Source organism: Streptomyces sp. NPDC002156, from assembly GCF_053593675.1.
Window position 1 is genome coordinate 1 of the sequence record NZ_JBSFDA010000014.1, and the last position, 56,981, is coordinate 56,981.

The 56,981-nt window shown below is 70.8% G+C and carries 50 protein-coding genes (1 of these 50 running past the window's edge); 27 read left to right on the plus strand and 23 right to left on the minus strand.

Going from position 1 to position 56,981, the window contains the following annotated elements:
• Positions 1–244 precede the first annotated feature (244 nt).
• Entirely contained in the window at positions 245–400 is a 156-nt protein-coding gene (locus ACWCRB_RS09030) for a hypothetical protein (protein ID WP_450995400.1), read from the minus strand.
• A 122-nt stretch (positions 401–522) separates the two neighbouring features.
• Between ACWCRB_RS09030 and ACWCRB_RS09035 the strand changes: the two genes are divergently transcribed.
• From ACWCRB_RS09035 to ACWCRB_RS09080, 10 genes are all read left to right on the plus strand, one after another.
• The gene (locus ACWCRB_RS09035; protein WP_450995401.1) at positions 523–1,212 is read left to right on the plus strand and encodes a TetR/AcrR family transcriptional regulator; all 690 of its coding nucleotides are present in this window, start codon (positions 523–525) and stop codon (positions 1,210–1,212) included.
• Positions 1,213–1,616: 404 nt separating this feature from the next.
• Positions 1,617–3,125, plus strand: coding sequence for an FGGY-family carbohydrate kinase (locus ACWCRB_RS09040; RefSeq protein WP_450995402.1), 1,509 nt, complete (start codon positions 1,617–1,619; stop codon positions 3,123–3,125).
• Positions 3,126–3,344: 219 nt separating this feature from the next.
• The gene (locus ACWCRB_RS09045) at positions 3,345–4,697 is read left to right on the plus strand and encodes an ABC transporter substrate-binding protein (RefSeq protein ID WP_369032372.1); all 1,353 of its coding nucleotides are present in this window, start codon (positions 3,345–3,347) and stop codon (positions 4,695–4,697) included.
• A gap of 80 nt (positions 4,698–4,777) precedes the next feature.
• A complete protein-coding gene (locus tag ACWCRB_RS09050) occupies positions 4,778–5,740 on the plus strand; it encodes a carbohydrate ABC transporter permease (RefSeq protein ID WP_450995403.1) in 963 nt (320 codons plus the stop codon).
• Complete coding sequence (locus ACWCRB_RS09055) at positions 5,737–6,618, plus strand: carbohydrate ABC transporter permease (RefSeq protein WP_450995404.1); 882 nt, start codon at positions 5,737–5,739, stop codon at positions 6,616–6,618. The genes ACWCRB_RS09050 and ACWCRB_RS09055 overlap by 4 nt, the downstream gene beginning before the upstream one ends.
• Positions 6,615–7,622 (plus strand): zinc-dependent alcohol dehydrogenase family protein, encoded by a 1,008-nt coding sequence (locus tag ACWCRB_RS09060; RefSeq protein ID WP_450995405.1) that lies wholly within the window; start codon positions 6,615–6,617, stop codon positions 7,620–7,622. Before ACWCRB_RS09055 ends, ACWCRB_RS09060 begins: the two co-directional genes overlap by 4 nt.
• Before the next feature lie 26 nt (positions 7,623–7,648).
• Positions 7,649–8,683, plus strand: coding sequence for a zinc-dependent alcohol dehydrogenase (locus ACWCRB_RS09065; RefSeq protein WP_450995406.1), 1,035 nt, complete (start codon positions 7,649–7,651; stop codon positions 8,681–8,683).
• Between the two features lie 82 nt (positions 8,684–8,765).
• On the plus strand, positions 8,766–9,572 hold the full coding sequence (locus ACWCRB_RS09070) for a DeoR/GlpR family DNA-binding transcription regulator (protein WP_450995407.1): 807 nt from the start codon (positions 8,766–8,768) through the stop codon (positions 9,570–9,572).
• Positions 9,569–10,306, plus strand: a complete 738-nt coding sequence (locus ACWCRB_RS09075) for an HAD family hydrolase (RefSeq protein ID WP_450995408.1) — start codon at positions 9,569–9,571, stop codon at positions 10,304–10,306. Before ACWCRB_RS09070 ends, ACWCRB_RS09075 begins: the two co-directional genes overlap by 4 nt.
• Positions 10,307–10,347: 41 nt before the next feature.
• Complete coding sequence (locus ACWCRB_RS09080; RefSeq protein WP_450995409.1) at positions 10,348–10,701, plus strand: VOC family protein; 354 nt, start codon at positions 10,348–10,350, stop codon at positions 10,699–10,701.
• An 8-nt stretch (positions 10,702–10,709) separates the two neighbouring features.
• Here ACWCRB_RS09080 and ACWCRB_RS09085 read toward each other — a convergent pair whose 3' ends face one another.
• The 9 genes from ACWCRB_RS09085 to ACWCRB_RS09125 all read right to left on the minus strand — a co-directional run bounded on the left by ACWCRB_RS09085 (position 10,710) and on the right by ACWCRB_RS09125 (position 21,908).
• On the minus strand, positions 10,710–11,753 hold the full coding sequence (locus ACWCRB_RS09085) for a sulfotransferase (protein ID WP_450995410.1): 1,044 nt from the start codon (positions 11,751–11,753) through the stop codon (positions 10,710–10,712).
• 90 nt (positions 11,754–11,843) lie between these two features.
• Positions 11,844–12,977, minus strand: a complete 1,134-nt coding sequence (locus ACWCRB_RS09090) for an acyl-CoA dehydrogenase family protein (RefSeq protein ID WP_450995411.1) — start codon at positions 12,975–12,977, stop codon at positions 11,844–11,846.
• A 100-nt stretch (positions 12,978–13,077) separates the two neighbouring features.
• Positions 13,078–13,968, minus strand: a complete 891-nt coding sequence (locus ACWCRB_RS09095; RefSeq protein WP_450995412.1) for a shikimate dehydrogenase — start codon at positions 13,966–13,968, stop codon at positions 13,078–13,080.
• Entirely contained in the window at positions 13,965–14,711 is a 747-nt protein-coding gene (locus ACWCRB_RS09100; protein ID WP_450995413.1) for an ABC transporter ATP-binding protein, read from the minus strand. Before ACWCRB_RS09100 ends, ACWCRB_RS09095 begins: the two co-directional genes overlap by 4 nt.
• Positions 14,708–16,573 carry a branched-chain amino acid ABC transporter ATP-binding protein/permease gene (locus tag ACWCRB_RS09105; protein WP_450995414.1) on the minus strand — a complete coding sequence of 622 codons (1,866 nt, stop codon included), beginning with the start codon at positions 16,571–16,573 and terminating at the stop codon, positions 14,708–14,710. The genes ACWCRB_RS09100 and ACWCRB_RS09105 overlap by 4 nt, the downstream gene beginning before the upstream one ends.
• Positions 16,570–17,439: a branched-chain amino acid ABC transporter permease gene (locus ACWCRB_RS09110; RefSeq protein WP_450995415.1), complete on the minus strand. Its 870-nt coding sequence runs from the start codon at positions 17,437–17,439 to the stop codon at positions 16,570–16,572. The genes ACWCRB_RS09105 and ACWCRB_RS09110 overlap by 4 nt, the downstream gene beginning before the upstream one ends.
• A 17-nt stretch (positions 17,440–17,456) precedes the next feature.
• Positions 17,457–18,596: an ABC transporter substrate-binding protein gene (locus tag ACWCRB_RS09115; protein WP_450995416.1), complete on the minus strand. Its 1,140-nt coding sequence runs from the start codon at positions 18,594–18,596 to the stop codon at positions 17,457–17,459.
• 55 nt (positions 18,597–18,651) lie between these two features.
• A complete protein-coding gene (locus tag ACWCRB_RS09120) occupies positions 18,652–20,406 on the minus strand; it encodes a thiamine pyrophosphate-binding protein (RefSeq protein WP_450995417.1) in 1,755 nt (584 codons plus the stop codon).
• Positions 20,403–21,908, minus strand: a complete 1,506-nt coding sequence (locus ACWCRB_RS09125; RefSeq protein ID WP_450995418.1) for an aldehyde dehydrogenase family protein — start codon at positions 21,906–21,908, stop codon at positions 20,403–20,405. The genes ACWCRB_RS09120 and ACWCRB_RS09125 overlap by 4 nt, the downstream gene beginning before the upstream one ends.
• A gap of 154 nt (positions 21,909–22,062) precedes the next feature.
• On the opposite strand from ACWCRB_RS09125, the gene ACWCRB_RS09130 reads away from it, so the two are divergent.
• From ACWCRB_RS09130 to ACWCRB_RS09155, 6 genes are all read left to right on the plus strand, one after another.
• On the plus strand, positions 22,063–22,878 hold the full coding sequence (locus ACWCRB_RS09130; protein WP_450995419.1) for an IclR family transcriptional regulator: 816 nt from the start codon (positions 22,063–22,065) through the stop codon (positions 22,876–22,878).
• A gap of 83 nt (positions 22,879–22,961) precedes the next feature.
• Positions 22,962–24,200 carry a CaiB/BaiF CoA transferase family protein gene (locus tag ACWCRB_RS09135; RefSeq protein WP_450995420.1) on the plus strand — a complete coding sequence of 413 codons (1,239 nt, stop codon included), beginning with the start codon at positions 22,962–22,964 and terminating at the stop codon, positions 24,198–24,200.
• A complete protein-coding gene (locus tag ACWCRB_RS09140; RefSeq protein WP_450995421.1) occupies positions 24,197–25,042 on the plus strand; it encodes a citryl-CoA lyase in 846 nt (281 codons plus the stop codon). Before ACWCRB_RS09135 ends, ACWCRB_RS09140 begins: the two co-directional genes overlap by 4 nt.
• Before the next feature lie 152 nt (positions 25,043–25,194).
• Complete coding sequence (locus tag ACWCRB_RS09145) at positions 25,195–27,351, plus strand: outer membrane protein assembly factor BamB family protein (protein WP_450995422.1); 2,157 nt, start codon at positions 25,195–25,197, stop codon at positions 27,349–27,351.
• Between the two features lie 14 nt (positions 27,352–27,365).
• On the plus strand, positions 27,366–28,340 hold the full coding sequence (locus ACWCRB_RS09150) for a ThuA domain-containing protein (protein WP_450995423.1): 975 nt from the start codon (positions 27,366–27,368) through the stop codon (positions 28,338–28,340).
• A 110-nt stretch (positions 28,341–28,450) separates the two neighbouring features.
• Entirely contained in the window at positions 28,451–28,987 is a 537-nt protein-coding gene (locus tag ACWCRB_RS09155) for a hypothetical protein (protein WP_450995424.1), read from the plus strand.
• Between the two features lie 30 nt (positions 28,988–29,017).
• Here ACWCRB_RS09155 and ACWCRB_RS09160 read toward each other — a convergent pair whose 3' ends face one another.
• A complete protein-coding gene (locus ACWCRB_RS09160) occupies positions 29,018–29,692 on the minus strand; it encodes a response regulator (protein WP_450995425.1) in 675 nt (224 codons plus the stop codon).
• On the minus strand, positions 29,689–31,281 hold the full coding sequence (locus tag ACWCRB_RS09165; RefSeq protein WP_450995485.1) for an ATP-binding protein: 1,593 nt from the start codon (positions 31,279–31,281) through the stop codon (positions 29,689–29,691). The genes ACWCRB_RS09160 and ACWCRB_RS09165 overlap by 4 nt, the downstream gene beginning before the upstream one ends.
• A gap of 166 nt (positions 31,282–31,447) precedes the next feature.
• On the opposite strand from ACWCRB_RS09165, the gene ACWCRB_RS09170 reads away from it, so the two are divergent.
• The 5 genes from ACWCRB_RS09170 to ACWCRB_RS09190 are packed head-to-tail and all read left to right on the plus strand — an operon-like array spanning position 31,448 to position 36,013.
• On the plus strand, positions 31,448–32,458 hold the full coding sequence (locus ACWCRB_RS09170; protein ID WP_450995426.1) for a Bug family tripartite tricarboxylate transporter substrate binding protein: 1,011 nt from the start codon (positions 31,448–31,450) through the stop codon (positions 32,456–32,458).
• A complete protein-coding gene (locus tag ACWCRB_RS09175; protein WP_450995427.1) occupies positions 32,455–32,988 on the plus strand; it encodes a tripartite tricarboxylate transporter TctB family protein in 534 nt (177 codons plus the stop codon). Before ACWCRB_RS09170 ends, ACWCRB_RS09175 begins: the two co-directional genes overlap by 4 nt.
• Positions 32,988–34,487 (plus strand): tripartite tricarboxylate transporter permease, encoded by a 1,500-nt coding sequence (locus tag ACWCRB_RS09180; protein WP_450995428.1) that lies wholly within the window; start codon positions 32,988–32,990, stop codon positions 34,485–34,487. Before ACWCRB_RS09175 ends, ACWCRB_RS09180 begins: the two co-directional genes overlap by 1 nt.
• A 24-nt stretch (positions 34,488–34,511) precedes the next feature.
• Positions 34,512–34,907 (plus strand): universal stress protein, encoded by a 396-nt coding sequence (locus ACWCRB_RS09185; RefSeq protein WP_389349796.1) that lies wholly within the window; start codon positions 34,512–34,514, stop codon positions 34,905–34,907.
• A gap of 2 nt (positions 34,908–34,909) precedes the next feature.
• Positions 34,910–36,013, plus strand: a complete 1,104-nt coding sequence (locus ACWCRB_RS09190; RefSeq protein WP_450995429.1) for a DUF475 domain-containing protein — start codon at positions 34,910–34,912, stop codon at positions 36,011–36,013.
• Here ACWCRB_RS09190 and ACWCRB_RS09195 read toward each other — a convergent pair.
• On the minus strand, positions 35,940–36,584 hold the full coding sequence (locus tag ACWCRB_RS09195) for a hypothetical protein (RefSeq protein WP_450995430.1): 645 nt from the start codon (positions 36,582–36,584) through the stop codon (positions 35,940–35,942). The two genes, ACWCRB_RS09190 and ACWCRB_RS09195, sit on opposite strands and share 74 nt — an antisense overlap.
• Before the next feature lie 221 nt (positions 36,585–36,805).
• Here ACWCRB_RS09195 and ACWCRB_RS09200 point away from each other — a divergent pair, with 221 nt between their 5' ends.
• From ACWCRB_RS09200 to ACWCRB_RS09210, 3 genes are all read left to right on the plus strand, one after another.
• A complete protein-coding gene (locus tag ACWCRB_RS09200; protein WP_450995431.1) occupies positions 36,806–37,948 on the plus strand; it encodes a sensor histidine kinase in 1,143 nt (380 codons plus the stop codon).
• Position 37,949: 1 nt separating this feature from the next.
• Positions 37,950–38,603 carry a response regulator gene (locus tag ACWCRB_RS09205; RefSeq protein WP_450995432.1) on the plus strand — a complete coding sequence of 218 codons (654 nt, stop codon included), beginning with the start codon at positions 37,950–37,952 and terminating at the stop codon, positions 38,601–38,603.
• 184 nt (positions 38,604–38,787) lie between these two features.
• Positions 38,788–39,636 (plus strand): SCO2400 family protein, encoded by an 849-nt coding sequence (locus tag ACWCRB_RS09210; protein WP_450995433.1) that lies wholly within the window; start codon positions 38,788–38,790, stop codon positions 39,634–39,636.
• Positions 39,637–39,655: 19 nt separating this feature from the next.
• Here ACWCRB_RS09210 and ACWCRB_RS09215 read toward each other — a convergent pair whose 3' ends face one another.
• Positions 39,656–41,329: a serine/threonine-protein kinase gene (locus ACWCRB_RS09215; RefSeq protein ID WP_450995434.1), complete on the minus strand. Its 1,674-nt coding sequence runs from the start codon at positions 41,327–41,329 to the stop codon at positions 39,656–39,658.
• Between the two features lie 103 nt (positions 41,330–41,432).
• Between ACWCRB_RS09215 and ACWCRB_RS09220 the strand changes: the two genes are divergently transcribed.
• Positions 41,433–42,104 carry a DNA alkylation repair protein gene (locus ACWCRB_RS09220; RefSeq protein ID WP_450995435.1) on the plus strand — a complete coding sequence of 224 codons (672 nt, stop codon included), beginning with the start codon at positions 41,433–41,435 and terminating at the stop codon, positions 42,102–42,104.
• Positions 42,105–42,115: 11 nt separating this feature from the next.
• Here the strand turns inward: ACWCRB_RS09220 and ACWCRB_RS09225 are convergent, their stop codons facing one another.
• On the minus strand, positions 42,116–42,625 hold the full coding sequence (locus ACWCRB_RS09225) for a DinB family protein (RefSeq protein ID WP_450995436.1): 510 nt from the start codon (positions 42,623–42,625) through the stop codon (positions 42,116–42,118).
• 219 nt (positions 42,626–42,844) lie between these two features.
• Between ACWCRB_RS09225 and ACWCRB_RS09230 the strand changes: the two genes are divergently transcribed.
• Positions 42,845–43,837, plus strand: coding sequence for a phospholipase D-like domain-containing protein (locus ACWCRB_RS09230; protein ID WP_450995437.1), 993 nt, complete (start codon positions 42,845–42,847; stop codon positions 43,835–43,837).
• A 242-nt stretch (positions 43,838–44,079) separates the two neighbouring features.
• Positions 44,080–44,949 carry an AfsR/SARP family transcriptional regulator gene (locus ACWCRB_RS09235; RefSeq protein ID WP_450995438.1) on the plus strand — a complete coding sequence of 290 codons (870 nt, stop codon included), beginning with the start codon at positions 44,080–44,082 and terminating at the stop codon, positions 44,947–44,949.
• Between the two features lie 79 nt (positions 44,950–45,028).
• On the opposite strand, the gene ACWCRB_RS09240 is transcribed toward ACWCRB_RS09235, so the two are convergent.
• The 8 genes in view from ACWCRB_RS09240 to ACWCRB_RS09275 are tightly spaced (at most 38 nt apart) and all read right to left on the minus strand, a layout consistent with a single transcriptional unit that may run on beyond the window.
• Positions 45,029–48,025, minus strand: coding sequence for a hypothetical protein (locus ACWCRB_RS09240; protein WP_450995439.1), 2,997 nt, complete (start codon positions 48,023–48,025; stop codon positions 45,029–45,031).
• Between the two features lie 38 nt (positions 48,026–48,063).
• Complete coding sequence (locus tag ACWCRB_RS09245) at positions 48,064–50,313, minus strand: DNA/RNA non-specific endonuclease (RefSeq protein WP_450995440.1); 2,250 nt, start codon at positions 50,311–50,313, stop codon at positions 48,064–48,066.
• Positions 50,314–50,327: 14 nt separating this feature from the next.
• A complete protein-coding gene (locus ACWCRB_RS09250) occupies positions 50,328–50,954 on the minus strand; it encodes a hypothetical protein (RefSeq protein WP_450995441.1) in 627 nt (208 codons plus the stop codon).
• Positions 50,947–54,048 carry a LamG domain-containing protein gene (locus ACWCRB_RS09255; RefSeq protein WP_450995442.1) on the minus strand — a complete coding sequence of 1,034 codons (3,102 nt, stop codon included), beginning with the start codon at positions 54,046–54,048 and terminating at the stop codon, positions 50,947–50,949. The genes ACWCRB_RS09250 and ACWCRB_RS09255 overlap by 8 nt, the downstream gene beginning before the upstream one ends.
• Positions 54,045–55,352, minus strand: coding sequence for a baseplate J/gp47 family protein (locus tag ACWCRB_RS09260; protein WP_450995443.1), 1,308 nt, complete (start codon positions 55,350–55,352; stop codon positions 54,045–54,047). The genes ACWCRB_RS09255 and ACWCRB_RS09260 overlap by 4 nt, the downstream gene beginning before the upstream one ends.
• Before the next feature lie 6 nt (positions 55,353–55,358).
• Complete coding sequence (locus tag ACWCRB_RS09265; RefSeq protein WP_450995444.1) at positions 55,359–55,748, minus strand: hypothetical protein; 390 nt, start codon at positions 55,746–55,748, stop codon at positions 55,359–55,361.
• Positions 55,745–56,056, minus strand: coding sequence for a hypothetical protein (locus tag ACWCRB_RS09270; protein WP_450995445.1), 312 nt, complete (start codon positions 56,054–56,056; stop codon positions 55,745–55,747). Before ACWCRB_RS09270 ends, ACWCRB_RS09265 begins: the two co-directional genes overlap by 4 nt.
• Positions 56,056–56,981, minus strand: partial view of a hypothetical protein gene (locus ACWCRB_RS09275; RefSeq protein ID WP_450995446.1) — the 3' portion only. 826 nt of this gene lie beyond the right edge of the window; only the last 926 of its 1,752 coding nucleotides appear in the window; the start codon falls outside the window, past its right edge; the stop codon is at positions 56,056–56,058. The genes ACWCRB_RS09270 and ACWCRB_RS09275 overlap by 1 nt, the downstream gene beginning before the upstream one ends.

Here is a 56,981-nt window from a genome sequence, read left to right on the forward strand (position 1 = left end):
GGCCCGCACCGGTCACGGATCCGCCCACGGCGGTCGCGCCGAGTGCGGTCGCGGTCAGCATTCTGCGGCGGGTGAGCATGGAGGAAGGGGAGTTGAGGGGAGAGGAGTTGTTGTCGGACATGGGACTCCCGTCGAGGGGCGTGGGGACGATGCGAGAGTGTCGCGAACATGTCAATTCGGACCTTTGAGGCCAACCCTGCCGAGGCGATCCCGGACGCAAGGTGGGGACGAAGAAAGAGGCCCGTTACTCCTGAGCGGCGATGCACTCCAGGTTGCCCATGCACTTCATGAGGACCGGCGGAATGTGGGCCTCAGGGACGTCGGAGGCACCGCCCGGTGCGATGACACACGCACCTCCGGTGGCGACGACGCTTCTGCCGTACAGACCTGTGGTGGTCATGGGGCATTCCTTGCGTGGGGGGCTGGTGATGCGGCAACACCGTACTGCGTTCTGTCACTGCGCGCCATGAAGTCGCACCGTGACATCAATTAGGATCACCGCATCGAGGCGAGGAGGAACGGATGGCCGGGCGATCCGGTGCGGGTGTGGGGCGACCTCCGTTGACGGAACGGCGCCGCGCAGAGACGCGCATGGAGATCGCCGACGAGGCGGTACGGCTGTTCGTCGAGCGGGGCGTGGCGGGAACGACGGCGGAGGACATCGCCGCGGCCGCCGGACTCTCCACCCGCACCCTGTGGCGCTACTTCCGCTCGAAGGAGGAGTGCGCGCGGCCCCTGCTCACGGTGGGCATCGAGGTGCTGACCGAGCGCCTGCGCGACTACTGGAACGGCAGCCGTACGCTCGCCGAGGCGATCTCGGCCATCGAGGAGCCCGGCATCCCGGTCGCGCAGCATCTGGAAACCCTGCGCGACCTCGTCCGCCTGAGCCGGGACGAGCCCGGCCTGCGCGCCGTCTGGCTGGAGGCCCACTTCGACGCCGAAGTCGTCCTCGCCGGTCTGATCGCCGAAGGCACCGACCGCCGCGAGGACGACCTGGCCGTCCGTCTGGAGGCGGGCATGATGAACACCGCGCTGCGCGTCGCGGTCGAGCACTGGGCCCTCCAGCCCCACGAGCCGACCGGCCCACCGCTCGGCGCGACCCTCGGCCAGGCCCTGCAGGCGATCACCCAGTTCCTCGACGCGGACACGGACCCCGCTCCCGGCCGGAAGCCGATGATCCGCCTCCCGGCCATGGACTCCGGGGGCGAGTAGTCGGCGTCCAGGCCGTCCCGGCGAGAACGATCTTGCCGGGACGCCGAGGACGAGCCGACGGCCGGGGCGAGGTTCTCATGGAGCGAGGTGAAGTCGGCGCCGCGCTCTGAGCCGACGATCTGCCGAGCCGACGCGACAGCAACTCGGCGATCAGCAGCCGGACCGCGGGACGGGGCCGGGTTCCGGTCGGGCCGTGGGAGGTGGATACGGTGCCGCTCCGTTCCCGTCCGCCGACGACATGCGCTTCCCGTCCGAAGAGGACCCCCTTGGACGCAGTGTCCAGGTGGCGGTCCGGCCCCGCCGGCCTCCCGCGTGGGACGATCGGGCTGTGGTCTGTGTGGTTTCGGTACGCGAGGAGACCGCGTCGCCCGTTCTGGTCGCGCGACCTGGGGTGGGTGTGAGTCGTGGCGCGTGACCTGGTGCTCGGTGTCGACGCGGGACACACGGTGACGAAGGCCGTGCTGTTCGACGCCACCGGCCGGCCGGTCGCGCGGGGCAGCGGCATGCTTCCGCTGAGCACCCCTAGGCCCCACTGGGTCGAGCGGGACATGGACGACGTATGGCGAACGGCGCGGCAGGCCATCGCGGCCTGTCTCGCCGAGGCGGGTCCGGACGCGGGTCGGTCCGTCGCCGCGGTGGGACTGGCCGCGCACGGCGACGGTCTGTACGCCGTCGACGAACGGGGTCGGCCGGTACGGGCCGCGATCGTGGCGATGGACACGCGCGCCGAGCCGGTGCTGGCGGAGTGGCGGGGCACTCCGGTCTGGTCGCGCGCCCTGGAGCTGTCGGGCACGGTGCCCTTCGCGGGTTCTCCGGCCGCCCTGCTGGCCTGGCTGGTCCGCCATGAGCCCCAGGTGGTCGACGAGGCCCGCTGGCTGCTGTCCTGCAAGGACTGGCTGCGGCTGAGGCTGACGGGCGCGGTGGCCACCGATCCCACGGACGCCAGCGCCTCGTTCACCGACATGCGGCGGGGCGGCTACTCGCCGGAGCTGCTCGATCTGTACGGTCTCGGCGCGCTCTCCGACCTGCTGCCGCCCGTGCTCGCGTGCGACGCGGTGAGCGGGACCGTCACCCCCGAGGCCGCGGCCCTCACCGGGCTCACCGCCGGCACGCCCGTCGTCACGGGCGCCCATGACGTCGACGCCGCCGCGCTCGGGATCGGCGGCACGGTGCCGGGCGAACTGTGCCTGATCGCCGGGTCGTTCAGCATCAACCAGGTGGTCGTCGAGCACCCGGTCGTCGATCCGCGCTGGCAGGTCCGTCACTTCGTCCGCCCCGGACAGTGGATGACCATGTCCACCTCACCGGCGTCGGTGGCGAACCTGGAGTGGTTCCTGCGGGTCACGGGCAGCCCGGCCGAGCAGCGGGACGGCGTCCACGAGACGATCGGCCGCGAGGTCGAGGCCCATCTGGCGGGACCGTCCGAGGTGTTGTTCCACCCGTTCGTCTATGGCTCCCCGCATCCGCATCCCACCTCCGGGACGTTCCTCGGTCTGCGCGGCTGGCACGAGCGCGGGCATCTGCTGCGGGCCCTGATGGAGGGCGTCGTACTCAATCACCGCTGGCACGTCGACGCGCTCTGTTCGAAGCTGCCGGTCACCGGGGCGGCCCGGCTGACCGGGGGCGCCGCGCACAGCGAGGTGTGGAGCCAGATGTTCGCCGACGCGCTGCGGCGGCCGGTCGTCGTGACCGACGTCCGCGAGAGCGCGGCCCGGGGCGCGGCTCTGCTGGCCGCAACCGCCGTCGGACTGCTCGACGACGTCACGGACCCGCGCGCCGGCGCCACCGTCCTCCGACGCCACGAGCCCCGCCCCGACCGGGTCGCCGTCCTCGACGAGGCGTACGAGGTGTACCGGGAGGCGCTGGAGGCCCTGGGGCCGGTCTGGGCCCGTCTGGACGCGCCGGAGGCCTGAGGCCCAGCGCCCTCACCTGCGTCGATCAGGCGCAACGGAGGTCCGCCAGGAGCCCCCTGCCACCCTCCTGCCACCCCCTCCGAGACATCTTAACGATAAGTAACGAAAAGTTATCTCGCAAAATGCGTTAACAAAGGCGCAGTCTCCTGCTAATAATTCCGCCATCGAAACGCGCCCGACCCCCCAGGGACGCATCCCGCACGAGAGGTCCCCCGTCACATGCGATCGACCAGATACGCCCTCATAGCCGGCGCCGCCGCCACCGCCCTGCTCGCCACCGCCTGTTCCGGAGCCGGAGCCGGCGGGTCCTCGGACGGGGGCAAGAGCATCAACGTCCTCATGGTCGGCAACCCGCAGATGGAGGACATCGCGAAGCTGACCAAGGACAACTTCACCAAGGACACCGGGATCAAGGTCAACTTCACGATCCTTCCCGAGAACGAGCTGCGCGACAAAGTCACCCAGGACATCGCCACCCAGGCCGGCCAGTACGACGTCGCCACCATCGGCGCCTACGAGGTGCCCATCTGGGAGAAGAACGGCTGGCTGCACGACCTCGGCACGTACGCCGACAAGGACACCAGCTTCGACAAGGCCGACCTGCTCAAGCCGATGGTGCAGTCGCTCACCGGCTCGGACGGCAAGCTCTACGCCCTGCCGTTCTACGGCGAGTCCTCGATGCTCATGTACAACAAGAGCGTCATGAAGGCGAAGGGCATCACGGTGCCCGAGCACCCGACCTGGCAGCAGATCGCCGACATCGCGGCCAAGGTCGACGGCGCCGAGCCCGGTATGAAGGGCATCTGTCTGCGCGGGCTGGCCGGTTGGGGCGAGCTGGGCGCGCCGCTGACGTCCATGGTCAACACCTTCGGCGGCACCTGGTTCACCAAGGACTGGAAGGCGCAGGTCAACACCGGCGGCTTCAAGAAGGCCACCGAGTTCTACGTCAAGCTGGTCAAGGAGCACGGCGAGTCCGGCGCCCCGCAGGCCGGGTTCACCGAGTGCCTGAACGCGCTCAGCCAGAAGAAGGTCGCGATGTGGTACGACGCGACCAGCGCCGCCGGTTCCCTGGAGGACCCCGCCTCCAGCAAGATCGCCGGCGATGTCGGCTACGCGTACGCGCCGACCGTCGAGACGGACAGCAGCGGCTGGCTGTGGGCCTGGTCGTGGGCCATGCCGAAGACCACGAAGAACGCGGACGCCGCCTCGCAGTTCATGCTGTGGGCGTCCAGCAAGAAGTACGAGAACCTGGTCGGCGAGAAGCTCGGCTGGGCGCGTGTCCCGGCGGGCAAGCGGGCCAGCACGTACGAGATCCCGGAGTACAAGAAGGCCGCCGCTTCGTTCGGTGACATCACGCTGAAGTCCATCGAGGGCGCCGACCCGGCGAACCCGGGCGTCCAGCCCCGGCCGACCGTGGGCATCCAGTACGTGGCCATCCCCGAGTTCCAGGACCTGGGCACCAAGGTCACCCAGGAGATCTCCGCCGCCATCGCCGGCAAGACCAGCGTGGACAAGGCGCTCGACGACGGTCAGAAGCTCGCCGAGGAAGTCGCCAAGACCTACCAGAAGTGACCTTCAGCGCCCGGCCGGCCCTGACACCGGCCGGGCGCCGCTTCACCGACCCCGGCCGTCACCGGCGGAGGAAAGTTCTCATGACCACGCTCACCGCACCCCCCAAGCAGGCTCCCCCACCCGTCCGTCCCCGGAAGTCCTCGGGCGCGGCGGCCAAGTGGAAGCGGCGCGTTCCGCTGCTGCCCGCGCTGATCTTCACCATCGTCGTCACGCAGCTGCCGTTCGTGGCCACGCTGATCATCTCCACCTTCCAGTGGAACATCCTCAAGCCGGGCGAGCGCCACTTCGTCGGGCTGTCCAACTTCTCGTTCGTCTTCACCGACGAGCGGCTGCGCACGGCGGTCCTCAACACCGTCGTGCTCACCGCGTCGGTGGTGGTCATCAGCGTGATCCTCGGCCTCGGTCTGGCGATGCTGCTCGACCGCCGGTTCGTGGGCCGCGGCCTGGCCCGCACGCTGCTCATCGCCCCGTTCCTGGTCATGCCGGTCGCGGCGGCGCTGCTGTGGAAGCACGCCATCTACAACCCCGACTACGGCCTGCTCAACGGCACCCTGAACGCCGTATACAGGTTCTTCGGCGCGGACAACGGCCCCACGGTCGACTGGATCTCCTCCTACCCGATGCCCGCCGTCGTGGTGTCGCTGGTGTGGCAGTGGACGCCGTTCATGATGCTGATCCTGCTGGCCGGTCTGCAGGCGCAGCCCGGTGACGTCCTGGAGGCGGCCCGTATGGACGGGGCCTCGGCTCTGCAGACCTTCCGGCACATCACGCTGCCGCACCTGCGCCAGTACATCGAACTGGGCGTCCTGCTCGGCACGATCTACGTCGTGCAAACCTTCGACGCGGTCTTCACCATCACCCAGGGCGGCCCCGGCTCGCAGACGACCAACCTGCCGTACGAGATCTATCTGACCATGTTCCGCAAGTACGAGTACGGCGAGGCGGCCGCCGCCGGTGTCGTCGTCGTGCTCGGCGCGTTCGTCATCGCGACCTTCGCGCTGCGCACCATCGCGTCGCTGTTCCGCGAGGAGACCTCCCGATGACCCACGCAGCCCTCGCCCCCCGAGGGGGCAGGTTCAAGAAGCTCCTCCGTGGCAAGGACGACCCCAACTCCCCGCGCCTGTCGCCACTGTGGACGTTCGTCGCCTGGCTGGCCACGCTGGCGTTCTTCGCGCCGGTGGCGTGGATGGTGCTGACCTCCTTCCATCAGGAGGCCGACGCGGCGACCAACCCGCCGACCCCCTTCGCCCCGGTCACCTTCGACCAGTACAAGCTGCTGTTCAGCCGGGACATCACGCCGTTCCTCCTCAACTCGGCCATGGCCAGCATCCTTTCGACGGTGCTGGTGCTCGCCCTGGCGGTGCCGGCGGCGTACGCGCTGTCCATCAAGCCGGTCGAGAAGTGGACCGACGTGATGTTCTTCTTCCTGTCCACGAAGTTCCTCCCGGCCATCGCGGCCCTGCTGCCGGTGTACCTGATCGTCAAGGACGCCGGGATGCTGGACAACGTGTGGACGCTCGTCATCCTCTACACGGCGATGAACCTGCCGATCGCGGTGTGGATGATGCGCTCGTTCCTCGCCGAGGTCCCCAAGGAGATCCTGGAGGCGGCCGAGGTCGACGGCGCGGGCCTGCTCACCGTGCTGTGGCGGGTCGTCGCACCGGTCGCCATGCCCGGACTCGCCGCGACCTCGCTGATCTGCTTCATCTTCAGCTGGAACGAGTTCATGTTCGCCGTGAACCTCACCGCGACCCAGGCGTCCACCGCGCCCGTCTTCCTGGTCGGCTTCATCACCAACGAGGGTCTGTTCCTGGCCCGGCTGTGCGCGGCGGCCACTCTGGTGTCGCTGCCGGTCCTCATCGCCGGATTCGCCGCCCAGGACAAGCTCGTACGAGGTCTCTCCCTGGGAGCCGTCAAGTGAGGGCGGCTGTGATCACGGGGCCCGGCACCATCGAACTCTCCACTGTCGACGACCCCTCGCCGGGCCCGCGCGAGGTCGTCGTCGAGGTCGCGGCCACCGGAATCTGCGGCACCGATCTGCACATCCTCCAAGGGGAGTTCGCCCCGAAGCTGCCCGTCATCCCGGGCCACGAGTTCGCCGGGGAGGTCGTGGGCCTCGGCAGCGAGGTCACCGAACTCGCGATCGGTGACCAGGTCGCCGTGGACCCGTCGTTGTACTGCTTCGAGTGCCACTACTGCCGCCTCGGCCACAACAACCTCTGCGAACGCTGGGCCGCCATCGGCGTCACCCACCCGGGCGCCGCCGCCGAGTACGCCGTGGCGCCGGTCGCCAACTGTGTACGACTGCCCGACCACGTGGACGTCCAGGACGCGGCCCTGATCGAGCCGCTGTCCTGCGCGGTGCGCGGCTACGACGTCCTGCGCAGCCGACTCGCCTCCCGTGTGCTCGTCTACGGCGCCGGAACGATGGGCCTGATGATGCTCCAGCTGGCCAAGGCCACGGGCGCCGCGAGCGTCGACGTCGTCGACATCAACGCCGAACGTCTCGCCACAGCCGGGCAGTTGGGCTGCTCCGCCGGTGCCACGTCCGCCGACGAACTCGACCGGCCGAACTACGGCTGGGATCTGGTCATCGACGCCACCGGCAACGCGAATGCCATCCAGGACGCTCTCGGCCGGGTCGGCAAGGGCGGCACGTACCTGCAGTTCGGGGTCGCCGACTATGCCACGCGGGCCACCATCGAGCCGTACAGGATCTACAACCAGGAGATCACGATCACCGGCTCGATGGCCGTCCTGCACAGCTTCGAGCGGGCCGCCGACCTCTTCGCCACCGGTGTCATCGACCCGCGCGTCTTCATCAGCGACCGTCTTCCCCTGGCCGCGTTCCCGGACGCGATAGCCCGCTTCCAGGCCGGTATCGGCCGCAAGATCCAGATCCAGCCCGGTCTCGCCTCCGCGTGAACACCCGAACCGAACGGACCCCCACCATGACCGAGCAGATCCGCCGCGTTCTCGTCCGCTCCCTGGACGACATCAGTATCGAGCACGTGCCCGCGCCCGTACCCGGGGACGACGAACTCCTCGTACGCACCACGGTCGTCGGTGTGTGCGGCTCCGACACGCATGCGGCGGCCGGGCACCATCCCTTCATCGACCTGCCCTACCGCCCCGGTCACGAGGCGGTGGGTGTCGTCGCCGCGGCGGGGCGGGTGGCCGGGGACTTCGCGCCCGGCGAGCGGGTGATCATCGAGCCCAACCTGTACTGCGGCGCCTGCCCCCAGTGCCTCTCCGGCCGCTACAACATCTGCCAGGAGCTGAAGGTCTTCGGCTGCCAGACGCCCGGCGCGATGACCGACCTGTTCACCATCCCGGCCGGCCGCGTCCACCGTGTCCCGGACGGCATGACGGACATCGAGGCCGCCCTCGTCGAGCCGCTGGCCACCCCGGTGCACGCCGTGGCGAAGGCCGGTGACCTCACCGGCCGTACGGTCGTCGTGCTCGGCGCCGGGCCCATCGGGCTGCTCGTCCTCGCCGCCGCCCGGCACGCCGGGGCCGCACGGATCGCCGTCACCGACCTGCTGGACGGCAAGCGGGAGCGTGCCCTGCGGCTCGGCGCCGACGCTGCCCTGCCCGCCGACGCGACCGACCTGGTCGAGCGGGCCCACGCGGCGCTCGGCGGACCGGCCGACGTGGTCTTCGACTGTGTGGCACGCGAGCAGTCCATGGCGCAGGCCATCGACCTGGTCGCCAAGGGCGGCACGGTCATCGTCGTCGGCGTCGGAGCCGCGGGGACCACCCCCGTCCGCCTCGACCTGATCCAGGACCGGGAGATACGGATCGAGGGCACCCTGATGTACACCGGCGACGACTACCGCACCGCGATGTCCCTGATCTCGTCCGGCGCCGTCGACACCGCCGAGATCGTCACCGCCACCTACCCGTTGGAGGACGCCGCCAAGGCGTTCGCCGCGTCCGTAGACCCCGAACAGGTCAAGGTGCTGGTCACCGTGGGAGGTGCTTAGGCCCGGAGGGCGGACGAAACACGGCCCTCACCGGGCCGTGTGGGAAACTGCGAGATCGGAGCGACCGGGAAGGAGGGGCGCCGTGACCGCGCGTACCCGACTGTCACAGGCGGCCGTCGAGGAGCGGCGGCAGGCCGTGCTGCGGTATGTCGCCGAACACGGCGAGACCCGTATCGACGACCTCGCCCGGCACTTCGGCGTCAGTCTGATGACGATGCACCGGGACCTGGACGACCTCGCCGGGCGCCATCTGCTGCGCAAGGAGCGCGGGCGGGCCGTCGCCTTCCCCGCCCTCACCATGGAGACCGCCACCCGGTTCCGGGAGAACAGCGCCCTCGCGGCCAAGAACGCGCTGTGCGCGGCCGTCGTCGGCCGGATCAGGCCGGGCAGCACGGTGCTCATGGAGGACTCGACCACCCTGTTCCCGCTGGTCCCCGCGCTGGCCCGGTTGGAGCAGCTCCATGTGGTCACCAACTCCGTCGGCCTCGCCCAGCGCCTCGGGTCCGCGCCCGGGGTGAACGTCACTCTGCTGGGCGGCCACTACCGCGCGGACTTCAACTCCTGCACCGGTCCCACCGTCACCCGCACCCTGTCCCGGATCCGGGCCGACCTCGCCCTGATGTCCGCCACCGCCGTCCTGGACGGCCGGCTCTTCCACCCGGTGAGCGACTACGTCGAGGTGAAGCTGGCGATGCTCGCCTCCGCCGAGCAGGCGCTGCTCCTGGTGGACCACTCCAAGTTCGGCAAGACCGCCACGTACGCGTACGGCACCGTGGCCGACTACCACTCCGTCATCACCGACACCGGCACCCCCGAGGGGGAACTCACGGCCATGCGCGATCTCGGCGCCACCGTCGAGACGGTCGAACCCGAAGAGCCTGCCCTGTGATCCGCACCCTGTTCGAAACACCGACCGCCTACCACCCCAGTGACGCCGAGGCGGCCGCGCCGGTGCTCCCGGTCCGGGCGGTGCTGTTCGACTTCAGCAACACCATCTTCCAGATGATCGACCTGGACACGTGGCTGCACCGGGTCGCCGCCGCCACCGGCCGTCTCGCCGTGCTGGACGCGCCGGGCGCGGTGGCGGAGATCTCCGACCAGCTGCGTACCGCCTTCCGGCTGCCGTCCGTCGTCGCGCTCCAGGAGGGCCGGGATCTCTCCTGCGAGCAGCACCGCCGTGCCATGTGGGGCTGGTGGGAGCGAGTGGACTTCCTGCGCGGCGCGGAGGAGGCGGCCTACCGGGAACTCACCGCCCCGGACGCCTGGATCCCGTACCCCGACACCGAACCGGTGCTGCGCGCCCTGCGCGAGCGCGGACTGCGCGTCGCCGTCGTGAGCGACTTCGCCTGGGATCTGCGCATCCACCTCGCCCATCACGGGCTGGACGCCCTGATCGACACCTGCGTCGTCTCGTACGAGCAGGGCCGGGAGAAACCCGATCCGCAACTGTTCCTGAAGGCATGCGCCGACCTGGGCGCGGACCCGCGGGCCGCCCTCATGGTCGGTGACAATCCGGTCCGTGACGGGGGCGCGGCAGCCTGCGGCCTGCGCACTTACATCCTCCCGGCCGAGCACCGGACCGGTAAACGCGGCCTGGCGGACGTGTTGCGGCTCGTGGACTGACAGCGGGGGCGGGCCGATCCCCCTCCTGGCAGGATGACCGCATGGAACGTGTGCTTGGCATCGGTGGACATTTCATGCGGGCGGCCGATCCGGTGGCCCTGAGCGCTTGGTACCGCGACAGTCTGGGCCTGGACGCCGACGAGCACGGCCTGTGGGAGCAGGCGGCCGGGCCGACGGTGTTCGCGGCGTTCGAGGCGGACACCGACTACTTCGGGTCCCGTACCCAGCAGACCATGCTCAACTTCCGGGTCCGCGACCTGGACGCGATGCTCGCGCAACTGCGCGCCCAGGGAGCGGACGTGGCCGAGGAGACGCAGGACATGGCGGGTGTCGGCCGGTTCGGCTGGGTCACCGACCCCGAGGGCAACCGGATCGAACTGTGGCAGCCCGCCTGACAGCGTCCTCACGCAGGCGGTGACACTCGGCCCTCCAGGACGCGGGTGCCCGGGGCGCAGCTCTCCCGTAGTTCGGCGAGTTCGGCGGCGGGCAGACTCAGGGCGGAGCCTCGCCGGCTGTGGTCGAGCAGGGCCGACCCTGCCTTCAGCCAGCTCGGCACAGGGTCCACGCCGATGAACTCCGCCAGGCGGGTCAGCTCTTCGGCAGGGCGGTCCAGGAGGTCCTCGTAGGCGAGGGTGGTGCGCCGGTCGGCGGGCAGCCCGGTGAGGAACTCCGTTCCCTCGTTGACGAGTTGGGACCACAGGGTGCCGAAGGTCCGCAGGGGGATGTCGCGGTCGCGTACGAGGGCCGGGTCGAAGCGGTCGTCGAGCAGGGGTGCCAGGTCCGGGGGCAGCGCGCGAAGGTGCTCGGGGGTCAGCTCGCCGAAGCTGTCGATGCCGGCGCGGGTCTTGATCTCGCGGAGCAGGGCGATCGCGCGGTATCCGGGGTGGCGGCTCATGGACAGGGCGCAGTCCGGGCCGTCGCGGAACATGTGCACGAACCTCGCCTCCGGGAAGGCCTCCCGCAGTCCCGGGGCCCAGCCGGTCGAGTAGCCCGAGCGCTCCACGACGGCGGTACGTCCGAAGCGGGCGCAGAGCAGGCCGTACAGAGCCCGGTGATGCTCGGCGGCGGCGCGCTGCGGCCACTGGACCACCTCCGCGCCGAGTTCGTCGAGGAGTGCGTCCGGGTCGTCGGTGAGGTGGGGCAGCACCATCAGGGAGAGCGCGGGAATTCCGGCCGTGGTCCGCCCCGAGTATCTGCCGGGGCGGCTGGTGTGGAGGAACTCCGGCAGCGGCAGCCCGCTGCGGATCATCCGCTCGAAATGCGGCGCGGGGTCGGAGAGCGCCTGCCAGAACTCCTCGCCGCCCACTTTCCCCGCCGGGAAGGACGCGTCGCCGACCGAGGCCATGAACTCGTTCAGACTCAGCACGTCCGGGTGGGAGTTGAGGATGCGGGACAGCGCCGTGGAGCCGCTGCGGCCCGTACCGAAGACGAAGGTCAGAGAACGCATGATCCCCTTTCGACTGGTGGATTTCGAGTGGTGGACGGTGCGCGCTGTTCAACTCTGCCCGGTCCGACAGGTTGCGCACCCCCGCGAGTTCTAGGGGTAGCCGGGGAAGGGCTGGACGCCCATGAGGACCGCGCCCGCGCCGTCGTACATGCCCTCCTGGAGGAAGGCGTGCTGCGGTACGACCGAGGCGTCGCGCAAGTAGCGCTGGAGGGGGCTGTCGTCGGCGACGGCGTCGATGCCGCCGAGTTGGTAGGCGGTCCGGACGACCTCGAAGGAGGTCTTGGCGAGGTGCGCGGAGGCCAGACGCAGCATGCTCGCCTGGTCGGCGGTGGCGGGGGCGCCCGCGCTGATCGTCGCCCATGCCTCCTCCGTGGCCTCGTAGAAGAAGGCGCGTACGGACCGGAGTTGGGCCTCCGCCCGGCCGACCGCGATGCGGTAGGTGGCGCGTTCGGCGGGTTTGGGGGCGCCGGTGTAGCCGGACCGGCCGCCCTGCGCGATGACGTGGTCGAGGGCGGCGCGGGCGACACCGAGGCCGACGACGGCCAGGACCTGGGAGGCGTAGGGGACGGTCGGGTAGCGGTAGAGGGGTTCGTCGACGGTGGCGGCGCCGCCACGGACGAACGTCCACTCCTCGGGTACGACGGCCCCGTCGACCACCAGGTCATGGCTGCCGGTGCCGCGCAGACCGATGACGTCCCAGTTCTCGGCGATCCTCACCCGGTCGGGCCGCAGCACGGCGGTGAGGGGCCGTCCCGCCTTGTCGGCACCGGCCTTGATGCCGACGCCGAGGACGTCCGCGCCCATACAGCCGCTGGCGAACCTCCATCGGCCCGAGACCCGGTAGCCGCCCTCGACGCGTTCGGCCGGTTGTACGGGGAACAGGCCGCCCGCGAAGGCGACATCGGGTCCGTCGGCGTACAACTCGGCCTGGGTGTCGAGCGGCAGGCCGGCCAGGTAGACGCCCGAACAGCCGAAGCTCGCGACCCAGCCGGCGGAGCCGTCGACGACCGAGATCCGCTCGATCAGGCGGAGGAACTCCGCGGGCGCAAGGGCGTCGCCGCCGAAGCGCCGCGGCACGCTCGCCCGGTAGAGTCCCGCCTCCTTGAACACGGCGATCACCTCGCGCGGAACATGCCGTTTCTCCTCGAACTCGGCCCACCGCTCCTCGACCACGGCCAGCACCCGGTCCAGCTTCGGCCCCGGGACATCCAGCGCCTGTGTCATGAGAACAATCCCCTCGCATCGCCCTGCCGGGACGCCAAGCCTCTCAACTGTTCGTCCAGCATGGGGACTTGAAGCACATCCCGTAAGGGCACGCCGCCCGTCACTCCGGCTCGGTCAGCTCGGCGGCGTGGGCGAGCATGCGCGCGCGGTCCGGTTCGCGGCCGGTGAAGAGCCGGAACGCGTCGGCAGCCTGGAACACGACCATGCCGACACCGTTGTGCGCGGCGCAGCCGCGGGCGCGCGCGACACGCAGCAGCTCGGTCTCCAGGGGCCGGTACACGATGTCGACGACCCACAGCCCGGGGTGCAGCAGGTCGGCCGGCAGCGGAAGTCCGGGGTGGGCGGGCGTTCCGGTCGGGGTGGCGTGGACGAGGCCGTCGGCCCGGGGCAGCAGGGCCGGGAGGCCGCCCGGGGCGGACACGGTCGCGCGGCCCTCGCCGAAGCGCCGGTTCAGGGAGCCGACGAGTGCCACGGCACGGTCCGTCAGCAGGTCGACCACGGTGAGGTGTCCTGTGCCGTGGGTGAGCAGGGCGTGCGCGACGGCAGCCCCCGCTCCCCCGGCGCCGAGCTGCACGACATGTTCGCGCGGGGCGTCGGCCAACTCCCGCCCGAGGGAGGCCGCGAAGCCGGTGACGTCGGTGTTGTGCCCCACGGCCCGGCCGCCGCCCGTGCCCTCGAAGACGACGGTGTTGACGGCGCCGACCGCTTCGGCCTGCGGGCTGAGTTCGTCGAGGTGCTCGACGACGAGCTGCTTGCAGGGGTGGGTGATGTTGAGACCCCGGTAGCCCATGCCCCTGGCCGCCCGCACCAGTTCGCCGACTCTTGTGGGGTCGGCTCCGATGCGGTCGAGGTCGATCAGACGGTAGAGGTAGCGCAGGCCGTGCCGGTCCGCCTCCCGTTCGTGGAGCGCGGGGCTGAACGAGGTGCCGATGCCGGAGCCGATCAGCCCGATGAGATACGAGTCCCGGGGCGTCGGCGCGGGCCCGTTCACAGTCCGAGGTAGATCTGGCGGACCCGGGTGTCCCGGCTGAGTTCCTCGGAGGTTCCCGTCATGGCGACGCTCCCGTTCTCCATGACGAGGCAGTGGCTGGTCGCGCCGAAGGTGAGTTTGGCGTTCTGCTCGACCAGGAGCAGGCTCAGGCCCTCCTCCCTCAGCCGCTTCAGGGTGTCGAGGATGAAGCCGACGAGTTTGGGCGACAGGCCCATCGACGGTTCGTCGAGGAGGAGGACACGCGGCCTGGCCATCAGGGCGCGGCCGATGGAGAGCATCTGCTGCTGTCCGCCGGAGAGGGCTCCGGCCAGCCGTCCGCTCATCTCCCGCAGTACCGGGAAGAGTTCGTACACCTCCTCCAGAGCGGCCCGGGTCTCTCCGTCCCAGCGCCGCGCGTAGGCGCCGAGCAGCAGGTTCTTCTCCACGGACAGGCCGGGGAAGACATGCCGGCCCTCCGGTACGTAGCCGATGCCGTGCCGCACCATGTCGCGGGCCTTCACCCGGGTCAGGTCGCGGTCGCCGAGCAGGACCCGTCCGCCGCTGCGCGGGACCAGGCCCATCAGGGCCTTGAGGGTGGAGGTCTTGCCCGCGCCGTTGGCGCCGATGATGCCGACCGAGGCGCCCGGCTCGACGCTGAAGCCGATCGAGCGGACCGCGCACACCCCTCCGTAGTGCACGGACAGGTTCTCGACGGTGAGCGTCGCGGCGGTTCCGGTACGGGAAGCGGGGGTGGTCGTCCTCACCGGGTCGACTCCTTCGAAGCGGGGGGTGGGGTCGGAGCGGGGGCCGTGTCCGGGACCGGCAGTGGGGTGTCCGCCAGCACGGAGTCGCCCAGGTAGGCCTCGATCACCTCCGGTGTCGCGACCACCTCGGCGGGGGTGCCCTCCGCGATGACTCCGCCGCCGGAGAGGACCGTGACGCGTTCGCACAGGGACATGACCAGGCCCATGTTGTGCTCGATCAGCACCACGGTGGTGCCGCTGTCGCGGATGGAGCGCACGATGTCGGCCAGCTGCCGCACCTCTTCGCCGTTCAGTCCGGCGGCCGGTTCGTCGAGGAGGAGCAGCCGGGGCCGGGCGGCCATGGCGCGCGCGATCTCGATGCGCCGCTGGATGCCGTACGGGAGGGAGCCCGGCGCGCTCTCGGCGAAGTCGGTGAGGCCGAAACGTTCGAGGAGTTCCGCGGCCTGCCGCCGCAGTCGCCGCTCCCGGCGCAGCACGCCGGGCTGCCACACCGCGTACTGCCAGATGGTGTGGGTACGGGTGCGGTCCAGGGCGACCAGGATGTTCTCCCGGACCGTCAACTGGCCGAACAGACGCAGGTTCTGGAAGGTGCGGGCCACGCCCTGGAGGGAGAGGGCGTACGGGCGGGCGGTCGTCGTGTCGCGGCCCGCGAACCGTACCCGTCCCGAACTCGCCCGGTAGAAGCCGCTGATGACGTTGAACAGGGTGGTCTTGCCCGAGCCGTTCGGGCCGACGATGCCGCGGATCTCGCCCGGGGCGACCGTGAGGGAGACGTCGTACAGGGCGCGCAGGCCGCGGAAGTCCTTGGTGACGGACCGGATGTCGAGCAGGGGCCCGCCGGAGGACGCGGGTGCCTCGGCGACGTCGTACGGCAGGAAGGGGCGCAGCTCGGCCCGGTCCGTGCCGCCGCCGCGCCTGCGGTTCCAGAACTCCCTTGCCCGGGACGGCACTCCGGCGAGTCCGGTGGGTGCGAAGACAACCATGAGGACGACCACCACGCCGTATCCGAGCTGCGCGTACGCCGAGAAGTCGGAGAGCCACTCCCGGATGAGGGTCAGGCCGATCGCGCCAACCACACAGCCGATCAGGGAGCGGCGGCCGCCGATGATGACCATGGCCAGCAGGATGAACATGTTGCCGATGGAGAAGGTCTCCGGGGCGACATAGCGGATGAGGCCCGCGTAGAGGATGCCGGCCAGGCCTCCGTACACGCTGGCGAGTACGAAGGCGGTCATCCGCAGGAGCGGGATCTCGGCGCCCATCGCCCCCGCCGCGAGGGAGTCGTCGCGCATCGCGCGCAGCCGTCGGCCAAGGGAGGTGCGGACGACGAAGAGGCCGAAGGCCAGGCCGAGGGCGCAGACCACCAACTCCAGGTAGTAGTAGAGGTATTCGCTGGAGAGGTCGATGCCGGGCAGCGTGGGCAGGGGGATGCCGGAGATGCCGTCGGCGCCTCCGGAGACCGAGGCGTTGGTGATCCAGTTGACGAAGCCGAGCGCCAGGCCAAGGGTGACGATGCCCAGGTAGTGGGACTGCATCCGCAGGGCCGGGATGCCGACCAGGAGTCCTGTCGCCGTCGTCGCGAGCAGGGCGAGCACGGCCGCCGCCCAGAACCCGTATCCGGAGTCGGTGGTCAGGATGGCGAGGGTGTAGGCGCCGACTCCGAAGAAGGCGACCTGGGCGAGGTTGATCTGCCCGGAGATGCCCATGGCCAGACCCATGCCGATGGCCAGCAGGGCGTAGATGAGGGCGATGTCGACGACATGGATGGAGTAGCCGCCCAGGCCGTACGGCAGCAGCCAGGCGGCCACGGCCAGGACCCCGAGCGCTCCGTACCGTCCGAGCCCCCCGATGCGGAACTTCACGCGCGGCTCACCGTCCTCTCCCCGAAGACGCCCATCGGGCGGATCATGATGGCCACGGTGAAGATCAGGAAGGTCACGAGCACCGAGTAGCCCTGGAAGTGGCCCGCCGCGTAGGAGTCGAGGACGCCGATCGCGAGCCCGCCGACGACGGCTCCGGGGATGGAGCCGAAGCCGCCGAGCATCGCGGCGGCGAAGCCCTTGATGCCGAGGGCGCCGCCGAGCGAGGCGTCGACGTAGAGCATCGGGCCGACGAGCCCGCCGGCCAGGGCCGCGAGGCCGGCGCCGATGGAGAAGGCGAGGGCGTTACTGCGGCCGACGTCGATGCCGACCGCGGCGGCCGCCTCGTGGTCCATGGCGACGGCCTGCATGGCCGTGCCGCGCTTGGTCCGGGCCAGGAACCAGGCGAGGCCGATCACGGCGAGGGCCGCGACGGCCATCACCAGCAGGTCGTACGTGCGTACGCGCACCCCGAACAGGTCGAGCGGGGCGGACCGGACGGGTGAGCGGACCGCCCGTCCGGTGGTGCCCCAGATCAGGATGGCGACGGCCTGGAGGACGATGCCGAAGCCGATCGTGCCGATCAGCATCAGGTCGAAGTCCTTGTTCTCCAGGGGCCGCAGCACCCGCTCGATGACCAGGCCGATCGCGGCGGTGACCGCGATGGCCACCACCATGGCGACGGCGAAGGGGAGTTTGGAGGTGAGGTAGAAGGTGGAGGCCGCGTAGGCGCCGATCATGGCGATGTCGGCGTGCGCGAAGTTGACCAGGCCCATGGTGCGGTAGACCAGGGAGAACCCCATGGCGACCAGGGCGTAGACCGCCCCGAGGCTCAGGCCTCCGACGAGTGTCTGCAGTGTCTCCTGCACGTCAGTGCTCCCGGTGGCTACTGCTGCGGGACGAGTTTGCCGTCGCGGATGACGCCGATGGTGGTCCTGGTGATGCCGACGCCGGTCTCGTCGTACTGGAAGTCGCCGAGCAGACCCTCGTACCGGGTGGCGCGGATGGCGTCCGCGAGTTCCTCGCCGGTCGCGCCCTTGCTGGTCTGCAGCGCGGTGAGCAGGATGTTCGCCCCGTCGTAGGCCTTGGCGCCGTGCATCTCCGCCTCCTCGCCGTAGGCCGTCTGGTAGGCGGCGGCGAACTTCTTCGAGGCGTCGCTGACGTCGTTGCTGAGATAGGGCGAGCTGACGATGGTGCCCTCGGCAGCGGCCTTGCCCGCGGTGTCGATGAAGACGGGGGTGCCCTGGGGTGCGGCGCCCGCGAAGGGGGCGGTGATGCCGAGGTCGCGGGCCTGTTTGACGATCAGTCCGGCCTCGACCTCCTCCGAGCCGATGAAGATGACCTCGGGTTTCGTGGACCGGATCTTCGTCAGGGCGGCGCTGAACTCCTTCTGGTCGGTGGTGACGACCTGGTCGGTGGACGGTTTGACGCCGAGGTCGCCGACGGCCTTGAGGAAGGCGTCGTGCTCGCCCTTCCCGAAGGAGCCGTTGTTCGTGATCATGGCGATCTTCTGGTGGCCCTTCTCCTTGATCAGGTACTCGGCGAGCGTCGTGTCGTAGGTGGTGCTGGTCGGCCCGTTGAGGAAGAGGTACGGGCTCTTCAGCGCGACCAGGCCGTCGGACTGCCCGGAGGTGATGTTGGGGATCTTCGCCTGCTGGAGCACCGGCCCCATGGCGATGGTGACCGCGCTCTCCGCCGTACCGATCATGGCGATGTAGTTCTCGTCGGCGAGTTTCCGGGCGATGTTGGTGCCGGTGGTCGGGTCGCCCTGGTCGTCGAAGAGCTTCAGCTGGATCTTGCGGCCGTCGATGCCGCCCTTCTTGTTCCACTCGTCGACGGCGAGCTTGGCGCCCTTGTACTCCCAGTCGCCGAGCGAGCTGAGCTGGCCGCTCTGTGCGTCGACGACCGCGATCTTGATGGGTCCTGAGGAGTCCGCGCTGTCGGACCCGGAGTCGCCGGGCGCGCTGCACGCGGCGAGGGCCAGGGCGAGGGTCAGCGCTGCGGGCAGTCTTGGGATACGGCTCATGAAGGTCACCTCGTGGTGTGAGGAGGGGAAGGTCTTCGGAATTGCCGTGGGGTTCTCAGTCGGCGAAGGAGCCGCGGTAGATGTCCTTGATGTTCCAGTGGCCCGGTGTAGGCACCGGTTCGTTGACCATCGGTACGTCGATGACGGCCGTCCGGCGCCGGCCGATCGCGTCGGCGAGTGCCTTGGCCAGGTCGGCGGGTGCGGTGACGGTGTGGCCGTCGGCGCCGCAGGACCGGCCGAGGGCCGCGAAGTCGGGGCTGTACGGGCGTCCTTCGGCGTCGGTGAACTCGCAGCCGTAGGACCGTCCGAACGACGCGGTCTGGAGGTCGGCGATGGTGCCGTGGGCCCGGTTGTTCATCACGACGAACACGACGGGCAGGCCGCGTTCGACGGCCATCGGCAGCGCGGGCAGCTGTGCGCTCATCCCGCCGTCGCCGATCAGCGCGACCACCACCCGGTCGGGCTCGGCCAGTTGGACCCCGACCGCGGCCGCCGGTCCGAAGCCCATGGTCGAGGCTCCGCCCGGGGTGATGAACCGCCCGCCTGCGGGGAGTTCGTAGCACTGGGCGACGCCGTTCTTGTTCCAGCCGACGTCGGTGACGAGCACCGCGTCGTCGGGCAGCGCGTCGCGCAGGTCGGCGAGGATGCGCTGCGGACGCAGCGGGAACTCGTCGCCGCGCCCGGCCTCGCGGGCGGCGGCGAAGACGGCCCGGCGGGCGGCGGCGATGCCCTCCCGCAGTCCGGGCCTGACGACGGGTTCGGGCCGGGCGGATCGTACGATCGCGCCGATGACCCGCAGCGCGTCGCCGACATCGGCGACGGCGCCGGTCTCGACGGGGTAGTTGCGGCCGATCTCGGCGGGGTCGATGTCGATCTGGAGGAGCCGGCTGGGCGGGCTGTTCCGGTCGCCGAAGGTCCAGGTGTACGCCGGGTCCCAGGAGCTGGCGTCGGTCTCTGCGAACCGGGTCGCGAGGGCGAGCACGACATCGGCGCCCCTGGTGTGTTCGTGGGTGGCCTCCAGGCCCCAGAACCCGGGCATGCCGAGCAGCAGGGGGTGGCTGTCGGGGAGCACCCCTTTGCCCATCAGGGAGTGCGCGAGAGGGATGTCGAGGTGTTCGACGAGGTCCAACAGGGCCTGGCGGGCGGCCGGTTCGCGCAGTCCGCCGCCGAAGTAGATCAGCGGACGCTCGGCGCCGAGCAGGGCCTCGGCGATGTATTCGGCGGTGGTGCGGTCGATCGCCGGGAGCGTCGAGCCGCCGGGCAGGGGGTGCTGTCCCTCGTACGGCTCGACCTGCCGGTTGAACAGGTCCATCGGTACGTTGACGAGTACGGCTCCGGGCCGTCCGGAGGTCGCGGTCCAGAACGCCCGTTCGGTGGTGCGGGCCAGGTCCTGGACCCGGTGGACGTTCCAGGCGCGTTTGGTGAACGGCCGGTAGATCGCGGTCTGGTCGGCGTCCGCGTGGAGGTTGACCTCCTGGTGCGGGTGGCGGCCCTCGTAGTACGAGGGGATGTCGCCGGAGACGACGACCAGCGGGATCGAGTCGAGGGCGGCGGTGGCCACGCCGGTGACCGCGTTCATCATGCCGGGGCCGACGTGGGTGAGCAGGACGCCGGGCTTGCCGGAGGCGCGGGCGTAGCCGTCGGCGGCGTGGGCGGCGGCCTGTTCGTGGCGGGCGATCACGAACTCGATCCGGCTGGGGCCGAGCGCGTCCAGCAGGGCGATGTTGGTGTGGCCGCAGGTGCCGAAGACGAACTCGACGCCGTACGACTCCAGTTGGGCGACCATGGCCTCGGCGGCACTGACGGTCATGCGTCGCTCCCCTCGTCCACGGTGGTCGTATCGCCCCAGACGGACAGGCCACGGAGCATCAGGGTCTTGACGACCGTGTAGTCCTCGATCATCGAACGGGGCGTCTCGCGGCCGAAGCCGGAGTCCTTGACCCCGCCGAACGGGACATGGTCGAGGCGGTAGTTGGAGCTGCCGCCCACGATCAGCGCGCCGGTCTCCAGCTCGCGCCAGGCGGTGACGATCCGGCCCAGGTCGCGGGTGAACAGCCCGGCCTGGAGGCCGTAGCGGCTGGCGTTGCAGGCGTCGATGACGGCGCCGAAGTCGTCGTACGGGAGGACCGCGACCAGCGCCCCGAAGACCTCGTGGACGACGACCGAGGCGGACTCGGGCGGTCCGGCGATCAGCGTGGGCGCGGCGGTGGCGCCGTTCCGGGTGCCGCCGCGCAGGACGCGGGCGCCCGCGGCGGCGGCCTCGGCCGACCAGCGCACCACGCGTTCGGCGGCCTCCTCGTCGACCATGGAGCCGACGTCGGTGTCCGGGTCGAGGGGGTCGCCGACCTTCAGGGTGTCGACGGCGGCGGTGAAGGCGTCGAGGAAGTCGTCGTAGCGGGAGCGGTGGACGTAGACGCGCTGGACGGAGATGCAGCTCTGGCCGGAGTTGCTGTATCCGGTGCGGACGCATTCCTTCGCGGCCTGGGCGATGTCGGCGTCCTCGCAGACGATCGTGGCGGCGTTCCCGCCCAGTTCGAGGACCAGGCGCTTGGCCCCGGCGGCGCGTGCCACGGCCCGGCCGCTCGCCGCGCTGCCGGTGAAGCTGATGACGGCGACCTCGTCGGCGGCGCACAGCAGCGCGCCGACCTCGGCGCCGCCGTGCAGCAACTGCACGGCCTGCGGGGGTAATCCGCACTCCAGGAGCAGCGCCACGACCGCCGCGGTCGTGGCCGGTGCCTGGGGCGGGGCCTTGACGAGGGTGGTGTTGCCCGCGGCGAAGGACGCGCCGAGTTTGTGGGCGAGGAGGTTGGCGGGGGCGTTGAACGGGGTGATGGCGAGGGCCACTCCGGCCGGTGCGCGGTAGGTGAGGGCGGTGTTGCCGATGCCTCGCGCCCAGCCCGCGACGGGCAGTTGCTCGCCGCCGATGTGCCGGGCCTCGGAGGCGCACACCGCGAAGGTGTCCGCCACGCGGTCGATCTCCCCGCGCCCGTCCTTGAGCGGCTTGCCCAGTTCCAGCGCCAACAGCCGGGCCAGTTCCTCGCGGTAGGCCGAGGCCGCGCGCGAGGCCCGGTCCAGGATGTCGGCGCGGGCGGCGGGGGCGAGCCGGGCCACGGTGCGGGCGGAGGCGGCGGCGTGGTCGAGGGCACGGGAGACCTCCTCGCCGGTCGCCGTGGTCGTCCGGCTGACAACTCGTCGCAGATACGGGCCCGTTCGGGTCATCGAGGGGCCTTCGCCGCCCCACCGGCCCGCGATGTACGGGGGCGCCTCGACCACGCCCGCGTCCGCGCCGGCCTTCAGGAGTGAATCCAGCATGAAGCCTCCCAGGAAACCGCTGAGTGGTACCGGTGGACTGCTGTGTGGTTCGGCGTGTAACGTACGGGCGCCAACTCACGGTGACAAGAGGGCAGTTCGAGGAAAGTTCCGAGGCCTGTCCATGGGGGCGGCCCGGCACGGAGGGAGACGGCGCGTGGACGGGACCGGGCGGGAGCGGACGGAGACGGCGGCGGAGACGAGCGCCGAGGCGACCACCGAGGCCACGGGGGTACGCAGTGTGCGCAGGGCGCTGGACATTCTGGGGCTGCTGACCGAGGACCGGCCGGCCGTCACGCTGCGGGAGATCGTCGACGCCACCGGCCTGGCCAAGACCACGGTGGTCCGGTTGGTGCAGACCCTCGAACAGAGCGGTCTGCTCTGGGACACCCCGGCCGGCTACACCGCCGGGCCCGGCCTGTGGCGCTGGGCGCATCTGGCGCACGCCAGCTGGGAACTCCCCCGCGAGACCCGCAAGTTGATGCGGGAGCTGGCCGAGGAGCAGCAGGAGACGGTCAACCTGTTCATGCTGCGCGGCCTGGCCCGGGTCTGTGTCGCACAGCAGGAGAGCCCGCAGCCGCTGCGTCATGTGGTGCGGGTCGGCGATGAACTCCCCCTGTGGGCCGGCGCCTCGTCCAAGATCCTGCTCCGTACGGCTCCCGACAGCCTGCTGCGCCGGATCGCCCTGGACTCCCCGCACGGCGAGGGACACGCCCGGCAGCTGCGGGTGTGGGCGGACCTGGCGGCGGAGCGCGGCTTCGCGGTCAGCCGGGGTGAGCGCGACGAGGGGCTGACGGCCGTGGCCGTGCCGGTCGTCGGGCGCACCGGGGCCGTCGTCGCCGCGCTGTCGCTCAGCGGGCCCAGCCATCGCTTCCCCGAGACCGCCGTCCCCCGCTTCGCCGAGGCGCTGAGCGCGGTCTCCCGGCAGATGTCGGAGCAGGGCTTCGACCATCCGCTCAGCCCCACGAGGTAGCCCAACGGGGCAACCCGACCGCGCCCGTGAATCCAGCTCACCTGTGAACCCCCCGCACGGACCGCAGAAGAAGGAGCCGGTGCATGGCCGAACGACCGCTCTCAGGAATCCGCGTACTCGATCTCACCAATGTGCTCGCAGGACCGTACTGCAGTTATCACCTCATGCTGCTCGGCGCCGAGGTCGTCAAGGTCGAGCAGCCGGGGAGGGGTGATCTCGCCCGGAGTCTCGGTCCCGACCCGGACCTCAACCGGGCCGGTATCGGTGCCTCCTTCCTCGCCCAGAACGCCGGGAAGAAATCCCTCGCCCTCGATCTCAAGGACCCCGGCGACCGGGCCGACTTCGAGGATCTGGTGCGCGGCGCCGACGTCCTGCTGGAGAACTTCCGGGCCGGGGTGCTCTCCCGGATGGGTTACGGCCCCGCCCGGCTCGGTGAGCTGAACCCACGGCTGGTGAGCTGCTCGATCAGTGGCTTCGGGCAGTCCGGGCCGATGAGCACCGCGCCCGCCTACGACCAGATCATCCAGGGCCTGTCAGGGATGATGAGCATCACCGGAACGACCGACACCGCACCGCTCAGGGTGGGGTTCCCGGTCTGTGACTCGCTCGGCGGGATCGGCTCGGCCCTCGCGATCAGCGCGGCGCTGCTCGGGCGGGAGCGGACCGGACGGGGGGTCCGGCTCGACGTCTCCATGCTGGAGGTCTCACTCTCCGCGATGGGCTGGGCCGTCTCCAACTACCTGGTCAGCGGGGTGGACCCGGAGCCGATGGGCGACCAGAACGCCACCGCCGCGCCCTCGGGCACCTTCGAGACCGCCGACGGCGGGCTGAACATCGCGGCCAACCGGCAGGAGCAGTTCGTCACGCTGTGCCGTCTGGTCGGGCTGCCGGAGCTGGTCGAGGACGTGCGGTTCGCCGAGCGGGAGGCACGCAAGCGGCACCGGGCGGAGTTGAACACCGAGCTGAACGCGGCGCTGCGCCGGCGGACCGCCCTGGAGTGGGAGGAAACGTTGTCGGCGGCCGGTGTCCCGGCGGCCCGGGTGCTGACGGTTCCCGAGGCCGTCGAGCTGGAACAGCTGTCGCACCGCGGCTTCTTCACCGACCTGCCCTACCCGGACGGCTCCGGCCGGACCCTGCGGGTCAGCGGCAACGGCGTACTCGTGGACGGCGTACCCCTTCCGCCGGTCTCGCCGCCGCCCCTGCTCGACCAGCACGGTGAGGAGCGGGGACGGATCGTCGCCCGCTGGCGGTCGTACGGGCGCCGGGCCGCCCAGGCACGGACGGCCGCGCAGACGGGGGCCGACGAGGCGCAGGCCTCATGACGCCCGGACCCCAGAACAGGACTCCGTACGGGCCGCAGGACGGGCTGGTCGCCCAGTGGTGGGCCACCGCCGTCAGCCGGGTCGAACCCGGCGTCATCGAACTGCGCGAGCACCCCGTCCAGAACCTGATCGGCACCGCGACCTTCGTCGAGACCATCTGGCTACTGCTCCGCGGCGAACTCCCCCGCCCCGAACAGGCCGCGCTCCTGGAGGCGGCCCTGGTGGCGGGCGTCGACCACGGTCCGCAGGCGCCCTCCATCGCCGCCGCCAGGATGGCCGCCACCTGCGGTGTCGGGCTGAACAGCGCGATGGCCACCGGGGTCAACATGCTCGGGGACGTGCACGGCGGAGCCGGGCAGCAGTGTGTACGGCTGCTCGGCGAGATCGGCGAACGGCACGTCCACGACGGTGAGTTCGACCGTGCCGTAGCGGAGGTCGTCGGCGAGTGGCGGGCCCGCTCGCCCTATCTGCCGGGCTTCGGTCACCGTTTCCATCCCCGCGACCCACGCCGTGACCCGCTGCTCGCCCTGGTGGACCGGGCCGTGGCGGACGGTGTCGTCGAGGGCGCCCACCTGCGGGCCGCCCGCGCCGTGGAGACGTACCTCAACCGGGGACGCGAGGGAAAGAAGCCCGTGCCCATGAACATCGACGGCGCCACCGCCGTCATCTACGCCGAGCTGGGCTTCGAGGCGCCGCTGGCCCGCGGGCTGTTCGTCCTCAGCCGCAGCGTCGGCATCCTCGCCCACGCCTGGGAGGAGACCGGGCAGGGACGGCGCAACAAGAGCCCCATGCCGCCCGCCATGGTCCCGGTCCACCTGACGGCACCAACTCCCCGCCGATAGCGCCCGGTTGCACCGAGGACCGTACAAAACCCTTGCCGCACGTCTTGTCACCGGCACCTGCCGTCCCTAACGTGACGCCTCATCACACCGACCCGCACACCGGGTCCGGCGAACCATCTGGTGGACCTTGATCGAATCGAGGGAACTCAACGATGGAAAGACGCTCCTTTCTCCTGACAGCCGCGGCGGGCAGCGCGGCCACGGTCGCCTCCGTGACCTCCCCCGCCGAGGCAGACGCCAACGCCTCCGGCCTCGCACTCCCCGTACCGCCGCAGTCCGCCGCACTCGGCACCACGGGCACCGACTGGCCCAAGGTCGGCGGCAACTACGGCAACCAGAACCACTCCACGCTCCGCGGCATCACCCCGAAGAACATCAAGAGACTCGGCAGCGCCTGGCACGTCAACCTGGAGGGCGGCTCAGCCTCCGCGTACCAGCAGTGCACGATCGTCGTACGGGACGGGGTGCTGTACGTCGAGACCACCCAGCAGAACGTCTTCGCCGTCGACGGCCGGACCGGCGAGGTCCTGTGGCGGACCAGCCTCGGTACGGAGACCACCAACATGCGGGGCGTGGCGGTCGCCGAGGGCAAGGTCTTCACCATCTCGGGCGCCAACATCGTCTACGCGCTCGACCAGCACACCGGCGTGGTCGTCTGGCGGAAGCCGCTGATCGTGGACGACAACGGCGGTGACGACGGCTGCGACAACGACAGCGGCCAGTGCGGCGGCAACAGCGGCGGACTCGCGGGTGCGGTAGTCCATTTCGACGGCATGATCTACGTCGGCACCGAGGGCTCCACGGCCGGCGCGCGGGGCCGGGGCTACGCACTCGAAGCCGCGACCGGGAACGTCGTATGGACCTTCTGGGGCCCGCCCGGGCCCGGCGAGTTCGGGCACGACACCTGGGAGGGCGACTCCTGGAAGACCGGCGGCGCGGTCCCCTGGATCCACCCGGCCGTGGACCCCGAACTCGGCCTGGTCTACTGGACGTTCGGCAACCCCTATCCCCGTACGGACGGATCCTCGCGCGGCGGCGACAACCTCTTCGCCAACTCGATCGTCGCCATCGACGCGAAGACCGGGAAGCGGCGCTGGCACTTCCAGTCGGTCCACCACGACATCTGGGACGCCGACAACGTCATGGCCCCGGTCCTCGCCGACCTCCTCATCGACGGCAGGAAACGCAAGGTCGTCGTCTACGGCTCCAAGACCTGCTGGTTCTACATCCTCGACCGGCGCACCGGCAAGGCGATCCATGGCATGGAGGAGCGCCCGGTCCCCCAGCACGCCCTGCAGAAGACCTCACCCACCCAGCCGTTCCCCGGCGGCGAGCCGTTCACCGACCCGTTCCCGCGCCTCGACAAGACGACCAGGCCGGTGCCGTTCTATCCGGCCGGCGGTCTGTACTCGGTGTTCTGGGACCGGGCGACGATCATCTTCCCGGGCGCGGGCGGCGGCGCCGACTGGGGTTTTCCTTCCTTCAGCCCGAAGACCGGATACGTCTACATCGGCTACGGCCTGGTCAACTCCTCCTACTCCAACACCCGTGGCGGCCGGGTCAACACCGCCCGTCCGCTGGGCGAGTTGTTCGGAGGCGGGCTCGTCGCGATGGACCCGCGGACGAACACGGTCGCCTGGCGCAAGGAGGGCGACTGGTCGCTCGCGCACGGCAACGGCATCCTCACGACCGCGGGCCGGGTCCTCTTCCAGGGGCGTCCGGACGGCGTCCTCGAAGCGATGGACGACACCGACGGCGCGACCCTGTGGACCTGGCAGTGCGGCGCCGGCGTCAACACCATCCCCGTCTCGTACGAGATCGACGGCGAGCAGTACGTGGCCGTGCTCGCCGGCGGCAACGGGCTGCCCTTCCCCGACATCCCGCGCGGCGACCACCTGTGGGCCTTCAAGCTCGGCGGCAAGGTCGCGCCCGCCCCCGCGCCCACACCGCCCTCCCGCCGCAACCAGATCCGCGTCGCCGCCGTGACCGGCGTGACAGCGCACAACACCGTCACTCTCGGCCGCATCTGGAACACCGGCACCGGCTCTCCCGGCACCACCGAGAACACCGTCGCCCAGAACGCCATGGCGCCCCAGCACCTCACCGTCCCCGTCGGCACCGAGGTCACCTTCACCAACCCGGCCGACAACAAGCAGGCACACGGAGCGGCGGCGTTCTTCGACGCCGAGTTCGACACCGGTTTGCTGATGCCTGGCCAGTCGTACACGCACACCTTCGCCACGGCCGGCGAGTACTTCTACAACGACCCGGCCTTCCCGCAGTCCACCGGCAAGATCGTCGTCCAGTGAGAGGGCGGACCACCATGACGGCAAGAACCCGTACCCCGCTGTCCATTGCCCTGGCGATCGTTCTCGTCGCCCTGGCCGCCTTCTTCGGCGGCCGATACCAGGCCTCCGCCCAGGCGGGGCACAACGGCGCGCAGGAACTCGGCGACCCCGACTACGGCGTCTGCCGCGGTACCAACGCCCGCTGCTACCACGACTGGGGCAACTTCACCCCGGCCACCGACGGTTACCGGGTCCTCCTCTACACCCGTACGGCGGGACCCCGCCACGCCAACCTGGGCCCGGCCCTCGGCACCGGTCTCAACCCCGCGCTCACCACCGCCAACGTCGTGCAGAACGCGGTCGTCGAGCTGGGCCAGGACAACGGCTTCGGTGTCGACTGGACCGAGGACGTCGCCCAACTCGCCTCCTCCGGACAGCTGTTCAGGTACAACGCGGTCGTCTTCTACTCCACCAGCCGTGACACCCTCGACGACGCCGCGCAGACCGCCCTGCGCCAGTACGTCCGGGGCGGCGGAGGCTTTGTCGGCATCCACAACGCCTTCGGCACCGAGTACAACTGGCCCTGGTACGAAGGCCTGTTGGGCGGCGCCAACTTCTACGACCACGGTCCGACGCAGCCCGGCACGGTCGTCGTCCAGGACCGGCACGACTCCTCCACCGAGGGGCTCCCGGCCCGCTGGACCTTCACCGACGAGTGGTACAACCTCGTCCCGGCACCCTCGCGGGTCCGGGTCCTCGCCACCGTCGACGAATCCACCCTGGCCAGGGGCGTCACCGGGAACCTGGGCCATCCCGGGCACGGCCGGGCCCACCCGGTGGCCTGGTGCCAGTACTACGACGGCGGCCGCGCCTGGCTCACCACCCTCGGCCACGACGCCCGGGACTTCGCCACGGACGGCTCGTTCCCCGGAGCCGAGGAGTACCAGCGGCTCGTCCTCGGCGGCATCGAGTCCGCGATGGGCAAAAAGCCTTTCTGCAAGGGCCGTTGAGCCGGACACCCGACAGGGTGCCGCATCGGGATTCGCCGGACCCCCGTCCGCCCGGCGACTACCGTACAGACATGCAGCGCTACCCGCTGCGACGTACGAGGAGGAGTCCGATGTCATCGCCCTGTGACCCGAAGTACGCTCCTGCCGGAGATGTGGGCGCGGCCCTCATGGCCATCGATTCCCAGCTCAAGGCCATCTACGACGGCAGGACCGGCAGCAACTCCGAACAGCGGAAGCTGGTGGACCAGTACATCGCGTCCATGGGCCCCGCGGGGGTCGACGCACTGGTGGACGGCGCGTGCACGCTCATCTACATGTTCATGGAGTGGCTGAGGAGGATGTGCGAGGAGCACGACAAGGACCTCATCGAGTACACAGTGCCCAGCCTCGTGGCCGCGATGCGGATGATGCCCAGGACCTTCCGTCCCGAGGTCATCCCCACGATGGCCGGTCTGATCGTGGCCGCCGGCACCGGTCTGAGCCCCAGTCTGTGGCGTGCGCAGTACGGAGACTGGACCGACGCCGAACTGAATCCCCTGGAGGGCACGGTGGTCCTGCTCGCAGAGAAGATCAACCGGATCGCGGACGACCAGGACTTCGCCACCCGTCTGATCACCGAGGCTCTCTCCAGGACGGACCGGAGCTGACGGCGATGCCGGACCGACGAGCGGGCTGCGTCAGGCGTCCCAGTGGTAGCGCCGCTCGGGGCGCCCCGTCTGCCCGTACCGAAGTGTCACCACCGCCTGACCCGTGACGCTGAGGTACTCGAGGTAGCGGCGCGCGCTGACGCGTGAGATGCCGACCCGCGTCGCACACTCGGCGGCCGACAGGGTTCCGTCGGCCGCGCGCAGTGCGCGCTGGACGAGTTCGGCGGTCTCCACGCTCATGCCCTTCGGCAGGGTGGGCGTCACCGTCGGCGCCGCCACCCGTCCCAGCGCGCGGTCCACGTCGGCCTGTCCGCTGACCGTGGCGGCGTGCAGATTGCCGCGCCGGGCGCTGTAGCGCTCCAGCCGGTGCTTGAGGTCCTCGGCGTCGAAGGGTTTCAGCAGGTAGTCGACCACTCCCTGGCGTACGGCGCCCCGGACGGCCTCCGCCTCGCGGGCGGCGCTGATCACCAGCACGTCGCAGTCCTGGGCCGCCGTCCGCAGCCTCGGGATGACATCCAGGCCGAACATGTCGGGCAGATACAGGTCGAGCAGCACCAGGTCGGGCTGCAGCTCGGCGGCGGCGGTGAGCGCCTGTTCCCCGCAGTTCGCCGATCCGACCACGCGGAAGCCGTCGACACCGTCGACGAACCCCCGGTGGATCCGCGCCACCATGAAGTCGTCCTCGACCACCAGGACGTCGATCATCGGACCTCCTCCGTCTCCCGATCGGTGAGCTGACCCACGGACATCCGGGCCGTGAAGACTGCACCGGGATGGGTGTTCGCCACCGACACCTCGCCCCCTCTGCGGGTGCATACCAGCCGGGTGAGCGCCAGACCGATCCCCCGGTCGCCGCCCTGCGCGGCCTTGGTGGTGAAGCCCCGGGAGAACACCTCCTGCGCCAGCTCAGGGGCCACGCCCGGGCCCGAGTCGCGCACCACTATCTCCACGCTCGACGCGTCCTGGCGCAGTTCGACCTCCACCCAGGCCTCGTCCGCGTGGTCCGGGGCCGCGGCGGCGTCGAGGGCGTTGTCGACGAGGTTGCCGACCACCGTCGCCACGTCCGCGGAGTCCGTCGGCTCCAGCCGGTCCAGGGCCGTGAGTTCCGAGATGCGCAGCTGGACCCGGCGCTCCGCCGCGAGCGCGGACTTCGCCGTGAGCAGCGCGGCGACGGCATGGTCACGGACCCGGCTGGTGAGGGTCAGGTCGAGCGACTCGCGGTGCTTGCGCAGGGCGCGGACATACCGTACGACCTCGTCGTGCTCGCCGATCTGGATCAGCCCGGAGATGGTGTGCAGCTGGTTGGAGAACTCGTGGGCCTGGGCGCGCAACAGTTCGGTGCTGCTGCGGAAGGAGCCCAACTCCCGTTCCAGCTGGGCCAGTTCGGTACGGTCGCGCAGGGTCGTCACCGAGCCGAGCCGACGGCCGTCCTTGGTGACGTCCATCCGGTTCATCACCAGTACCCGGCCCCGGCGTACGACCACCTCGTCGCGCCGCTCGCTGCCGTGCTCGGCGCCCTGCTCGCCGCCGGTCCCGGCCAGGACGTCGTACAGCCTGCCCTCGATGCCGAGGTCGGCCAGGCTCATCCCGACGCAGTCCTCGGGCAGGTCGAGCAGTTTGCGGCCGACCTCGTTGACCAGGGTGAGCCGCAGGTGCGGGTCGAGCGAGATCACGCCCTCGGCGATCCCGAACAGCATGGCCTCCCGGTGCTCGGCGAGGCCCGCGATCTCGCGGGGTTCGAGGCCGAAGGTCTGGCGCTTGATCCGCCGGGCCAGCAGCCAGGACCCGGCGACCCCCAGCACGCTCGCGATGCCGAGATAGGCGAGCAGATACGACGAGGCTCCGCTCAGCCGCTGCCAGACCGTCGGTGAGACGCGTCCGATCATGACCGTGCCGAGATGCTCGCCGACGTGATCCAGGTCCTCGCCGAGCACCGGGACCTGGGCGACCAGCTCGCGGACCCCGTCCACCGGCAGCTCCCCGGACCAGCCGCGCGCCTGCGCGACGCTGGGCCCGTCGACCGGGAGCCGGGTCCCGACCAGGGTGGGGTTGGTGGAGGCGACGATCCTGCCGTGTTCGTCGGCGACCGTGACGGACGTGACGTTCGACCGGACCAGGGTGGTCTGCAGCAGCGGCGCGAGGGTCTCGCCGGGAGCGGGACGGACGAGCTGGGTACGCAACAGTGGGTTTCCGGCCATCTCCTCGGCGAGGGCGCTCACCCGGCGGCCCTCGACCCGGTCGAAGGTCGCCCGCGACTGCGCCAGCGACACCGCGGCGACCGCGAAAAGCACCATCACCACGCCCGTGAGCTGCAATACCAGCAGCTCACCGGCGAGCGTGTGACGGCGTGACACAACGACCACTATGAACTCAACCTTCAATGGTCACACAAGGCAGACGGGGTGTCCCCCGAGCCGCACAATCATGGCGCCGGACTCGCCCAAGCGAAAGAGATGAGCCATGAGAACTCGCAGAGCCGCACTTCTCTCAGCTCTTGCCACTGTGTCGATACTCGCCGTGAGCGCCTGCGGTGCCACCGCGGAGAAGGAGGACTCCGGGAGCGGAAGCACGGGCGGCAAGCCCGTCACCGGTCTGCGGATCATGGTCCCCAACACCCCGGGCAGCGGGTACGACGTCACTGCCAGGACCGTCGCCCAGGTGATGCAGGACTCCAAGGTGGCGTCCGGGGCCCAGGTGTACAACCTGCCCGGGGCCGGCGGCACCGTGGGCCTCCAGCGGCTGGTGAACGAGAAGGGCAACGGCAAGCTCGCCATGCAGATGGGGCTGGGGGTCGTCGGCTCCTCGTACACCTCGAAGTCGGCGGCGACGCTCACCGACACCACGCCCCTCGCCAAGCTGATCGAGGAGGCCGGTGCGATCGTCGTGTCGAAGGACTCCCCCTACAAGACGATCGACGACCTGGTCACCGCGTGGAAGAAGGATCCGAAGAAGGTCGCGGTGGGCGGCGGCTCGTCACCGGGCGGTCCGGACCACCTCCTGCCGATGCAGCTGGCGAAGGCGGTCGGCATCGAGCCCAAGGACGTCAACTACATCTCGTACGACGGCGGCGGTGAGCTGCTGCCCGCCATCCTCGGCAACAAGATCGCCTTCGGGGCCAGTGGGTTCGGTGAGTTCCTCGACCAGATCGAGGCCGGGCAGGTGCGGGTCCTGGCGGTGACCAGTGAGAAGCCGATCGACGCCGTCAAGGACGCCCCAACCCTCAAGGACTCGGGGATCGACCTGGTCTTCACCAACTGGCGCGGGATCGTCGCCCCTCCCGGGATCACCGACGAGCAGACGAAGACCTGGATCGACTCCCTGACCACGATGCACGACTCGGCGCAGTGGAAGTCCGAGCTGACCAAGCGCGGCTGGACCGACGCGTTCGTCACCGGTGACGACTTCGGCTCCTTCCTCACGGAGCAGGACAAGTCCGTCGCCGACCTGCTGACCGAGCTCGGTCTGGCATGAGTTCCCAGGTCGACGAACGGAGCGTCGAGGACGCCCGTCCGCCGCAGGGCAAGGACCGCGCGCAGTACGGCATGTGCGCGTTCCTCGTCCTGGTGGGCATCGCGGTGATCGTGGACGGCCTCGGCATCCCGCACATCACCAGCAGCACCGACCCGGTGGGCCCGCGCGCGGTCCCCGTCATCCTGGGCGTACTGCTCCTGCTGGTCGCGGTGGCGTACGCGGTCGACGTGGCCCGGGGCGGCCACGGTGAGCCGGAGGCCGGCGAGGACGTCGACCTGTCGCAGGGCACGGACTGGCGCACGGTACTGCTGCTGATCGGCGCGTTCGTGGTGAACGCGGTGCTGATCGAACGGCTCGGCTGGGTGATCAGCGGCGCGCTGCTGTTCTGGGGAACGGCGTTCGCCCTCGGCAACCGGCACTACGTACGCAATCTGCTGATCGCGGTGACGATGTCGCTCACCACGTTCTACGCCTTCGCGATCGGGCTCGGTGTGAACCTCCCGGCCGGTGTGCTGCAAGGAATCCTCTGATGGACAACCTGAACAACCTGATGCAGGGCTTCGAGGACGTCATCGCCCCGATGAACCTGCTGCTGGCGCTGATCGGCGTCCTGGTCGGCACCGCGGTGGGGGTGCTGCCGGGCATCGGTCCGGCGATGACCGTGGCCCTGCTGCTGCCGATCACCTACGGCTTGGAGCCGGTGCAGGCGTTCATCATGTTCGCCGGGATCTTCTACGGCGGGATGTACGGCGGCTCGACGACCTCGATCCTGCTGAACACCCCCGGCGAGTCGTCCTCGGTGGTGACGGCCATCGAGGGCAACAGGATGGCCAAGGCGGGCAAAGCGGCGCAGGCCCTCGCCACCGCCGCCATCGGCTCATTCGTGGCGGGCACGATCGGCACCCTGCTGCTGGTGCTCGTCACCCCGGTCGTGGTGGACTTCGCGGTCAGTCTGGGCTCGCCGGACTACTTCGCCCTGATGCTGCTGTCCTTCATCGCGGTCACGTCCGTGCTGGGCGCGTCCCGCATCCGGGGCCTGATCTCGCTGCTGCTGGGTCTGACGATCGGCCTGGTCGGCATGGACAACGTGTCCGGGCAGCAGCGGCTCACCCTGGGCGCGCCGCAGCTGGCGGACGGGATCGACGTGGTGGTGGTCGCCGTCGGTATCTTCGCCGTCGGCGAGGCACTGTGGGTGGCCGCGCATCTGCGGCGCAAGCCCGTCGAGATCATCCCGGTCGGCAGGCCGTGGATGGGCAAGCAGGACTGGAAACGGTCCTGGAAGCCGTGGCTGCGCGGTACGGCGTTCGGCTTCCCGTTCGGCGCGCTCCCGGCCGGCGGCGCCGAGATCCCGACCTTCCTGTCGTACGCGACGGAGAAACGGCTGACCAAGCACCCGGAGGAGTTCGGCAAGGGCGCCATCGAGGGCGTGGCCGGTCCCGAGGCGGCGAACAACGCCTCGGCGGCGGGCACGCTGGTCCCGATGCTGGCCATCGGCCTCCCGACGAACGCGACCGCCGCGGTCATGCTGGCCGCGTTCCAGTCGTACGGCATCCAGCCAGGACCGCTGCTGTTCGAGCGGGAGGCGAGCCTGGTCTGGGTGCTGATCGCCAGCCTGTTCGTCGGCAATCTGATGCTGCTCCTGCTGAATCTGCCGCTCGCCCCGGCCTGGGCGAAGCTGCTGCAGATACCTCGCCCCTATCTCTACGCGGGGATCCTGTTCTTCGCGTCGATGGGCGCGTACGCCGTCAACGCCCAGCCCCTGGACCTGTTCCTGCTGCTGACGCTGGGGCTCCTCGGCTTCGCGATGCGGCGGTTCGGGCTGCCGGTGCTGCCGCTGATCATCGGCGTCATCCTCGGCCCACGGGCCGAACTGCAAGGGCGGCGCTCACTGCAGCTGTCGGGCGGCGAACTGTCGGGCCTGGTGGGCGGACCGGTGTCCTACGCGGTGTACGCGGTGATCGTGCTGGTGCTGGTCTGGCCGCTGGTGCGGCGGATTGCCGTACGTCGGCTGCCTGAGCGAACTGCCTGAGAGTGCCTGAGAGGAAGAGCAGACATGACCGTACTGGTCGGATACGTACCCTCACCCGAGGGTGAGGCCGCGCTACGGGCGGGGATCGACGAGGCCCGGCTGCGCGGCGAGAAGCTGCTGGTGGTGAACACCTCGCGCGGGGACGCCTATGTGGACCCGCGGTTCGCGCAGGAGCCGGATCTGGCGCATGTCCGGGAGGATCTCGCCGCGCTGGGCATCGAGTTCGACATCCGCCAGGTGCTGGGCGGGGGCGATGCCGCCGAGGAGATCATCGAGCTGGCGGAGAAGCTGGACGTGTCCCTCGTGGTGATCGGCCTGCGGCGCCGGAGCGCGGTCGGCAAGCTGATCACGGGCTCGGCCGCACAGCAGATCCTGCTGGGCACCGACTGCCCGGTCCTCGCCGTGAAGGCGGCGGTGTAGCCATGGTGTGGAGAACATTCGGGTGGTCGTTCGCCGTCACGGTGGCCGGCCTGGTCTTCGCCGCGTGGCAGTGGGGCTGGGAGGCGTTCGGGATCGTCCTGATCCTGTCGGTCCTGGAGATCTCGCTGTCCTTCGACAACGCGGTGGTCAACGCCGGAATCCTCAAGAAGATGAACGCCTTCTGGCAGAGGCTCTTCCTCACGGTCGGCATTCTGATCGCGGTGTTCGGTATGCGGCTGGTGTTCCCGGTCGTGATCGTCGCCATCAGCGCGAAGGTCGGTCCCGTCGAGGCGGTCGAACTCGCCATCGACAATCCCGGGCGGTACGAGGATCTCGTCACCGACGCCCACCCGGCGATCGCCGCCTTCGGTGGCATGTTCCTGCTGATGATCTTCCTCGACTTCATCTTCGAGGACCGCGACATCAAGTGGCTCGGGTGGCTGGAGCGCCCGCTGGCCAGGCTGGGCAAGGTCGACATGCTGTCGGTGTGCGTCGCGCTGATCGTGTTGCTGGTCTCGGCGACGACCGTCGCCACCCATGCGCACATCAGCTCGGGCCATGCGGACAAGTCGGCCACGGTACTGCTCTCCGGAGTCGCCGGGCTGATCACGTACATGGTCGTCGGCGGTCTCTCCGGATACTTCGAGGACAGACTCGAGGACGACGAGGAACACGAACACGAGGAAGAGGAGAAGGCCAGGGCCGAGGGCAAGCCGGTCTCGGTGGCCGCCCTAGCCGGCAAGGCCGCCTTCTTCCTCTTCCTCTACCTCGAAGTCCTCGACGCGTCCTTCTCCTTCGACGGTGTGATCGGCGCCTTCGCCATCACCAACCACATCTTCTGGATGGCGCTCGGTCTGGGCATCGGCGCGATGTACGTCCGTTCCCTCACCGTCTACCTGGTCCGCCAGGGCACCCTCGACGACTACGTCTACCTGGAGCACGGCGCCCACTACGCGATCGGCGCCCTCGCCGGCATCCTCCTCGTCACCATCCAGTACGAGATCAGCGAGATCATCACCGGCCTGGTCGGCGTCATCCTGATCGCGGCCTCGTTCCTGTCGTCGGTACGCCGTAACCGGGCTCTTGCGACGGCGGAGGGGAACTGAGCGCGACCGAGAGCCGGATCAGGATCGCGCCGACCAGGATGTGCAGCGAACTCGTGAGCAGGGACTCCGGAAGTGAGGTCAGGAACGCGAACAGGGGCAGGACGACGGCGTACCCCCACGACGGGATCCTCGGGAACACCCGCGCACGGAGCATGGCCGCCCCGAACAGGGCGCAGCCCACGGCGAAGACGGCCGCGGAGCCGATGAGCACGGGGACGGTGGGGCCGGTCAGGGTCTCGTCCAGAACCTCCTCGTCGAAGTAGAAGAGCACCAGGTTCCCGGCGAACGCGGCCCCGCCGAAAAGGCCGAGGCCGACGAGGTTCACGGTGTGGGCGATGTCCCCGAAGCGACCGGCGGCCGGGCTCTGCCGCCGGTGCAGCGCGGTGAGCAGCGGCAGGGCGAACGCCGGGGACAGGGCGAGCGGGACGCTGGTCGCGGAGGTCTCCCCGGTGAAGATCTCGACCAGCGCGGGCAGGGCGATCAGCAGACCGGCCAGCACTCCGCAGAGGGCGCCGGCACGGGTTGTGGTCGAATCGGCTGTCGTCGAAGTGGTGGGCAGGGGCGAGGACATGGGACCGCTCCGGTTGCTCGGACAGTGGGTCAGGGCGGCAACCGTAGGGAGCGGGCGACCTGCGGCGGGAGGTGCGGGACGGCGACATCGGGAGCCGGAGGTCACCATCTCCCGGGCGGTGTACGGCCGTTCGGCATGTGCCGATCGGCCAGGGTTCGTTCACCGGGGTCCCTCGGGGGCCGCCCGCGCCTTAGCCTGGCGGCAGCGGGTGAGGGGGTGTCATGGCGGCGTATGTGCCCGTGCGGTGGGTGGCGCCGCTGCTGTACGGCGCGGTGCTCGTCGGCGGTCTGTACTACGCGGCGGCCGGTCTGGGCGAGGGCCCGGGGCCGTCCGTGTGGCGGACGGCTGGGTTCGTGGCCGCGATCGGGGCGCTCTTCGCCCTGGAGGCGGCGGTACGGCGTCGGCCCGCGTCCCGGGTGCCGGCGCTGCTGGCGCGGTGCGGTCTGATCGTCGCGGTGGTGCTCCTCGACGCCTCGGGGCTGTCCCAAGTCCTGTTCGTGCTGCTGCCGTTCACCGCCTACTTCGCCTTCGGCCGCACGACCGCGCTCGCCCTGGGCGCCCTGTGCCTCGCCGGGCTGCTCGCCTCGTATCTGCTCACCGCGCCCGGCTGGTACCGCGACCTTGAACACGTCTCCGATCTGCTGATGCTCACCGTCGGCCTGGTGCTGGCGCTCTCCATGGCCGCCGTGGCCGTCGGCGAGCAGCGGGCGCGGCTCGAACTCCAGGAGTACGCCGCCCGGGTCGCCGCGCTGTCCGCCGCCGCCGAGCGCAACCGGCTGGCCCGGGACATCCACGACAGCCTGGGTCACCATCTCACCGCGATGTCCGTGCAGTTGGAGATGGCCTCGGAGTTTCGCGCCCTGGACCCCGAAGCGGCCCAGCGGGCGCTGAACGAGGCGCGGCAGTCGGTGCGGCTCGCGCTGGGCGACGTACGGCAGTCGGTGCACGCGCTGCGCGACGAGGCGGTGCGGCCCGCGCTGTCGGAGGCGCTGGCCGGCCTGGCGCGCGACAGCGGGGCGCCGCCGCAGGTCACCGTCGAGGTGAGCGGCGACGAGGACGGCTACGGCACGGCCGAGCTGACCGCCCTGTACCGGGCCGCGCAGGAGGGTGTGACCAACGCGCGCCGCCATGCGCTGGCCTCGCGGGTGACGGTGGTGGTCCGGCTGGCCGGGGACGCCGCGCGACTGGTGGTGACGGACGACGGCCGGGGCTTCGCACCGGCCACGGCCGCCGGCGGGTTCGGGCTGGTCGGGATGCGGGAACGGGTGCAACTGGTGGCCGGGAGGGTGCAGATCGACAGCGGTCCGGGCGCCGGTACCCGGCTGACGGTGACGGTTCCGCGCGGGCGGACGGGGGTGGCGTGACATGGACCAGGAGCCGACGCCGGTGCGGGTGCTGGTGGTCGACGACCAGCGGCTCATCCGGGACGGTATCGCCTCCCTGCTGTCCATCCGGCCGGGCATCGAAATCGTCGGTACGGCGGTCGACGGCCGGGACGCCGTCGCGAAGGTCCTCGAACTGGGACCGGACGTCGTCCTCATGGACGTACGGATGCCGGAGATGGACGGCGTCGAGGCGGTGGCCGTCCTGCGCGGCCGGGCCCCGGAGTGCCGCGTGGTGATGCTGACGACGTTCGACGACGAGGAGTACGTCGTCCAGGCACTGCGCGCCGGAGCCCACGGCTATCTGCTCAAGGACCTGCCCGCCGAGGAACTCGCCCACGCGGTTCGCCTGGCACACGCGGGCGTCACCCAGCTCGACTCCTCCGTCGCCCGCCACCTCACCGCCGCCCTGCCGTCCCCCTCCCCCGCCGGCGCACCTCCCGCCGTGTCGCTGAGCCCGCGCGAGACGGACATCCTGCGGCTCCTGGCCCACGGCCACACCAACCGCGAGATCGCCGCCCGTCTGTACGTCAGCGAGGGCACGGTCAAGAACCATGTGTCCCGCATCCTCACCCGCCTCGCCCTGCGCGACCGCACCCAGGCGGCACTCCGGGCGCGGGACCTCGGCCTGTTGTGAAGCCCGTACGGGCCAAATGCCGTGCAACCCACGGAAACGGCACGCGGATGTGTCGTACGGCGGCCGGGCCCCGGACGCATCTGCGCAGGAGCGTCACACAGGCTGCACACACCCCCTGGAAAGCCTCGCTACCTTTGCTCGCGACTCGCTCCCCCGTGCGAAAGTGAACACAGGAAGACCCCAGATGGACTACTGCTCCACGTGTCGTCGGCATCTCAACGGCGCCCTCGTATGCCCCGGGTGCGGCGCCTACGCCCCGGACATCGCTCCCCTCGCCGTCGGAACACGGGCCCCGTACGCCACGACGGGTGGGGCAGAGCGGCAGGCCGCCGCCGCCCCGTGGAACGAGGTGGATTCCGGCGCCGAGGCCCCCGGCCGGGCGCCGCAGGAGCAGCCGTACGACGACGGGGACGTCCCGGCCCCCGCGCCTGTGGGCCGGGCGGCACGGCGTCGTCAGCGGGAACGCTGGAAGAAGACGCAGCGCAGGGCCCTGGTCGCCACCGCGGTCGCCCTGGTCGGCGGAGGCATGACCGTCTCCTCGATGAACCGCCAGTCCACGGAGCGGACGCAGACGGCCACCGCACCGGACCGGGAGGTCATGGGGATCGCGGAGGAGGAGGCCACGGACTCCGTTCCGGTCCCGTCGACGCCGACCGACACCACCCACCGGGCCGAGCGCACCTCGCCGCTCACCCCCGGCTCCGCCACGGCGAACACGCCGCACGAACAGTCCGCGGTCACGCCCCGGGCCACGCCGACGGTCCCGACGGCGGTGCAGCAGGACAGCGTCAAGGTTCCGTTGACGGCGGCGACGACCTCGGCCGTGTCGCAGACGGCCTCCGCGGTGTCCGGTGCCACGGACACCGTCACGGAGACGACGGCCTCGCCCACCCCCTCGGCGACCGACAGCACCAGTACGTCGGACACGGACACCTCGTCGGCGACTCCCTCGCCGTCCGAGTCGTCCTCCTCGTCGTCGGACTCGTCCTCGCCGTCAGAGATCTGCCTGCTCGGGCTGGTCTGCATCAGCTGATCCCCCGGCGAGGAGTCGGTCAGTCCTTGGCGGGTGACACGTCGGTCACCCTGCCCTGGGTGTCCGCCTCCAGGAAGCCGGCCCCGTACGCGTCCGAGAGGTAGACGGCTATCTCGGCCGGGGTGTCGCGCGAGGCGTCGGGCAGCCTCAGCGACAGGTAGCGGTATTCCGGATCGTCGACGTTCAGCTTCTTGTCCGCCTCCGCGAGGAGGGCGGGAAGCCTGTCCCAGTTGAAGATGTCGAGATCGACCGGTTGTTCGCTGGTGGACAGGGTGCCCGCGGATGTGCCCTTCTCCACGCCTTCGCCGGGATGGTAGGAGTACTCGTCGTACTTGGTGTCGCTGCCGTTGACCATCATGCTGGCCGTCACGGAGTCCGGGTACGCGAGGAAGGAACCGAACCTGTTCCGCCCGCTCTTCTCCTTCAGCGCCTTGATGGCGGAGCGGATGCCGTCCGGGGTGAGCAGCGAGGCGCTCTCGGTACCCCCGGACTGCTCGGCATCCGGGGCAGCGATGGTCTGTGACGCGCTCGACCCTGGGGACGATGTGGACGTCGGGGCGCCCGATGCCGCGTCACCCGAGTCGCCGCCGAGGGGCAGCAGCCACCACAGCAGGACAGCGGTGAGAGTGGTTCCCGAAACACCCAACAGGGCTATCAGGCCAGGTGCACGCCTGCGTGCCGGCGGTGCGGGTGCGGGCGCCGGCACGCCCGTGGTCCTCCCGGGCCCGGGGACGACCGGCGGCGGCCCGAACCCGGCGGTGGTCCGCGGGGCCGAGGCAGGGGACGGCGGGGTCAGGGGGTAGGAGGTGGGTTCGTTGTGCCAGGAGGCCGTGGAGGTGGCCGGGGGCGCCGATTCGATCGCGGCCAGCTGTCGGTCCAGCAGCGCGGTGGACGGCCGTGCCGCGGGGTCCCGTACGAGTACGCCCATCAGCACCGGGCCCAGGGCACCGGCCCGCACCGGCGGTGGCACCTCGTCGTGGAGGACCGCGGCGAGGGTGGCCAGGGTGCTGGCGCGGCGCAGCGGGTGGTGGCCCTCCACGGCGGTGTACAGCATCATCGCCAGCGACCACAGGTCGGAGGCGGCGCCGCCCTCGTGGCCCGAGATGCGCTCCGGGGCCATGAAGTCGGGCGTACCGATGATGGAGCCCGTGGCGGTGAGGCCGGTCGCCTCACGGATCGCGGCGATGCCGAAGTCGGTGAGCACCGGCCGCCCGTCGGGCCGCAGGAGGACGTTGGCGGGCTTGACGTCCCGGTGCTGGATACCGGCGTCGTGCGCCGCGGTCAGCGCGGCGAGTACTCCCCGGCCGGTCCGTGCCGCCTCGTCCGTCGGCATCGGTCCCTTGGCCAGCCGGTCGGCCAGCGAGCCGCCGCTGACCAGCTCCATGACGAGCCACGGGTAGGTGCCCTCGCCGCCGTCGACGATGTGGTGGATGGTGACGACGTTCGGATGGTCGATCCGGGCCAGGGCCCTGGCCTCGCGCAGCACCCGCTCCCGCAACATCCGCGCGCCCTCGGGGTCGTACTCGGCGAGGTCCCGGTCTGGCGGGCGGACCTCCTTGACCGCCACCAGCCGGTGCAGCACCACGTCCCTGGCCCGCCAGACGGTACCCATCCCGCCTCCGCCGAGACGGGCCTCCAACTCGAAGCGCCCGTCGACGATCCGCCGTCCGGAGCCTCTGTCTGCCTCACTCATGGACGGGAGCCTAGACGCCACCACCGACAACGCTCACCGCACCCCGTACCGGTACCGGCTGCCGTCGTACGCTGACTCCCGCACGGGACGGAAGGAGGCTCAGATGGCCGAGACGGCGTTGGCCGAGGTGATGGCCGAACTGGCCTCGCTGGAGGACCCCAGAGCACGCGCGGTGAACGAGAAGCACGGTGACGATCACGGGGTGAACCTCAGCAAGCTGCGCGCGGTCGCGAAGCGGCTGAAGACGCAGCAGGAACTCTCGCGGGAACTCTGGGAGACGGGTGACACCGCGGCGCGACTGCTGGCGCTCCTGATCTGCCGCCCGAAGGCGTTCGAGCGGGACGAGCTGGACGCCATGCTGCATGACGCGCGCACCCCCAAGGTGCACGACTGGCTCGTGAACTACGTGGTGAAGAAGAGCCCGTACGCCGAAGAGCTGCGCGTGAGCTGGTTCGCCGATCCGGATCCCGTGGTCGCGAGTGCCGGCTGGGCGCTGACCACCGAACGTGTCGCGAAGAAGCCCGAGGGCCTCGACCTGGCGGGGCTGCTCGCTGTGATCGAGGTGGAGATGAAGGACGCCCCCGAGCGGCTGCAGTGGGCGATGAACCACTGCCTGGCCCAGATCGGGATCGAGCACGCCGAACTCCGCGCCCGTGCCCTCGACATCGGTGAGCGCCTGGAGGTACTCAAGGACTACCCGACCTCTCCGGGCTGCACGTCTCCGTTCGCGCCCACCTGGATCGCCGAGATGGTGCGGCGGCAGCAGGTCAAGTAGACGGGGCCGGTTCAGGCGCCCACCGTGCCGTCGACGCCCTCGCGCAGGAAGTCCGCGTGCCCGTTGTGGCGGCCGTACTCCAGGAGCACATGGACCATCACCATCCGCAGCGACACCTCCTCCTCCCATCTCGGCTGATACCCGGCCAGGTCAAGGGAGTCGGCCTCCCGTTCGATACGGCGCGAGTTCTCCACCTCGGCCTCCCAGGCCGTGAACGCCTCCTCCCTCGTCGAGGCGCTCGCGTCGTACGCCGCCTGGAAGTCGATCCGGTCGGACCAGACCATGGGCGCGTCATTGTCCTCGAACACCCGGCGGAACCAGGCACGTTCCACCTCCGCCATGTGCCGCACCAGGCCGAGCAGCGACAGGGTGGACGGGGGCATCGAGCGCTGTCTCAACTCCTCGTCGGTGAGCCCCTCGCACTTCATGGCGAGGGTCGCCCGGTGGTAGTCGAGAAAGGCCCGCAGCATGTCACGCTCGCTGCCGAAACTGGGCGGTCCTGTGCGGGTGTCGCTGGTCACCGGTCGGGCTCCTCGTCCGTGCCTGTAGGAAGATTTTGCGAGTGTACGGGGATCACATGAATCACGTCCCACCTGCGTGAAGTCCGTATTGTCCGTCGGTGCGGCCCGCCGGAAACTCCGCGTTCATCCAGTTCCTCTTCCTCGACGATCTACGCGCGTGGTGACATGCACGCGCCCACCATCCCCCCAGGTGGGTGTCAACCGGACCAGGAGTCACGCATGTTGTGGAAGACCCTCGGCCGCGCGGGCGTCGCGCTGGCGGCCGGTGCCGCCGTGTTCGCCACCGCCGTCCCCGCGAACGCCGCGAGCTACTCGGCGTTCGCGTTCTCGCGCAGCGACAGCCAGCCCACCATCTACGACTTCATCAACTCGGCTTCCTCTTCCCTCGACATGACCATGTACGAGCTGGAGGACACCACGGCCGTCGACGACCTCATCGCCCTGGAGAACAAGGGCGTCGCGGTACGGGTCGTCCTGGACGGCGCGCACCAGTCCGCCAACCAGTCGGCGTACAACGCCCTGACGAGCGCGGGCGTGGGCGTGGTCTGGTCGGCGTCCACCTTCGTCTACACCCACCAGAAGACCATCACGGTGGACGGCGCCAAGTCGCTGATCCTCACCGGCAATCTCACCTCGCAGTACTACCAGACCGGCCGCGACTACGGCGTGTTCGACGACGACAGCCGCGATGTCGCCGCGATCGAGAAGGTCTTCGCCGCCGACTACGCCCACACCACGATCGCCCCGACCGACGGGGACCATCTGCTCTGGTCCCCCACCGACTCCCGCAACCGCCTGCTGTCCCTGGTCAACGGCGCCACGACGACGCTCGACATCGAGGAACTGGAGTTCAGCGACAGCGCGGTGGTCAACGCGGTCGTGGCCAGAGCGAAGGCGGGCGTCGCCGTACGGGTCGTCCTGGAGAGCCCTGGCAGCTACTCCAGCCAGGTGGCCGCCGTCGAGGCGGCCGGCTGCACCGTCGTCGGATACTCCGACCCCGACGGCTTCTACATCCACGCCAAGGCGATGGTCGCCGACTACGGCCTGTCCACCCAGGCGGTGGAGGCGGGTTCCATGAACATCAGCAGCAACTCACTCGCCAGCAACCGGGAGTTGGGCATCATCCTCACGGGCACCGGGGTGGCACAGGCCGTGGCCACCACCATCGAGAACACCTTCGACAGCGACTATGCGGGCGGCACTGCCGCCTGACCCGTCGTCAGACAGGCGGCACAGTCCGGATTCACGGGCGAAGTCCCAGGTCGCGCCGCTGGTGATCCTGGTCCGCTGAGCGGAACAGGGCGCGACAGGGGACTTTCCGCATGCCACGCTGTCGACCGGAAATTGGACATCGTCGAGGAGATGCAGACCCCTCTCCTTACTCCCTTCCCGAACCACATATGTCAATCGCGGGGGCGAACGTGACATCGGAGACAGGTGTACTGGAATTACGTGTGCTCGGACCGTTGGAGACCGTCGTCGACGGCAGGTCCGTGGATCTTGGTGGTCCCCAACTACGGTGCGTTCTCGCCCGGTTGGCGGTCGTGCCCGGTCGGACCGTGAGTGTGGGGGCGCTGGCGGCGGAGTTGTGGGGTGCGTTTCCGCCCGCGGACGCGCACCGGACCGTACGCACCTACGTGTCGAGGCTGCGCACCGCTCTGCGCTGCGCGGCCGGTGCGGAGGGGCTGCTGGTCACCCGGCCGCCGGGCTATCAGCTGCGGGTGGACCCGACGGTGGTCGACGCCGTGCGGTTCGAACGGCTTGCGGCGTCGGGCCGGCAGGCGCTGGCGGCGCAGCAGCCGCAGCTCGCCGTTCAGCGGCTGACGACCGCGCTCGGCCTGTGGCGTGGCGATGCCTTCGCCGAGTTCGACCGCCATCCGGCGATCGCGGCTGAGGCGACCCGGCTGGAGCGGTCCCGGATGTCGGCGATCGAGGCACGGATCGAGGCCGCGCTGGTCATGGGCCTCGACGCCCAAGTGGCCGTCGAACTCGAAGGGTTGGTCCGGGCCCATCCCACCCGGGAGGTGCTGTGGGGGCAGTTGATGACCGCGCTGTACCGCTCGGGCAGGCAGGCCGAGGCGTTGTCCGCGTTCCAGCTCGCGCGTGCCGTACTGATCGAGGATCACGGGGTCGAACCGTCGCCGGGGCTTGTCGAGATCCATCGGCAGATCCTTCGGCACGACACCGCGCTGGGCCGTGCCGGGCGGCCGTCGGGCGGCGGGAGGCCGACCTCCGTCGCCGTCGTCCGGAGCAGTGACCAAGGCGTCGGTGCGGGCGCGCCGGACCACGGCTCGCCCTTCGTGCCGTCGGGTGCGGCTGTCTGACGTCACGTCAGGGTCGCGCGGAGGGACGCCCCCGGTCGGCGGTTCCTGGCCTCGTCGCCAGGAACCGCCGACCGGTTTCTCACTTGCCGGTCGCCGCGTTGCGGGCGGCTTCGATCGCGCCGTACAGGGCGTCGGACCGCCCGGCGACACGTAGCGGTATGTGTGCGGGCGTCGAGTCGTGCGGCACCGCGATGCCCTGGTCGTCGTAGTGGACCTGGTCGGGACCGATCCGGGCGACATGGGGCCGGCTGCCGCTCACGAACGCCCGTGTGCCGGGGCCCGGGACGTCGATGCGGATCACACTGCCGTCCTTGAAGGCCCAGGTGAGCGTCACGGCGCCGGTGACGTCCGTACGAGGGGCGTGCGGTTGCCGGGCACCTTGCCGCAGCTCGATCCTGGGCGGCTTCCCGATGCCGGCGACGATCTCGCCGTACGCCCGGTTGGCCAGACCGCCCGGCAGGACGGTGGCGGCGGTCGGCAGGTCGGTAGTGCGGCCCACCACGGTGGCGTGGAGGCCGTCCTTGCCGAGCAGGCGGCGCCGTGCTCGTGCGAGCGACTCGAGGTCGAAGAGCAGGGTTTCCTCGCCCGGTGCGTGACGTGCCGCCCGCTGCTCCTGCCGGATCAGTCCGTCGCGGACCGCGTCGCGCTGTGCGAGGGCATTCACGTCGCCCTTGACGACGCGTGCCTGGAGGTCGCGCAGCTCGGCGAGTTCCCGGACGTAACGGTCGATCACCTCCTGCTGGGCGGTGGTCGGGAACGGCACCGGCGTCATCTGCAGTTCCAGCCTCCGTACCTGGTTCGTGACGCCGTGGATCCTCCGCTCGACCCAGCCGATGGCCTCGCGCACCTCCGCGTCCATCGCGGGCTCCGTCCACTGCTTCCGGTGGCCGGACAGACCGACCGTGAGGCGTTCGTCGTACGAGGTGAGGCGCTCGGCCAGGGCTTTGGCTCGCCCGAGCAGTACTTCCTTGCGCCCGCCGTCGGCGAATCGTTCGAAGCCGGCGCCGGCCTTCTTGGTGCGCTCCACCAACTGCTGGATGACCGCCCGCAGTCGTGCCTCGGCGGCGGCGGTCGCCGGTGACAGCCGGGACATGGCTCCGAGCGAGCCGAATCCCGGCCGTGCGGCCCCGGAGCGGGGCGTTGCCGGTGCGGGGAGCGCCCGTGTGTCGGGCCGGACGAGGGCGCTCCTTGACGTGGGCGTCGCGGCGGTACCGGCGGCGGTGTCCGCGGTGGACAGCGGCCAGTGGCCGGTCTGCTCGACGACCCCGTTGGCCTTGCGGTACCGGGTGAGGCCGGTGGCGTCGAGGCTGAACACCTCGTCGGGGAAGTCCGGGTGCCAGATGGCCACCCGGCCGGGACCGGCCTCGGCGAAGCGGGTCCCGGGCAGGAATCCCCAGCCGCGCCCCTGGCGCACGGTGCCCGCCGACAACAGCTCGCCGGCTTTCGCCGACAGCCGGGTTCCACGCGGGAGGAGTGCCCGAGGAGCGCCGGGGACCACTCCGCCGATCGAGGTGAACAGCGCGAACAGCTCCCACCCGTGTCCCCTAGGGGCGGGGGTGTCGGCGAGCGGCGTGCCCGCGTGGGACCGCGCCCGCTGCCGGTGCTCCTCCCCGTCCAGTTTCACCACGTCATGGATCTGCAGCGCAAGGACGACCGCGCGCGCCGCGTAGCCCACCGCCGCCAGCGGTCCCCCGGCGAAGCTGAGGACGAGCAGCAGCAGGTCGACCGCCGCCCGTACGGGGTTTCGCGGCACGGCCCGCCGGTCCCGGACGACCAGCGCCTGTACGGAGTTCGCGGGCAGCCCCAGCTGGTCCAGTGCCTCGTCGATGATGTGGTCGAGGCCGAAGACCTCTTCGCGGTCCTCCCCCAGCGTGGTCCGCACGCCCTCGATGTTGCCGAGCTGTGCCTGGGCGTTCTGTCGCAACAGGTCGCCGAGGAGGTCCGGCACCCGGACTCCCAGCGCGCCCCGCAGCGCCACCGGGTCGCGCAGGATCGGATAGTCGACAAGCAGCTTCAGCACGGCGTCCACGGACGGCGCGGGCGGGCGGCGTATCGCCGCGAGTTCACCGGCGAGCGTCGCGAGCACCCGGGGCTCCCGGTAGCGGTGGAGTTCCGCCCGGAGCACCCGCTCGCTCTCCTTCATGGTGGCGAGCGCGATGCCGACCGCACGTTCCCGCACGACCTCGCGCAGCGCGCGGACGGCGTCGTCGAAGGCGTCGAGGCCGGCGAAGTCCGCCGTACGCAGGGCGCGCAGCATGTCGTCCTTCGCGTCCTGCTTCCTCGTCGTGTCGAAACCTTCCCTGGAGGAGCGGTCGTTCGGGAGGCCTTCGTAGAACTTGATGGTCGCGTACAGCTTCTCCAGGCCGCTGAGCCGCCCGACGGCCCGCGCCTCCCGGGCCGGGCTGACCCGCCTGTGCGCCGCGTCGATCGCCGCGTCCCGCGCCGCTGCGTCGCGTACGGCCCGGGCTCGCTCGTCGCTCTGCAGGAAGTCGTCGAGCCGGGCGCCGGCCCGGTCCCAGTCCCCGGGCGGGGCTTCGGGGCCGCTCTGCTGTTCCAGCAGGGTCCAGTCCAGCTCGGAGAGCTGCTGGAGTCGGCCGTACACCCGCGTCAGTACGGCGAGTTGGTGCAGTCGCAGCGGGGCGAAGTCCGGCAGCCGATGACGCGGGTGGAGCCGCAGATAGTGGTCCCGCAGGCCGAAGTACCGGCGCATCTCGGGTGAATGCCGGATCTCCTCGACGTCCGGGTTCCCGCGCAGCTCGTCCTCGGTCTCGAAGGCAGCGGGGCCGGGGTTCTGGGCGCCTGCCACCTGTGGGTGCAGCGTGACGGCCACGGGGCGGCCGTTGTCGTCGTAGCCGGGTACGGCGTACTGGCCGCCGGGCCGGTCGAACGGCTCCCGGGCGGGCCGCCGAGCGGGGCCGACGGGCACGGCCACCTCCTCGGGGACCGCCGTGCGGACACCTCGCGCGACACCGGCCAGCACCGTCGTGACGAGCTGCCGTCCTGTCTGCCGGGACATGCCGTCGGACAGGGCGTGGGCCCCGTCGACGACGTCGGGGAGGTGGTACTGCCGCTTCATCGCGCTCTCCTTCTCCGCTTTGCTGTCCACCGGCCCGGTCAGTCGGCCGGGTTGTGGGACAGGTCGCTCAGGCCGGGCGTACGGATGTTCCGCACCGGGACGACGACCCGTCCGGACGCGGTCGTCGCCCAGACCTCGATCTCGTACGGCGCCACTTCGCGCCCACGGAACTTGGGGCGCACCCCGAACCGGACGTTGTGCCCCGCGCGGAGCGCCCTGATGACCGGGTTCTCGAAGGCGGTCTTGTACGAGGAGTTGTTGACCAGTACGTGCATCCAGGCGAGGTTCCCGAGGTCGCGCCCCGAGCCGCCCATCACGTTGGCGAGGAGGTGCCCCTTCCGGGCGCCGTACCTGGCCACGCCTTCGGGCTGCTGGCCCACGGGGTTGACGTCGTGCGCCGAGGAGGTGCCGGTGTTCAGGTCGGCCGGGGTGAGTTCGCCCATCGTGCCGGTGGGCAGACCGTTCTCCAGATCGCCCACGTGGACGCGGTCCGCGAACGCAACGGCTGTCTGCCGGGACGCCGAGGAGGAGGAGGAGGAGGAGGAGGAGGAGGAGGAGTCGGAGGCTGCTGGTCGCCGGGCATCGGACCGGCTCGGCATGGTCTCCACGTGCATCCCGCGCTCCCCCATCACCCGCGCCTCCATGGAGGTTCCCCGGCCCGTCACGACTCGCGCCGCCTCCTCGCGGGCCTTGAACCCCGGCGCGGTACCGGGGGCGTCGGGAGTGGCTGCGGCGCCGGTGGCCCGTCGTACGCCCGTACGGTCGACGGTGGTCACGGCCACGACGCGGGCCACGGCACGGCCTGCCTGAGCGTCGGCCCCGGCGCGTGTACCGGCCGTCCCCGGAGCGGTCGCGCCGGGAGCAGCGGTACGGGGAGGGGGCGCGACCGGCGCCGGGCTGCTCGGCCGGGCCACGGACGTGGTCGCCTCGCCTCTGGGCAAGTCACGTCCGGACGCGACGTTCCGGGGCGGCGCCGACGACGGGGTCCGCGGAACGGCGGCGGACGGAGATCCCCGAACCGGAAGCGGGACGCTCGCTGACGACGCCTCGCGCGCGGTGAGCGCCGCCACTGGCCGCCCGGCGCCGATTCCCGGCACTGCCATCCCGGCCTCGGTGCCCTCCATCGCGGCGCCCAGCGGCCGGCCGAGACGGCGCGTGGTCAGACGCAGCGCGAGCAGGGTGTTCCTGACGTACGCGCTGCTCGCGCCGGACGCCAGGAGCCGCGCTCCGGACCGTAGCGCCAGGCTCCCGAGCTTGACCGCGGCCCTGCCCATGAGGAGGTACTCGATCGGTCCGAGCCCCTCGTCGACCAGCGCCGCCTCACTGAGCCAGAAGTCGGCCACGTCCCCGTTCGCGTCGTGGATCCGGTGCTCACGGCGGCCGCTGCCGCCGGACACGGTGTAGTAGCCGACGATGTGCGGGCCGTCGAACTGCGGGACCGGCTTCACCTCGTTCCAGTTCGCCACCAGGTACTCCTCGAAGGGCGTCAACTGCCCACCGACCGTCCCGACGAGGTAGGCGTGCAGTGCCTGAGGGGTCATCTCCCAGCTGTGCTCGTGCACGACGAAATGCGTGTTGGCCTGATCTCCCCGGCCCTCGATCACCTCGGTCCGGTCACGCACCGTCAGATGCGTCCGGTCGCCGACCGTGACGGGGGCTCGCCGTTCCTCGAAGGTGAGCGACTTCCAGTGGTCGGGGTCCTCCGGGGTGGGGCCGTAGAGCATGCGGATGGTGTCGGCGCTCAGGGTGGTCGACGGGACCGGCCTGGCTGCGCCGGTCGGCCGCGCCTGCATGCCGAGGAAGAAGGATTCGAGCCCGTCGCGCTTCAATGCCTCGGTGAACGCCTGGTAGTTGACGGTGTCGGCGTACCAGTCCACGACCCGCCGGAGCCGGGCCAGGTCACGGCGGCTGCCGATCCTCAGGAGCACGCTCGCTTCCAGCAGGAGCCGGTCCTCGAATCGTGGCCCGGCATGCGTGCGACGGTGCGGGCCCGCCGGTGCTGGCGGCGCTCCCCGAACAGGCACGGTGACGGGACGGCCGCCGTCGTCATAACTGGGCACTTGCGCGCCGCCCCGGTCGCTCGCCGCGTCCCGGTCCGGCTCGTACCGCTCCCGCACCGGCGGAGCGGTCCCTGCCTCGAAGCGGTGCCGCTCGGCCAGCACCCGCTCCACCTGCGCCACTCGCGCCGCCACGGTACGGGCCAGCGCCCGGCCGAGCTGCTCCAGCTGTGCCGGGGTCGGCTCCCCCACCATCCGGACGGATATGGGGACATGGCAGTCGATCGGCATGGGGGATCGATCCCTCAGGGGTTGGTGTAGGTGATCTGGAACGACACCAGGGTGACCGGGTCGGGGACGGTGCCCACCCCGCTGTTCGCCGAGATCACATAGCGGTAGTTCGCCAGGTCGACGACGTTGACCTCGGACGGGGTCAAGGGCACCTCGGTGTCGAGCGGAACCGTGCCGGTGTCGAAGGACACGACCTTCTGGACGGCGCCGTCGGTCAGGGACACCCGGTTGAGGAAGAAGACCGTGTTCTGTCCACTGGGCGCCGCGCCCCGGCCACGGACCCGCACCGAGGTCATCGTCACCCGGTCGGGCAGCGCCAGGGCCAGCACCCCCGCGGGCGCGGCGGACGTCGGTGCCACGGCGTTGCCCGAATTCTGCAGTGCCCACGCCCCCGAGCCCTGGACGGGTTGCAGTGTCGGGGCGAACGAGGCGGTGACCGTGCGGGGCACGGTGGGCACCCGGGCGCCCAGCCGGTCGAGTTCGGTGCCGATCTGTGCGACGACCGTGGACACGCCCTGGAGGTCGTTCTCGATGGTCTCGAACCGGATGTTGAAGCCGTTCGTGCCGCCGGCCTCGCAGCGGTCGATGTTGTCGACCCAGGCGAAGTGGTGGAATTTCGGCGTGTAACTGAAGTCAGCCACGGGTGTTGTCCCTTCGTAGCGGTGGCAGCACGCTGCGGATGCGGAACTTGGGAAAGGTGAAGTCGGGGTTGACCTCGGCGAGATTGCCGCGGACCTCGACGGTGTGATCGCGGATCAGCTGGGTGTTGACCTCGATGCCCACCGGGTGCAGGGCGTTCAGGATGTTGAGGATCAGGTCGTACTGGTCCTTGGAGATCACCGTGTCCGGGTTGTCCAGCTCGGGCCGCAGCCCGACCCGGAAGGTGTACGGGGCGGGCAGGTCGCCGAGCAGATAGGCGGCCTGCACCCAGGCCTCCCCCGCCGAGTCGCCGCGCAGGAGCGTGGCCGTCTGCTTGGGGTTGCCCAGGGTGGCGTGGGCGGTGTCGAACGTGCTCGTCGCCCAACCGAGCCGGACCCGGCCTGCGCCTCCCGATCCGGCGCTCACCAGCACCGGCCGCACCGACACCCCGACCGACTCGCCCTCGTCCACCTCGATGACCGGGCCGCCGTCCGGGCCGTGCACCACGACCAGCTCCCCGGGAGCCTGCCGTACGACCACGGTGGCGCCTGCCCGCTCGACATGGCCGAACCCGACGGCATGCGCGAGTGCGGCAAGTGCGCCCGGCGGGACGGTGGTGTGCCGCAGGACCAGCGTCCGGCCATGGGCGCCGAACTCGTCACCGGCGGGCTGGTACGCCGACTCCACGACGAGCCGGCCCTCGGCCGACCGCCGGTCCAACTCGGCGAGCAGCGCGTCCAGCATCCGTCCCACGGCGGGCTGCATGAGGCGGTTGTCGTCGGTATCGCCGTAGTCCACCCGTGGGTCGTCGTGGCGTACGAGGAACTGCCGGTCGAAGAACTCGTCGGGGTCTCCGACCACTTCGGCCGGTGCTCCGAGAGCGCCGTCGGCCGCGATCGTCCCGCCGTCCGGGAGGTCGGGCACGCCGATGCGCAGCGGCCGGCTCGCGGACGCGGTGTGCCTGCCCCGGGTCACCTCCGCCTTCACGATCAGCGCGCCGGGCGCGGTGGCCCGTGCGTCCGTGGTCGACGTCGGGCGGCCCAGCGGGCCGGTCGTGGTGAGCGTGGCGCGTCCGGGGCCGGCCGGTACGGTCAGCCAGCGCAGCACGGAGTCCGCGGGTGGTGCAGGCCTCAGCGAAAGCTCAGCCGTCTGCCCGACGTCCAGCTCGGTGGGGCCGGCCGGGGCCGGGGTGAGGTCGACGGCGAAGTAGTCGCCCGGTGCGCAGGCCGCGTAGACCTGTGCCCCGTCGGGCCGTTCCTCGGTGCGGAGGTGTACGAAGCCGAAACCGGCGCGGTGGGCCAGCGCGGCCAGCCGTCCCTGCGCGATCGTGCCGTGTCCGAGCAGCACCGCCCGTCCGGTGGCCCGCAGGTCGGCCGCGCGGGGATCGAACGCGGCGCTGATCCGCAGTCGGCCCGGGGTGCCCGACTCGGCGGAGGCCAGGGTGAGCAGTCGGTCCAGGGTGTCGGCGACGCCGACCTGGACGAGGTGCGGATCTGCGGAGTTCTCGCCGGGCGGCGGGTCGGTGAAGTCGACGTCCGGTCGGTCGTAGCGCAGCAGGAACACCGGGTCGAACTGCTCCTCCTGCTCTGCGGTGCCGACAGTGTCCGCTTCGTTCGCCTCGCGTCGGCCCGCCGCGTCGATGCGTTCCCCCGGCCGCAGCGCGACCGGGCGGATGCGTACCGGGCGGGTGCCGCGGACCAGGGTGGCGTTGGCGTCCTGGACGACCAGCGGGTCGCGCAACCCGCCGATGGTGCCGACCAGTTCGTTGAGCATCGACGCCAGGTTGGCCGGGGTCGGCAGGGCCCAGCGCCGGAACAGCCTGAGCCTTCTGCGGTAGTGCTCGTCCGCCTCGCCCAGCACGGGCGCGAAGTCGGTCCGGGCCACGGCGGAGATCCGTACCTCGTCGATCACGCCTCGGAACGCGCTGCCGTCCGGGCCGATCCGCAGCGGCGCGGTGTTCACCACGGCGCCGAGCCGGCCGAGCGGCGCCATGACCCGCAGTACGCCGTCGATGTAGAGCCGGAGTTCTCCGGTGGTCCGGTCCAGGACGCCGGCGAGGTGGGTGAAGGCGTCCGTCGGCAGGCTCAGATCGGCGAAGAGGGTGACGGGTGGAGTGGTCCCGTCGCTGACGAGCAGCCGTGGGTTCCGGGCCACGCCTCGGCCGAACTCGCCGACGGAGAGCAGCCAGCCGGCCCCCGCGCCGCCCGGGGCCGGGTGCCGGGACAGCACTTGGCCGTCGCCGCTGTCGGCGTCGGGGCGGACGAAACACTCCACTGTGGCGCTGCCGTTCGCGGCGATGTCGAACGCGGTGTCGGTCGTCACGTCGACCACCGCGTCCGGGGAGCGGAAGCCGAACGCGGCGCCGTACCGCCCGGCCGCGCCGCGCTGCACCGAAACCGCGGGGGAACCGGGATGGCCGGAGCGTCCGGGGTACTGACCGGTGACGTCCAGGGCGACCGTGCTCCCGGGGGCGTCGTCGAGGTGGTACAGCGCGACGGTGCCGGAGTCGAACCCGTAGGGCAGCGGCGGGAACCTGGGCACGCCGAGGTCGGCGCCGATCAGGTCGAGACTGCGGCCGGTCGCCGTGGGCAGATGCCGTTGGGCGACCGTACGGGCCAACTGGCCGCGCAGTTGGTCGCGTTCACCGCCGAGCACCCACAGCACCTTGGCCGTGTTGCCCAGCAACGCGGTCAACCGCCATGCCCGGTCCGGGCGTTCGTCCGCCGGGGCCGGTGTCATCCGCAGGCCGGTGATCCGGATCTGCGCGGAGACCGGTATCGCGAGCGCGACGGAGGAGCCCGCCACGCTCCCGGCCGGGAAAGCCGCCCGTACCGTCTCCGGCGGGCCGCCCGGCCGGGTGTAGGTCACCGTCACGGTGGTGTCGGCCGCCAAGTCCCGTGCCGTGGCCAGGACATGGCTGGGCTCCGGCGGGCGGTCGAACCGGCTCTGGTGCTCGGTGAAGTCGTACGGTGCCACCTCGGCGGCCGACGGGTCCGCGCCCGGCAGCAGCCGCAGGTCGAGGCTGTCGGCGCCGCGTGCGAACGGTGTCGTCAGCCGCCCGCTCATCCGGACCGCGGCGAGCCCCGGCCCGGTCATGACGTCACCAGCGTGATGTCCAGGGCGTCCCCGCCGGGCGAGAAGACCGCCAGTTCGGTCGGGCCCATGACCAGGTTCTCCCCCACCTCTGCCTCCACCGTCACGCTCTGCCGGGTCACCGCGCCGAAGGTGGCCGGACCGGACGGCACCGGGCTGCGCCGCAGGTGCAGTTGCTGTACGTCGGCCACCCCGGGCTGTTCCACGAACGCCCGAACGACCTGCGAGTACAGGACGTCGCCGCCGAGCCGGAGGCTGCCGATGTCGGTGGCGAGCCGCTGCCGGATCGAGGCCAGCAGGGCGGCCCCGTCCGATCCCGGCTGGACGACCACCTTCGCCCGTACCCCGACCTCGACATGGATGGCCTCGACGATGTTCGGATGGACGCCCACCGGCCGTACCGTGTCGACGGCGGCGGTGACCCGCTCGAAGATCCCCTGTACAGGACCGATGGTCCGCCACGGCGCCCGGAAGTCGTGCGCCACCAGGACGTTGAAGAAGTACGGTTCGCCGATCCGCCGGGCCTCCGAGCTGAAGGCGCGCTGGTCGAAGGCGAACGTGCCGAAGTAGCTCTGGGAGACGTCCACTCCGCCTAGCGGATCGGACAGCACCACGTCCAGGACGCCGCTCACGCCGAGCGCCGCCTGGGCCACCGACTCCACCGTCCACAGGTTGCGGGCCAGTCCGGCCAGCCGGGCGCGGTAGGTGTCGTCGGGGACGGTCCTGTCGCCACCGCTGGTCGCCTTCGGGTTCGTCACGGTCAGCGTGGCGGTGCCGAGGTCGGCCAGGAAGATCGAGCGGTACGTGGGGTCGATGCCGGTGATCGCGCCGGCCGCGACGTTCCCGGCGGGCCCCGGCTCGAAGGCGACCACGTCCACCGTGGCGTTCCGCTGTGTCGCGTCCAGTGTCACCGGGGCGGTCGTGCCGAAGGCGCGCACCGGGGCGGCGGTGACCAGGATGGTGCCCTCGGGCACGACATAGCGCCGGCCGGGTGCCCCGCCGCCCAGGGTGATCCGTACCGTGCCGGTGCTGGGCAGGTGCGGCCTGGCCAGGCCCATGTCCTCGCCGAGGAGGTCCAGGTTGTCGCCGAAGGCGGTGGAGATGAAGTTGCCGTAGTACAGGTCCTCCATCCGCTTCCACAGTTCGCCGTCCTCGGCGGCGGTGACCTCCAGGATCTTGCGCAGCGGGCTGGTGCCGGTCAGGTCGATGTCGTCGAAGACGGCACGCGCCCGCTCGAACGCCTCGCTGAGGATCCGGTCGACCGGCTTGAGCACGAAGCCGTCCTCGGTCACTCCGAAATCGGTCATCCCCGCTCACACCCCCACGTCCACGAGCAGCGTCAACGGATCGCCCGCCACCGTGTCCAGCTCGACCCGTACGGTCCACACGCGCCGGTCCTGGTCCTGGGCGTCGTCGAAGACGACCTGGCGGACGTCACGGACCCGGGGATCGGTGCCCAGGGTGCGGACCAGGTTCAACTGCACCAACTGCTTCGCCACCGACAGCGGGTTGGGCCCAGTGAAGATCCGGCCGATGTCCAGCCCATAGCCGGTGTTGAACGGATCGGACCCGAACGGGGTGAGCACGCGCAGCGTCAGCGCCTGGCTGAGGTTGGCCACCGACTCGACTTCCCTCAGCTGCCCGTCCGCCACTACCAGATCGCCGTCGTCGAGCAGCAGACTGCGACCGAACGAGGTGCTCATGCCGCCTCCAGTTTTGTCTGGCCCGGGTCGGCCACCCGCCACGAGCCGGCGTTGGTCGTCCCCTGCGTGGTGGCCAGCAGCACGGGTCGGCCGTCGATCGTCAGCGTCGTACCGACTCCGGCAGCGACCGCCGCGATCCGGACGCACGGAGTGGAAAGAGGGCAACCGACGATCCGGGCGAGCCGCAGATCGTCCTCCAGCAGCACCGGCGATCCGTCCACCGTCACCGAACGCAGGCCGGCCGTGACCAGCACGGTCCCCTGGTGGTCGCACCGGAGGACGGCTGCCTCGGTCAGGACTGCGGGCATCACGTCACCGCCACGGAGGAGCCGTCGAGTTTCATGCTGACCGAGCCGTTGGTCAGGGTGATCGGCCGGTCCGCCGTACTGATCGTGACCGCGCCGCCGGAGTCCACTGTGATCATCGTTCCGCTCTGGTGTTCGATGGTGATCGAGTTGTCGGTGGGTGGATCGGGCCGGGTACCGACCTCGGGCAGGCTGTCGGCGCCGACGAGTACGTGCAGAGCCGCCACTTGAATGACCCGCTGCCCGGCGGCGTCGGTGAGGTCGTTGGCGCCCTTGCCGCGCGGCAGGTCGTCCGCGCCCAGTTCGGTGGGCAGGGCCAGCCAGTGGTCGCCCGGCCGGTTGGGCGGACGCTCGTGGGCCGGGTTGTCCGGCCAGACGAAGCCGGTGATCACCGCGTCGTTGACGTCGCCGCGGTTGTGCGCCAGAACCGCGCGCATCTTCGGGTAGACGGGAGTGATCAGCCCGGTCTTGTGGAACGCGAACGGCGACACGACCGGCTTGTCGTGCAGCTCGACAGCGGTGTCGATCGGGCTGGCCACGCTGGGCGCCGCGACTCCGGGCTCCGGCCGCTGCCCGTAGTACAGCGAGGCCAGGTGCTTGCCGTCGGCGCCCGGGGCGTACTCGGTCACCTCCCCGAGGTCGACCACCGGGTGGTCCTCACGGCTGCGGTCCAGGACATCGCGCCAGCGGTCCACCACGCCCTGTACGCCGGTGTGGACCTGCGCCCGTTCGCCGGGGCGGGCCGCGATCAGCCGGAGCTGTGCGGTGTAGCCGGAGCCGACGCGGAAGGAATGCACGACGTGGGACAGCCGCAGTAGTCCCGTCGGTACGCCGGACAGGCCGGTCGTGGCGGCCACTTGGCCGACCCGCAGCCCGGGATGGCCGAGCACCGTCAGGTCCAGCGTGGTGCGCACCGGCGGCAGGGCGG

Bases quoted from the DNA above. Each gene is read 5' to 3' on its own strand.
- ACWCRB_RS09030 (WP_450995400.1), bottom strand. From the start codon at position 400: ATGACCACCACAGGTCTGTACGGCAGAAGCGTCGTCGCCACCGGAGGT.
- ACWCRB_RS09035 (WP_450995401.1), top strand. From the start codon at position 523: ATGGCCGGGCGATCCGGTGCGGGTGTGGGGCGACCTCCGTTGACGGAA.
- ACWCRB_RS09045 (WP_369032372.1), top strand. From the start codon at position 3,345: ATGCGATCGACCAGATACGCCCTCATAGCCGGCGCCGCCGCCACCGCC.
- ACWCRB_RS09050 (WP_450995403.1), top strand. From the start codon at position 4,778: ATGACCACGCTCACCGCACCCCCCAAGCAGGCTCCCCCACCCGTCCGT.
- ACWCRB_RS09055 (WP_450995404.1), top strand. From the start codon at position 5,737: ATGACCCACGCAGCCCTCGCCCCCCGAGGGGGCAGGTTCAAGAAGCTC.
- ACWCRB_RS09065 (WP_450995406.1), top strand. From the start codon at position 7,649: ATGACCGAGCAGATCCGCCGCGTTCTCGTCCGCTCCCTGGACGACATC.
- ACWCRB_RS09080 (WP_450995409.1), top strand. From the start codon at position 10,348: ATGGAACGTGTGCTTGGCATCGGTGGACATTTCATGCGGGCGGCCGAT.
- ACWCRB_RS09085 (WP_450995410.1), bottom strand. From the start codon at position 11,753: ATGCGTTCTCTGACCTTCGTCTTCGGTACGGGCCGCAGCGGCTCCACG.
- ACWCRB_RS09090 (WP_450995411.1), bottom strand. From the start codon at position 12,977: ATGACACAGGCGCTGGATGTCCCGGGGCCGAAGCTGGACCGGGTGCTG.
- ACWCRB_RS09115 (WP_450995416.1), bottom strand. From the start codon at position 18,596: ATGAGCCGTATCCCAAGACTGCCCGCAGCGCTGACCCTCGCCCTGGCC.
- ACWCRB_RS09120 (WP_450995417.1), bottom strand. From the start codon at position 20,406: ATGACCGTCAGTGCCGCCGAGGCCATGGTCGCCCAACTGGAGTCGTAC.
- ACWCRB_RS09125 (WP_450995418.1), bottom strand. From the start codon at position 21,908: ATGCTGGATTCACTCCTGAAGGCCGGCGCGGACGCGGGCGTGGTCGAG.
- ACWCRB_RS09135 (WP_450995420.1), top strand. From the start codon at position 22,962: ATGGCCGAACGACCGCTCTCAGGAATCCGCGTACTCGATCTCACCAAT.
- ACWCRB_RS09140 (WP_450995421.1), top strand. From the start codon at position 24,197: ATGACGCCCGGACCCCAGAACAGGACTCCGTACGGGCCGCAGGACGGG.
- ACWCRB_RS09145 (WP_450995422.1), top strand. From the start codon at position 25,195: ATGGAAAGACGCTCCTTTCTCCTGACAGCCGCGGCGGGCAGCGCGGCC.
- ACWCRB_RS09150 (WP_450995423.1), top strand. From the start codon at position 27,366: ATGACGGCAAGAACCCGTACCCCGCTGTCCATTGCCCTGGCGATCGTT.
- ACWCRB_RS09155 (WP_450995424.1), top strand. From the start codon at position 28,451: ATGTCATCGCCCTGTGACCCGAAGTACGCTCCTGCCGGAGATGTGGGC.
- ACWCRB_RS09160 (WP_450995425.1), bottom strand. From the start codon at position 29,692: ATGATCGACGTCCTGGTGGTCGAGGACGACTTCATGGTGGCGCGGATC.
- ACWCRB_RS09165 (WP_450995485.1), bottom strand. From the start codon at position 31,281: ATGGTGCTTTTCGCGGTCGCCGCGGTGTCGCTGGCGCAGTCGCGGGCG.
- ACWCRB_RS09170 (WP_450995426.1), top strand. From the start codon at position 31,448: ATGAGAACTCGCAGAGCCGCACTTCTCTCAGCTCTTGCCACTGTGTCG.
- ACWCRB_RS09175 (WP_450995427.1), top strand. From the start codon at position 32,455: ATGAGTTCCCAGGTCGACGAACGGAGCGTCGAGGACGCCCGTCCGCCG.
- ACWCRB_RS09180 (WP_450995428.1), top strand. From the start codon at position 32,988: ATGGACAACCTGAACAACCTGATGCAGGGCTTCGAGGACGTCATCGCC.
- ACWCRB_RS09185 (WP_389349796.1), top strand. From the start codon at position 34,512: ATGACCGTACTGGTCGGATACGTACCCTCACCCGAGGGTGAGGCCGCG.
- ACWCRB_RS09190 (WP_450995429.1), top strand. From the start codon at position 34,910: ATGGTGTGGAGAACATTCGGGTGGTCGTTCGCCGTCACGGTGGCCGGC.
- ACWCRB_RS09195 (WP_450995430.1), bottom strand. From the start codon at position 36,584: ATGTCCTCGCCCCTGCCCACCACTTCGACGACAGCCGATTCGACCACA.
- ACWCRB_RS09200 (WP_450995431.1), top strand. From the start codon at position 36,806: ATGGCGGCGTATGTGCCCGTGCGGTGGGTGGCGCCGCTGCTGTACGGC.
- ACWCRB_RS09205 (WP_450995432.1), top strand. From the start codon at position 37,950: ATGGACCAGGAGCCGACGCCGGTGCGGGTGCTGGTGGTCGACGACCAG.
- ACWCRB_RS09210 (WP_450995433.1), top strand. From the start codon at position 38,788: ATGGACTACTGCTCCACGTGTCGTCGGCATCTCAACGGCGCCCTCGTA.
- ACWCRB_RS09215 (WP_450995434.1), bottom strand. From the start codon at position 41,329: ATGAGTGAGGCAGACAGAGGCTCCGGACGGCGGATCGTCGACGGGCGC.
- ACWCRB_RS09220 (WP_450995435.1), top strand. From the start codon at position 41,433: ATGGCCGAGACGGCGTTGGCCGAGGTGATGGCCGAACTGGCCTCGCTG.
- ACWCRB_RS09230 (WP_450995437.1), top strand. From the start codon at position 42,845: ATGTTGTGGAAGACCCTCGGCCGCGCGGGCGTCGCGCTGGCGGCCGGT.
- ACWCRB_RS09240 (WP_450995439.1), bottom strand. From the start codon at position 48,025: ATGAAGCGGCAGTACCACCTCCCCGACGTCGTCGACGGGGCCCACGCC.
- ACWCRB_RS09245 (WP_450995440.1), bottom strand. From the start codon at position 50,313: ATGCCGATCGACTGCCATGTCCCCATATCCGTCCGGATGGTGGGGGAG.
- ACWCRB_RS09255 (WP_450995442.1), bottom strand. From the start codon at position 54,048: ATGACCGGGCCGGGGCTCGCCGCGGTCCGGATGAGCGGGCGGCTGACG.
- ACWCRB_RS09260 (WP_450995443.1), bottom strand. From the start codon at position 55,352: ATGACCGATTTCGGAGTGACCGAGGACGGCTTCGTGCTCAAGCCGGTC.
- ACWCRB_RS09265 (WP_450995444.1), bottom strand. From the start codon at position 55,748: ATGAGCACCTCGTTCGGTCGCAGTCTGCTGCTCGACGACGGCGATCTG.
- ACWCRB_RS09270 (WP_450995445.1), bottom strand. From the start codon at position 56,056: ATGCCCGCAGTCCTGACCGAGGCAGCCGTCCTCCGGTGCGACCACCAG.